The 54,717-nt window shown below is 66.3% G+C and carries 60 protein-coding genes and 1 pseudogene (1 of these 61 only partly in view); 11 read left to right on the top strand and 50 right to left on the bottom strand.

The window, feature by feature from the left end; genetic code table 11:
• Positions 1-103 precede the first annotated feature (103 nt).
• The 9 genes from QMG61_RS01770 to QMG61_RS01805 all read right to left on the bottom strand — a co-directional run bounded on the left by QMG61_RS01770 (position 104) and on the right by QMG61_RS01805 (position 8,259).
• Positions 104-712 (bottom strand): TetR/AcrR family transcriptional regulator, encoded by a 609-nt coding sequence (locus QMG61_RS01770; RefSeq protein ID WP_283492625.1) that lies wholly within the window; start codon positions 710-712, stop codon positions 104-106.
• Between the two features lie 126 nt (positions 713-838).
• Positions 839-1,696 (bottom strand): ABC transporter permease, encoded by an 858-nt coding sequence (locus QMG61_RS01775; protein WP_283492626.1) that lies wholly within the window; start codon positions 1,694-1,696, stop codon positions 839-841.
• The gene (locus tag QMG61_RS01780) at positions 1,693-2,610 is read right to left on the bottom strand and encodes an ABC transporter ATP-binding protein (protein ID WP_283492627.1); all 918 of its coding nucleotides are present in this window, start codon (positions 2,608-2,610) and stop codon (positions 1,693-1,695) included. Before QMG61_RS01780 ends, QMG61_RS01775 begins: the two co-directional genes overlap by 4 nt.
• Before the next feature lie 27 nt (positions 2,611-2,637).
• A complete protein-coding gene (locus tag QMG61_RS01785; RefSeq protein ID WP_283492628.1) occupies positions 2,638-2,985 on the bottom strand; it encodes a hypothetical protein in 348 nt (115 codons plus the stop codon).
• 115 nt (positions 2,986-3,100) lie between these two features.
• On the bottom strand, positions 3,101-3,799 hold the full coding sequence (locus QMG61_RS01790) for a DUF4389 domain-containing protein (protein WP_283492629.1): 699 nt from the start codon (positions 3,797-3,799) through the stop codon (positions 3,101-3,103).
• A complete protein-coding gene (locus QMG61_RS01795) occupies positions 3,796-4,500 on the bottom strand; it encodes a DUF2306 domain-containing protein (protein ID WP_283492630.1) in 705 nt (234 codons plus the stop codon). Before QMG61_RS01795 ends, QMG61_RS01790 begins: the two co-directional genes overlap by 4 nt.
• Positions 4,490-4,750 (bottom strand): DUF8691 family protein, encoded by a 261-nt coding sequence (locus QMG61_RS17485; protein WP_502846988.1) that lies wholly within the window; start codon positions 4,748-4,750, stop codon positions 4,490-4,492. Before QMG61_RS17485 ends, QMG61_RS01795 begins: the two co-directional genes overlap by 11 nt.
• The gene (locus QMG61_RS01800; RefSeq protein WP_283492631.1) at positions 4,747-5,436 is read right to left on the bottom strand and encodes a hypothetical protein; all 690 of its coding nucleotides are present in this window, start codon (positions 5,434-5,436) and stop codon (positions 4,747-4,749) included. Before QMG61_RS01800 ends, QMG61_RS17485 begins: the two co-directional genes overlap by 4 nt.
• A gap of 126 nt (positions 5,437-5,562) precedes the next feature.
• On the bottom strand, positions 5,563-8,259 hold the full coding sequence (locus QMG61_RS01805; protein ID WP_283492632.1) for a winged helix-turn-helix domain-containing protein: 2,697 nt from the start codon (positions 8,257-8,259) through the stop codon (positions 5,563-5,565).
• 173 nt (positions 8,260-8,432) lie between these two features.
• Between QMG61_RS01805 and QMG61_RS17490 the strand changes: the two genes are divergently transcribed.
• Positions 8,433-8,951 carry an FAD-dependent oxidoreductase gene (locus QMG61_RS17490; protein ID WP_502846989.1) on the top strand — a complete coding sequence of 173 codons (519 nt, stop codon included), beginning with the start codon at positions 8,433-8,435 and terminating at the stop codon, positions 8,949-8,951.
• Here QMG61_RS17490 and QMG61_RS01810 read toward each other — a convergent pair.
• From QMG61_RS01810 to QMG61_RS17495, 8 genes are all read right to left on the bottom strand, one after another.
• On the bottom strand, positions 8,857-9,144 hold the full coding sequence (locus tag QMG61_RS01810; RefSeq protein ID WP_283492633.1) for a hypothetical protein: 288 nt from the start codon (positions 9,142-9,144) through the stop codon (positions 8,857-8,859). The genes QMG61_RS17490 and QMG61_RS01810 overlap by 95 nt on opposite strands.
• 266 nt (positions 9,145-9,410) lie before the next feature.
• The gene (locus QMG61_RS01815) at positions 9,411-10,076 is read right to left on the bottom strand and encodes a DUF6226 family protein (protein WP_283492634.1); all 666 of its coding nucleotides are present in this window, start codon (positions 10,074-10,076) and stop codon (positions 9,411-9,413) included.
• Positions 10,077-10,209: 133 nt separating this feature from the next.
• Positions 10,210-11,463, bottom strand: a complete 1,254-nt coding sequence (locus QMG61_RS01820) for an MFS transporter (RefSeq protein ID WP_283492635.1) — start codon at positions 11,461-11,463, stop codon at positions 10,210-10,212.
• Positions 11,456-11,848 carry an ArsR/SmtB family transcription factor gene (locus tag QMG61_RS01825; protein ID WP_283492636.1) on the bottom strand — a complete coding sequence of 131 codons (393 nt, stop codon included), beginning with the start codon at positions 11,846-11,848 and terminating at the stop codon, positions 11,456-11,458. The genes QMG61_RS01820 and QMG61_RS01825 overlap by 8 nt, the downstream gene beginning before the upstream one ends.
• 163 nt (positions 11,849-12,011) lie before the next feature.
• Complete coding sequence (locus QMG61_RS01830; RefSeq protein ID WP_283492637.1) at positions 12,012-12,698, bottom strand: cation efflux transmembrane domain-containing protein; 687 nt, start codon at positions 12,696-12,698, stop codon at positions 12,012-12,014.
• A complete protein-coding gene (gene cmtR / locus QMG61_RS01835; protein WP_283492638.1) occupies positions 12,695-13,048 on the bottom strand; it encodes a Cd(II)/Pb(II)-sensing metalloregulatory transcriptional regulator CmtR in 354 nt (117 codons plus the stop codon). Before cmtR ends, QMG61_RS01830 begins: the two co-directional genes overlap by 4 nt.
• A 41-nt stretch (positions 13,049-13,089) precedes the next feature.
• Positions 13,090-13,440: a DsrE/DsrF/TusD sulfur relay family protein gene (locus QMG61_RS01840; protein WP_283492639.1), complete on the bottom strand. Its 351-nt coding sequence runs from the start codon at positions 13,438-13,440 to the stop codon at positions 13,090-13,092.
• The gene (locus QMG61_RS17495; RefSeq protein ID WP_502846990.1) at positions 13,437-14,126 is read right to left on the bottom strand and encodes an ArsR/SmtB family transcription factor; all 690 of its coding nucleotides are present in this window, start codon (positions 14,124-14,126) and stop codon (positions 13,437-13,439) included. The genes QMG61_RS01840 and QMG61_RS17495 overlap by 4 nt, the downstream gene beginning before the upstream one ends.
• A 112-nt stretch (positions 14,127-14,238) precedes the next feature.
• Between QMG61_RS17495 and QMG61_RS01855 the strand changes: the two genes are divergently transcribed.
• Both QMG61_RS01855 and QMG61_RS01860 read left to right on the top strand, forming a co-directional pair.
• Positions 14,239-15,612 (top strand): MBL fold metallo-hydrolase, encoded by a 1,374-nt coding sequence (locus QMG61_RS01855; protein ID WP_283492640.1) that lies wholly within the window; start codon positions 14,239-14,241, stop codon positions 15,610-15,612.
• Between the two features lie 83 nt (positions 15,613-15,695).
• Positions 15,696-16,883, top strand: a complete 1,188-nt coding sequence (locus QMG61_RS01860) for an MFS transporter (RefSeq protein ID WP_283492921.1) — start codon at positions 15,696-15,698, stop codon at positions 16,881-16,883.
• 196 nt (positions 16,884-17,079) lie between these two features.
• Here QMG61_RS01860 and QMG61_RS01865 read toward each other — a convergent pair whose 3' ends face one another.
• Both QMG61_RS01865 and QMG61_RS01870 read right to left on the bottom strand, forming a co-directional pair.
• On the bottom strand, positions 17,080-17,700 hold the full coding sequence (locus tag QMG61_RS01865; RefSeq protein ID WP_283492641.1) for a DUF6036 family nucleotidyltransferase: 621 nt from the start codon (positions 17,698-17,700) through the stop codon (positions 17,080-17,082).
• The gene (locus tag QMG61_RS01870; RefSeq protein ID WP_283492642.1) at positions 17,700-18,275 is read right to left on the bottom strand and encodes a helix-turn-helix domain-containing protein; all 576 of its coding nucleotides are present in this window, start codon (positions 18,273-18,275) and stop codon (positions 17,700-17,702) included. Before QMG61_RS01870 ends, QMG61_RS01865 begins: the two co-directional genes overlap by 1 nt.
• A 104-nt stretch (positions 18,276-18,379) precedes the next feature.
• Here QMG61_RS01870 and QMG61_RS01875 point away from each other — a divergent pair, with 104 nt between their 5' ends.
• Positions 18,380-18,916 (top strand): recombinase family protein, encoded by a 537-nt coding sequence (locus QMG61_RS01875; RefSeq protein WP_283492922.1) that lies wholly within the window; start codon positions 18,380-18,382, stop codon positions 18,914-18,916.
• 104 nt (positions 18,917-19,020) lie between these two features.
• On the opposite strand, the pseudogene QMG61_RS01880 reads toward QMG61_RS01875, so the two are convergent.
• The 7 genes and pseudogenes from QMG61_RS01880 to QMG61_RS01910 all read right to left on the bottom strand — a co-directional run.
• Positions 19,021-19,190: pseudogene (locus QMG61_RS01880) on the bottom strand (IS256 family transposase); the annotation flags it as partial.
• A 28-nt stretch (positions 19,191-19,218) separates the two neighbouring features.
• The gene (locus QMG61_RS01885; protein WP_283492643.1) at positions 19,219-19,875 is read right to left on the bottom strand and encodes a TIGR04282 family arsenosugar biosynthesis glycosyltransferase; all 657 of its coding nucleotides are present in this window, start codon (positions 19,873-19,875) and stop codon (positions 19,219-19,221) included.
• 104 nt (positions 19,876-19,979) lie between these two features.
• Positions 19,980-21,005 (bottom strand): Rv1681 family radical SAM protein, encoded by a 1,026-nt coding sequence (locus QMG61_RS01890; RefSeq protein WP_283492644.1) that lies wholly within the window; start codon positions 21,003-21,005, stop codon positions 19,980-19,982.
• 14 nt (positions 21,006-21,019) lie between these two features.
• Positions 21,020-21,832, bottom strand: a complete 813-nt coding sequence (locus QMG61_RS01895; protein WP_283492645.1) for an Rv1680 family SBP-like protein — start codon at positions 21,830-21,832, stop codon at positions 21,020-21,022.
• Entirely contained in the window at positions 21,829-23,004 is a 1,176-nt protein-coding gene (fadE16, locus tag QMG61_RS01900) for an Rv1679 family acyl-CoA dehydrogenase (protein ID WP_283492646.1), read from the bottom strand. Before fadE16 ends, QMG61_RS01895 begins: the two co-directional genes overlap by 4 nt.
• Positions 23,001-23,402: an Rv1678 family membrane protein gene (locus tag QMG61_RS01905; protein ID WP_283492647.1), complete on the bottom strand. Its 402-nt coding sequence runs from the start codon at positions 23,400-23,402 to the stop codon at positions 23,001-23,003. The genes fadE16 and QMG61_RS01905 overlap by 4 nt, the downstream gene beginning before the upstream one ends.
• Complete coding sequence (locus tag QMG61_RS01910) at positions 23,399-23,896, bottom strand: DoxX family protein (RefSeq protein ID WP_283492648.1); 498 nt, start codon at positions 23,894-23,896, stop codon at positions 23,399-23,401. Before QMG61_RS01910 ends, QMG61_RS01905 begins: the two co-directional genes overlap by 4 nt.
• Positions 23,897-24,391: 495 nt before the next feature.
• Here QMG61_RS01910 and QMG61_RS01915 point away from each other — a divergent pair, with 495 nt between their 5' ends.
• Both QMG61_RS01915 and QMG61_RS01920 read left to right on the top strand, forming a co-directional pair.
• Positions 24,392-25,777, top strand: a complete 1,386-nt coding sequence (locus QMG61_RS01915; protein WP_283492649.1) for a hemolysin family protein — start codon at positions 24,392-24,394, stop codon at positions 25,775-25,777.
• The gene (locus tag QMG61_RS01920) at positions 25,774-26,823 is read left to right on the top strand and encodes a CNNM domain-containing protein (protein ID WP_283492650.1); all 1,050 of its coding nucleotides are present in this window, start codon (positions 25,774-25,776) and stop codon (positions 26,821-26,823) included. The genes QMG61_RS01915 and QMG61_RS01920 overlap by 4 nt, the downstream gene beginning before the upstream one ends.
• A gap of 5 nt (positions 26,824-26,828) precedes the next feature.
• On the opposite strand, the gene QMG61_RS01925 is transcribed toward QMG61_RS01920, so the two are convergent.
• From QMG61_RS01925 to QMG61_RS01955, 7 genes are all read right to left on the bottom strand, one after another.
• Positions 26,829-26,990, bottom strand: a complete 162-nt coding sequence (locus QMG61_RS01925; protein WP_283492651.1) for an NAD(+)--rifampin ADP-ribosyltransferase — start codon at positions 26,988-26,990, stop codon at positions 26,829-26,831.
• 39 nt (positions 26,991-27,029) lie between these two features.
• A complete protein-coding gene (locus tag QMG61_RS01930) occupies positions 27,030-27,932 on the bottom strand; it encodes a hypothetical protein (protein WP_283492652.1) in 903 nt (300 codons plus the stop codon).
• A 58-nt stretch (positions 27,933-27,990) separates the two neighbouring features.
• On the bottom strand, positions 27,991-28,788 hold the full coding sequence (locus QMG61_RS01935) for a COG4705 family protein (protein WP_283492653.1): 798 nt from the start codon (positions 28,786-28,788) through the stop codon (positions 27,991-27,993).
• 4 nt (positions 28,789-28,792) lie between these two features.
• Complete coding sequence (locus QMG61_RS01940; RefSeq protein ID WP_283492654.1) at positions 28,793-29,593, bottom strand: COG4705 family protein; 801 nt, start codon at positions 29,591-29,593, stop codon at positions 28,793-28,795.
• A 158-nt stretch (positions 29,594-29,751) separates the two neighbouring features.
• Complete coding sequence (locus QMG61_RS01945; protein ID WP_283492655.1) at positions 29,752-30,534, bottom strand: ABC transporter permease; 783 nt, start codon at positions 30,532-30,534, stop codon at positions 29,752-29,754.
• Entirely contained in the window at positions 30,531-31,277 is a 747-nt protein-coding gene (locus tag QMG61_RS01950; RefSeq protein ID WP_283492656.1) for an ABC transporter ATP-binding protein, read from the bottom strand. The genes QMG61_RS01945 and QMG61_RS01950 overlap by 4 nt, the downstream gene beginning before the upstream one ends.
• Before the next feature lie 18 nt (positions 31,278-31,295).
• Positions 31,296-32,240, bottom strand: a complete 945-nt coding sequence (locus QMG61_RS01955) for an EamA family transporter (protein WP_283492657.1) — start codon at positions 32,238-32,240, stop codon at positions 31,296-31,298.
• A 44-nt stretch (positions 32,241-32,284) separates the two neighbouring features.
• Between QMG61_RS01955 and QMG61_RS01960 the strand changes: the two genes are divergently transcribed.
• Entirely contained in the window at positions 32,285-32,773 is a 489-nt protein-coding gene (locus tag QMG61_RS01960; RefSeq protein ID WP_283492658.1) for a MarR family winged helix-turn-helix transcriptional regulator, read from the top strand.
• A 24-nt stretch (positions 32,774-32,797) separates the two neighbouring features.
• Here QMG61_RS01960 and QMG61_RS01965 read toward each other — a convergent pair whose 3' ends face one another.
• The 10 genes from QMG61_RS01965 to QMG61_RS02010 form a co-directional block, all read right to left on the bottom strand.
• Positions 32,798-33,088 carry a hypothetical protein gene (locus QMG61_RS01965; protein WP_283492659.1) on the bottom strand — a complete coding sequence of 97 codons (291 nt, stop codon included), beginning with the start codon at positions 33,086-33,088 and terminating at the stop codon, positions 32,798-32,800.
• 89 nt (positions 33,089-33,177) lie between these two features.
• Entirely contained in the window at positions 33,178-33,474 is a 297-nt protein-coding gene (locus QMG61_RS01970) for a putative quinol monooxygenase (RefSeq protein ID WP_283492660.1), read from the bottom strand.
• An 88-nt stretch (positions 33,475-33,562) separates the two neighbouring features.
• Positions 33,563-34,711, bottom strand: coding sequence for an XdhC family protein (locus QMG61_RS01975; protein WP_283492661.1), 1,149 nt, complete (start codon positions 34,709-34,711; stop codon positions 33,563-33,565).
• 18 nt (positions 34,712-34,729) lie between these two features.
• A complete protein-coding gene (locus QMG61_RS01980) occupies positions 34,730-35,437 on the bottom strand; it encodes an SRPBCC domain-containing protein (protein WP_283492662.1) in 708 nt (235 codons plus the stop codon).
• 39 nt (positions 35,438-35,476) lie between these two features.
• Entirely contained in the window at positions 35,477-36,697 is a 1,221-nt protein-coding gene (locus QMG61_RS01985) for a vWA domain-containing protein (protein ID WP_283492663.1), read from the bottom strand.
• A complete protein-coding gene (locus QMG61_RS01990; protein ID WP_283492664.1) occupies positions 36,690-37,631 on the bottom strand; it encodes an AAA family ATPase in 942 nt (313 codons plus the stop codon). Before QMG61_RS01990 ends, QMG61_RS01985 begins: the two co-directional genes overlap by 8 nt.
• Positions 37,615-38,511 carry an XdhC family protein gene (locus QMG61_RS01995; RefSeq protein ID WP_283492665.1) on the bottom strand — a complete coding sequence of 299 codons (897 nt, stop codon included), beginning with the start codon at positions 38,509-38,511 and terminating at the stop codon, positions 37,615-37,617. Before QMG61_RS01995 ends, QMG61_RS01990 begins: the two co-directional genes overlap by 17 nt.
• 22 nt (positions 38,512-38,533) lie before the next feature.
• Complete coding sequence (locus QMG61_RS02000; RefSeq protein WP_283492666.1) at positions 38,534-40,927, bottom strand: aerobic carbon-monoxide dehydrogenase large subunit; 2,394 nt, start codon at positions 40,925-40,927, stop codon at positions 38,534-38,536.
• Positions 40,924-41,418, bottom strand: coding sequence for a (2Fe-2S)-binding protein (locus QMG61_RS02005; RefSeq protein ID WP_283492667.1), 495 nt, complete (start codon positions 41,416-41,418; stop codon positions 40,924-40,926). The genes QMG61_RS02000 and QMG61_RS02005 overlap by 4 nt, the downstream gene beginning before the upstream one ends.
• Before the next feature lie 5 nt (positions 41,419-41,423).
• Complete coding sequence (locus QMG61_RS02010) at positions 41,424-42,317, bottom strand: FAD binding domain-containing protein (RefSeq protein ID WP_283492668.1); 894 nt, start codon at positions 42,315-42,317, stop codon at positions 41,424-41,426.
• Between the two features lie 300 nt (positions 42,318-42,617).
• On the opposite strand from QMG61_RS02010, the gene QMG61_RS02015 reads away from it, so the two are divergent.
• Together QMG61_RS02015 and QMG61_RS02020 are read left to right on the top strand one after the other, a co-directional pair.
• The gene (locus tag QMG61_RS02015; protein WP_283492669.1) at positions 42,618-43,157 is read left to right on the top strand and encodes a phosphoribosyltransferase; all 540 of its coding nucleotides are present in this window, start codon (positions 42,618-42,620) and stop codon (positions 43,155-43,157) included.
• Positions 43,158-43,219: 62 nt separating this feature from the next.
• Positions 43,220-44,953 carry a bifunctional 3'-5' exonuclease/DNA polymerase gene (locus QMG61_RS02020; protein WP_283492670.1) on the top strand — a complete coding sequence of 578 codons (1,734 nt, stop codon included), beginning with the start codon at positions 43,220-43,222 and terminating at the stop codon, positions 44,951-44,953.
• A gap of 58 nt (positions 44,954-45,011) precedes the next feature.
• On the opposite strand, the gene QMG61_RS02025 is transcribed toward QMG61_RS02020, so the two are convergent.
• A complete protein-coding gene (locus tag QMG61_RS02025) occupies positions 45,012-45,590 on the bottom strand; it encodes a PadR family transcriptional regulator (RefSeq protein WP_283492671.1) in 579 nt (192 codons plus the stop codon).
• Between the two features lie 201 nt (positions 45,591-45,791).
• On the opposite strand from QMG61_RS02025, the gene QMG61_RS02030 reads away from it, so the two are divergent.
• The gene (locus QMG61_RS02030; protein WP_283492672.1) at positions 45,792-46,313 is read left to right on the top strand and encodes a DUF3145 domain-containing protein; all 522 of its coding nucleotides are present in this window, start codon (positions 45,792-45,794) and stop codon (positions 46,311-46,313) included.
• A 146-nt stretch (positions 46,314-46,459) separates the two neighbouring features.
• On the opposite strand, the gene QMG61_RS02035 is transcribed toward QMG61_RS02030, so the two are convergent.
• The 6 genes from QMG61_RS02035 to aceE all read right to left on the bottom strand — a co-directional run bounded on the left by QMG61_RS02035 (position 46,460) and on the right by aceE (position 54,071).
• On the bottom strand, positions 46,460-47,695 hold the full coding sequence (locus QMG61_RS02035; protein ID WP_283492673.1) for a beta-ketoacyl-[acyl-carrier-protein] synthase family protein: 1,236 nt from the start codon (positions 47,693-47,695) through the stop codon (positions 46,460-46,462).
• Positions 47,696-47,782: 87 nt separating this feature from the next.
• Positions 47,783-48,031, bottom strand: a complete 249-nt coding sequence (locus QMG61_RS02040; RefSeq protein ID WP_283492674.1) for an acyl carrier protein — start codon at positions 48,029-48,031, stop codon at positions 47,783-47,785.
• 61 nt (positions 48,032-48,092) lie between these two features.
• Positions 48,093-49,097: a beta-ketoacyl-ACP synthase III gene (locus QMG61_RS02045; RefSeq protein ID WP_283492675.1), complete on the bottom strand. Its 1,005-nt coding sequence runs from the start codon at positions 49,095-49,097 to the stop codon at positions 48,093-48,095.
• Positions 49,098-49,109: 12 nt separating this feature from the next.
• Complete coding sequence (locus QMG61_RS02050) at positions 49,110-50,036, bottom strand: ACP S-malonyltransferase (protein ID WP_283492676.1); 927 nt, start codon at positions 50,034-50,036, stop codon at positions 49,110-49,112.
• A gap of 95 nt (positions 50,037-50,131) precedes the next feature.
• Positions 50,132-51,337, bottom strand: a complete 1,206-nt coding sequence (locus QMG61_RS02055) for a PucR family transcriptional regulator (protein WP_283492677.1) — start codon at positions 51,335-51,337, stop codon at positions 50,132-50,134.
• Between the two features lie 7 nt (positions 51,338-51,344).
• On the bottom strand, positions 51,345-54,071 hold the full coding sequence (gene aceE, locus QMG61_RS02060) for a pyruvate dehydrogenase (acetyl-transferring), homodimeric type (RefSeq protein ID WP_283492678.1): 2,727 nt from the start codon (positions 54,069-54,071) through the stop codon (positions 51,345-51,347).
• A 242-nt stretch (positions 54,072-54,313) separates the two neighbouring features.
• Here aceE and QMG61_RS02065 point away from each other — a divergent pair, with 242 nt between their 5' ends.
• Positions 54,314-54,717, top strand: the 5' portion of a protein-coding gene (locus QMG61_RS02065; protein WP_283492679.1) for a peroxiredoxin. Its footprint extends 64 nt past the window's final position; 404 of the gene's 468 nt are visible here — the first part of the coding sequence; its start codon is at positions 54,314-54,316; its stop codon lies off the right edge, out of view.

Consider the following 54,717-nt stretch of genomic DNA (forward strand, 5'->3'; position numbering starts at 1 on the left):
TTGCATCTACGAGATGCCTCCTTGGTTGGTGAATAGTTTGTCTAAGTAACAACTATTTTACCTGATCAGAGGGGCATTCTCGGTTTAACTCGCCGTCACGGAATCAAAGCCGACCGGTGGATTGAGGTTCAGGCGCTACTTGCAGCAAGGCCCGGACAGTCTGGGGGAGCGCCTTCTCTACCTCGTGCTCCGTCAGGCGCCCGGTCCTGACTTCAGATGCCGCACCGTGCAGGATTGCAAAATAGCAGGCAGTCTGCCAACCGACAGATTGATCGATCCGAAACGCACCCTCGGTCCGGCCGCGTGCCAAGAGATTCTCGACCCGCACTCTCGGGCTGTTATGGCTTCCGTGCAGGTCGTCGTCCGGCATCTCCTGCTCGACGACACGGCGAAGCGCACTCAGTCCCTCAACCAGCTTCCAGGAAGACAGCACAAGGGCATCCATCGCTTCCCAAGGAGTGCCGTCCAGGTCAACGGCCGAGAGCTCCGATTCGACCCGAGTCATCGTTCGCTGGAGCAGCGCGGAAAGAAGCTCGCTTCGAGAAGAGAAGTGACCATACAGGGTGACGCGCCCCACACCGGCGGCCTTCGCGATGTCGGCGATGCTCGACGACGGATTGGCGACGAGGCACCTGGCTGCCGCCTCGAGAATCGCGTCCCGATTCCGCATCGAGTCCGACCGCAATGCTCGCTCTCGGTTCGCTTGCACCATCGCGTCCCCCAACCCTCTATCTCAGACACTACTGTACGCGATCCCATCACGATGCGGCTGGCCGTGGGAAGGACTCTCTGCGCTGCCGCGTAGGGATCCTGATCGGCGTAGTGCCGCCGCGACATCTCAGGTGTTCTTTCGGATCCAGCGGAACGTCAAGCGGCTGACCCCGAGCCCGACGAGCAGCCAGATGGCCAGGTTCAAGGCAACGAGCTGGAAATCCCAGGAGCCGTTCTGCTCGAGGTTCACGAAATTCTCCGGAAGGAACACGCCGCGCAGGCCCTGCGCCATCCACTTCAGCGGGAACACGCTGGCGGCGGTTTGCATCCATTCCGGAAGTTTGTAGAACTCCAGGTAGACGCCGGAGATGAACTGCAGAACCAGCACGACCGGAATGACCACGGCCGTCGCGCTCCTGCCCGAGCGGGGCAGCGCCGAAAGTGAGATGCCCAGGAAGGCCGAGGTGATGACACCGAATAGGAACACCCAAGCGAAGGTGAGCCATTTCCCGGCCTCGTCCGGCAAGGCGATCCCGAGTATCGAATGGGCCACCAGGATGAGGAGCGCCGCTTGGACGATCCCCGTGACCAGGACCTGGCCAATCTTGCCTATGAAATAACTCAGCGGGGAGAGCGGGGTACCGCCAAGGCGTTTGAGGGTGCCGTCACTCTTCTCCCCGGCGATGTCGACGGCGAGGTTCTGCACCCCGGAGAGAAGCATTCCCGCCGCCAGCATCCCAGGCAGGTAGTACGCGCCCACGCTGATGCCGCCGGTGCCGTCTGGAGCGGCACCAATTTTCCCCCTGGCCTCGAACGCGGCCGTGAAGATGACGAGCATGATGAACGGGAACAGAAACGTGAAGAAGATGCTGTCAGCGCTGCGAAAGTAGATCCGGGTCTCGTAGCCGATTCGAGAGAGACCGACCCGGAGGAACTGGCCCAGGCGGGCAGGCGCGGACCCAGTGTTGGCGTCGATGCGGCTCATGCGAGAACCCCGGGGTCTTTGCCGAGGGCGGCAGCCGTTGCGACAGACGTCACGGGCCCTGATCGGCTGCCCTGCACCAGGCCGAGATAGATGTCCTCCAGGCTGGGTCGAATCACTTCGAGGACGGTGGGTTCAGCGCCGGATGCCGCCACGAGGGCGGCCACGAGCCGCGCCGGCTCGTCCGAGCGTTGCTCTTGGAACGTACCGGAGGCGTCGCGCCAGCGCACGAGCGGCACCCGCGCATCCGCCCCACCGATCTCACCGATGGCGCCGATGTCGATCAGGAGCCCGTCGTTGATCACGCCGGCCCGGTCGCCCAGTTGGGCGGCCTCGTCGAGGTAGTGGGTGGTGAGCAGGATGGAGGTGCCCTCGGCCTGGAGGCGGCGCACGAGGTCCCAGAACTGGTGTCGCGCCTCGGGGTCGAAGCCCGTGGTGGGCTCGTCCAGGAACAGGAGTTCAGGCCGACCGATGATGCCCAGCGCCACGTCGACGCGGCGCCGCTGCCCGCCGGAGAGCTTGCTGATGCGGGTCTTCGCCTTCGATTCCAGGCCGACGGCCTCGATCACCTCGGCGACGCGGCGCGGCCGCGGGTAGAGACCGGCGAAGTGGGTGAGCTGCTCGGTGACGGTGACGTTGCCGCTCTCCCCGGTGGACTGCAGCACGATGCCGAGGCGCGACTTCCAGGCCAGGCCGCCGCGCTGCGGGTCGACGCCGAGCACGCGCACCTCGCCCGCGGTGCGGTCGCGGTATCCCTCGAGGATCTCGATCGCGGTGCTCTTCCCGGCCCCGTTCGGGCCGAGGAGCGCGAAGGTCTCGCCGGCCTCGATGTCGAAGCTGATGCCGCGGAGCGCCTCGAAGTTCCCGTAGGACTTGTGCAGGTCGCGCACGCGCACGGCGGGGGGTGACAGTTTCATAGGAGTACTCCGTCCGGTCTTCCAGGCTCAGCCGACGGCGATGAGTGTCGCGAGAATCCCCAGGGTGAGCGACACGGGAACCATCACTCTCTTCTCTTTTGCGCTCTTCGAGGCGAGGTTCGGCAGCACGCTCAGCATCAGGTATCCCGCGATCACCCACATGGTGATGACCGCGACGAGGGGATCGGTGAAGACGTTTGTGACGTCGACGCGCTCAAGTGCGATGAATGCGAAGATGGCGTAGGTCACCACCGCCAGCACGCTGCCGACCCGCAGACGCGGGGGGAGAACAGGGTGCTGTCCGCCCCAGGCAAAACGGCCGAAGGGAAGTCCCGCCGCCAGCAGTAGCTGGAAGGTAGCGAGGGCTGTGAGCATTGAGACAAAAGCAATAGCGATTCCTGGTGTCATGGTGAGTCGTCCGTTCTGGTGATGATGACATCTACGGGGCTTTCGTGGCTTTCTGGTAGAGGGGCGGCGAAGCTTTCTCCTCTCAGCTTGGCAATATGGCTTCGGCTTCACGCTCGGCTGTGGCCGTACGCGGTTCGTTCGCACCCGTGTCGAGCCGGAACGGCGGGTATACGTCGGACATGAACGCGACGTAGGCGACGACGCGGTAGATCCAACGGTTGATGCCGATGAGCAGGTCGAACAGGGGTTGCGGGTATCGACCGGTCATGAGGAGAAATGCTCCAGCGATTACCGCGAGCACGTTGACGATTGAGAAAGCACCGCTGGTCGAACCCGTTGAGGAGGGCACAAAGGTGAGGATGTCGGCCATTACGAAGATCACGATCGCAACGTGGGGGAGGGCAAGCATCCACTTGACCACGACGAGCCCTCGAGAGAGGCGTGTCGGGTAGGCGACGTCGAAGCGGGCAGGGTATTCCGTGTCGCGCAGGGTGAACGGCGGGTAGCTGTCGGTTCCGAGGGCGGCGTAGACGTAAAACCCGACCCGCCAGTTCCACCGCAGCACCCCGACCGTGAAGTCGAAGAGTGACCGCGGGTAGCGTCCGGTGAACGCGATGGCGAGGCCCGAGGCCAGGGTTACGAGTAGGAACGCACCGTTCAACACGGCCAGAATCACGAAGTGGGGGATGGCAAGCACCATCTTCACCAGCCACAACCATCGTGATGGGCTCGGATCGAACCGGCCGTGCAGCTGCACTGGTGATGTGACTTGTGTCGTCATGCTGTAATTCCTGTCAGGGTAGTTGAGTGAGTATTCGTTCCTGCGGAGCGACCTGGCAGTCGCCGCACCCTGCGCCGGATGACCGTCTCGGCCACAGCGAGGTTGATGACCCAGGCCGCGCCCATGAGGACGGTCCTCGAGAGCTCGTGGGTTGATCCGAAGATGATCGAGCCGGGGATGAGAACGATCGCCTGAGTTCCGGCACCCATGCCGATCGCGTATGCCCGTGTCATCCAGTCGCCGTGCGCAACAAATTTGCGGCGGACGATCCCTCGAATGCCGAGCAGGATACTTGCGATCATCGCGGAGCCGAAGAGCAGGCGGAGAGCTTCCAACACGCCGCCATCTCCGAGGGGGTGCGGGTAAAAAGCCGCCATCCACATGCCGGATAGTGCTGTCAGCAGTCCGGTCGGGATGAGGACGCGGCCCGCCGCCCGGTGCCATCGGTTGGTGCGTCGTCGTCGTGCCGGAACGAACTGAAAAGCCCCGAGCAAGCTGAAGACGGTGACGCTGATGATGTGGATCAGGACGGGAACGGGGGAGTCAAGGAATCGTGCGTTGTGCACGGTCGGCGCGGCTCCGCCGGTCAGCTCGCCAAGCCGGACGGCACCGGCGAGCATGGGGATGAGGCTGAGAAGGATGAGTCCGCTGAGTGTGAGCCATGATTTTGAGGCCCGGGTTGTGGCGATGTCAGCGGTCATGTTCTGATCTCCTCCCTGGTAGATGGGTGGCGTCGCTGGCGGCCGCGTGGTCGTGCAGGATGTTAACCGAGATGAGGGGCACACCCAGGTCGCTCACGCGCCGAATCAATCCGTGTAGGGCAGCTTGATCGATGACGGTCCCGGTGAGGGTGGTGAATCCATCTGCATCGGTTGTGAGCGTGGCGTCCTCGAACCATTCGCTCCACCTCGAGTCAAGCTGCCCGGCAAGGCGGATTTCGTACCGGCTCATTTCGCCGCGCTGTTGAGGTGGGCCTCGTTTGCGCTCACCCGGAGCGCCGCAGCGTTCCGGCGCTGGTCGGAGAAAAGGGAGAAGCCGAGCCAAACCAGGGCGAGGCCCATGGGAACGGCGGCCATGCGTTCGAGCGCGTGGGGGAGCAGCGCACCGGCGATGGGGGTCGCGGCAGCGGCGGCGATCAACAGGATGCCCGCTCCGCGGGAGAGCAACCGGGCCCGGATGACGGCGATTCCGAAGAGCAGCGCGCCACCGATGTACAGGAGTGCGCCGACCTGGGGAAGGGCAGCGAGCGGCCCGAGGTCGGTCACGGCCGCGTACCGTCCGAACAGGCCGACGAAGTCCACGGAAACCTGGGGAGCATCGGATACGAAGAGGGGGGCGATGAACGCTTCAGCGAAGGTGAAGGCGGACTGCAGAATGAAGAAGAAGCCAAACATCAGATACCCAATGAGCCCCAGGATTCCGAATTGCCGGACTTGCCTGAGGTAGATTCCGGTCACTCCCACGAGAGCCAGCACCGCTTCGGAGAAGCTCAGGATGTGCACGACTGCCCACCGCTGCGTCGATAGTGAGGCCACGACGTCGGCAGGGTGGATGAACTGGATGACGATATAGGCCAGTCCCGCGAGGGCGGCAGCGACCGCGGCCCCGCGGGTGAGGGTGGATGTCGTGATGTTCACGGTGTGCTCCTTGAGTTTGGGTTGGCCGGACGGTTTTCCGGGCACATCCGAAAACTACGGAGCGATGTGGTGACGCGACATCACCACATCCGTGGATCGCATGGTGATTGTTGCGGGAAGGGGTACCTAGATCAGGCCCCAGGATTCGGCGCGGCGGACGGCGGCGGGGCGACTGCTCACGCCGAGTTTGAGGAAGATGTGTTTGGTGTGGGTCCGCATGGTGTTGAGCGAGACGTAGAGTTCGCGGGCGATCTCCGGGCCGGACAGTTCCGTGGCCAGGAGTCTCAGCACGTGCAGCTCGCGCTCGCTCAGCGTCGCGGTAGGCGTACCCGGAGCATGGGCGTCCTCGGTGTCGCGTAGCGCCTGGCTGAGTTGACGCACGAAGTCCGGGCGGATGCCCGCACCGGCGGCCGTGCGCAGGAGCGCTAGCATCGGTGCACCCTCGTCGACGAATAGACGGACATGGCCCTCTGCCTCGGCCCACGCGAGGGCGCGTTCCAGCGGGACGAGCGCGCGGGATGTCTCACCCTGCACCCGGAATGCGAGGGCTTGCAGTACTAATATTTCGCTGGCGCTTCCCATCCGTCCGCCCGCCTCGGCTGCATGGAGCAGCCGATCGAGTAGGGCACGCGCGTCGCCCAGGGATTCGCCCAGGGGGTCATCGCGGTGCTCCGCGATCAGCAGCCGGGCGAGGGTGATGTGACGGAATTCGTGTCGATAGTCGGCCGAATCGGCGGGTGTGAGCTTCAGCTCCTCCACCCACTCCCGAGCCTCGGGCAGGCGTCCCTGCGCGATCCAGATACGAGCCTTCATGCCGGCGATGGGGCGGACCTCGGGGAAGAATCCACTGCGGTAGTGCTGTTCTGCTTGATCAAGTGATGCGAGCGCGAGGTCCGGGTCACCCTCGGCTTCGTGAACTCTCGCCATCGCCACGAACCATCGGTATCGATGCTCGTGCGAGAGGGCACTGTCGCCGAGGTCGTGGCTTGCCGCTAGATGATTCTTGGCGAGCGTGAGTTCATTGCGTTCCCGCAACAGGTCGCTGATGCCCGCGTGGAGGTCGGCCGTTGGCTGGCCGTCGTTTCCGTGTGCGATGGACTGCTGGAGCGCCTCCTCATAGTTCTTTTCGGCTTCCCGAAGTCTCCCGAGCGGCCTCAGCATGTCGGCGACCACCATGGTGGTGCTCAGCGCGTCGGTCAGGTTGCCGGCCATGCGGAGGTTCTTCGCGGAACCCTGGAACGTGGTCACGCCGGATTCGAGGTCCCCGTTGGCCCAGTATGCGAGGCCCAGCAGGCCTGCCGCGGCGCCTCGCCCCAGGTAATCGTCAGGCCTCGCGGCGTCGAACGCGTGCTGGGCATGGAGCCTGATCCCTGGTAGGTCTTCCGTGGCCAGAGCGAGGGACGCACGGTACAGCGCGATCGTGACGGGCAGGGTCCGGAGCTCCTCGCCTGGCTCGGAATCGTGCGCAGGCGACCCGTCTTCGCTGCCGGCAGAGAGGAGGTGTTCGGCCTCGGTCAGCTGACGATCCGCGGAGGAAATGTCACCGGAAACGAGAGAGGACCAGGCGGAGAACACCCGAAGCACTGGCCTGCGTTTCTTCGCATCATCCGGCAGCGTCGCGAGCCAGCCGAGCAGGGTCGCATCCTGTCTGCTCCTGCGGACGGCGGGAATGGTGGCTTCGATCACTCGCGCGGCCCGTGGGAAGTCTGCAGCCGCGAAGGCATGCTTGACCGCGTCGTCGGGAAAATCATTCTTCTCGAACCACTCGCTGGCGAGGCGATGGAGTGCCGCCACGTGCTCGGTGCCGTGTATGAGCAGCCGGGATCGGAGGACGTCCGCAAAGAGGTGGTGGTATCGGTACCACCGCCGCGTGTCATCCATGGGGACGATGAAAAGGTTTGCCCGTTCCAGTGACTGCAGCATGAGGGCGCTGTCCGTGCGTCCGGTGACGGCGTCGCAGAGGGGGCCGCTGAGTCGGTCGAGAATTGCGGTCTGGCAGAGGAACTCACGGATCTGGAGTGGTGCCTGGTGGAGTACCTCTTCGATGAGGTAGTCGATGACGAACCGGTTGCTGCCGGTGAAGGCGTCGATGAAGGCGGGGATGTCTGTGGTCTCGCGCATGGAGAGCGCGGCAAGTTGAAGGCCCGCGATCCAGCCTTCGGTGCGGGTCTCGAGGGCTGCGACGTCCTCTCGGGTGAGCGACAGGCCTGTCGCGTGCTTGAGGAACGCGGCCGCTTCGTCGGGCGTGAAGCGCAGGTCGGCTGCGCGCAGTTCCGTTAGGTCACCGCTCGCTCGCAGTCGCGCCAGGGGAAGTAGCGGGTCGGAGCGGCTCGCTATGGCAAGGTGCATCGTGGGCGGCAGGTGGTCGAGTAGGAACGTTACGGCGTCTCGGACGGATGGGTCCTCGATGAGTTGAAAGTCGTCGAGAAACAGGATCGTCGGTTGCGTGTCACGCGACATCTTGTTGATGAGTGACGTGAGGGTCACTTCAGTGGACAGCCGGGTGTCATGATCCGCCGGGCCGCCATCGGACTGTGCCCGGTCGAGTGCGGCAGCCAGGTAGGTGAGGAATCGGGCGGGATCGTTGTCGCTTTGCTCCAGGGAAACCCAGGCAACTCGGACCGTCGGATCAAGCTGACGGGTCTGCGCAACCCACTCGACAAACAGTGTGGTCTTGCCAAACCCGGCTGGTGCGGAGACGAGACTCAATCGTCGTCCCGCTTGGATTCCAGCGGTCAGCTGGTCGACGAGACGTGGACGGACGATGGATTGGGAGCGCGGCGGCGGGACGAAGAGCTTTGTCGCCAGAACCACCATCGTCATTGTTTCATCCTAAGGAGGCACGGAGCGGGCGACCAGCATCCATCGCCTGATTGCGGCCGCGGAGATTCAACGCTCCTCCGCGACCGGAACGCAGATACTGGCTAGGTTGCCGGATTGGCAACAACATTGGTTCCTGCGGTGCATGTCGGTCCAGCTTGGACGAGGAGGTCAACATGGAGACGAAGACAGACAACAAGTATTACGACATCGTGATCATTGGGGGTGGCGTTTCCGGGAAGGCCGCCGCCCTCGCGGCACGACGCACTCATCGCCGAGTGGCGATCATCGATGCAGAACTGTGCAACCAGCCATCAGCGGGTGGGCGCGACTATCCCAGTGGCGAGGGACTCAGGTCCCTCAAGCCGATTGCGATTGTCCGGACCGAAATCGATGGGGTGGATTTCATACCGGCGCGAGCCATTGACCTGGCCAAGGAGGGGAACAGCAGTGTCATAAGGCTCCACGACGGTCGCAGCGTTCGTGGTCGGCGGGTACTTGTGGCGACCGGTCTGGTCGCTGAGCTTCCCGACGTCGGCGGTCTTCGGGAGCGGTGGGGTCAGGACGTTTTCGATTGCCGGGGAATTCGTGGTGGGGAATTCAGAGGAAAGGCATTTGTCTCGTCATCGGCGCAATTTCTGGCTGTGCTTTGTCGAGGAGAATTCCTGCGCGCTTGGTGTCATCGTCTGCGATAGCGGCCACGACCAGCATCAGCTGCGCGATCGCCTGGTCACGCCGGGCGCCAACCGGGGTGAACAATTCCATGTTGCGCCGTTCGACCGCCCTCTGAAGCGCCTGGTTCAAAGCATCGATATCGGTGAGGTCATTGACGTCGACGCCGTCTTCTGCCAGCAGTGGAGCAAGCTCCCGCATCAGCTCGTCTGCCATTCCAGGCTTCATTTGGATCTGGGACGGCCTGGGCGATGGCTCAGGACTCTTTCGACGCATGTCTGGCATGCCGACCATCTTCCCAGACCAAGCCCTCTGCTGGCAGTGACTCCAGTCCGGCCGCCCGCAGCACTGAAACAAATACCGTAAGGGGGCCGATGAGCGGGCGGTATTTTCAGCCCTCGCGAGAGCACGCTTGAGAGCACTTTTCACCCGGATCAGCCGCGCGTAAGCGGAACTCTGACCGGGACAGCAGGCTCGGGCGATCAGCCGAGGGCGTCGGATTGGCCCTTCGCAAGTAATGGCCAGGGGGACCACTGTCCTGCAGGCGGTAGGGCGGTTCGCGCGGACTTGACCCGGTCCTCGGGCAGGTCCTCGGTGCGGCTGCGACCGGATCGCATCCCGACCCCTGGCTCCTCGAGCCGGTATTCAATCCAGTCGCCCCGCCCGGGATCGAATCGCTCAGAATAACCACCTGACACGACGGTGCGGGTGGTCCATTCGAGCTCTTCCGCCAGATTCAGGACATCTTCGTCACAGGCATCACAGCCGCACACCGGGAGGTGGAAGTCGTTGAGCAGGCCCGCGTGAAGGTAGACGCCCGTGAACGGCGTAAGGACAAATGTCAGCGGTGCAGCTGTCGGGTTGCGAGGCACGACGCGTACTGCACGGACGACCTCATTTGGCAGGTGGAGAAGATCTGCAGTGGCGTTTGGGGCTTCGTCGACGGCAACGTCGAACGTGGTCTGCAGCCACTCGATCAGTGCGTCAGCGACGTCGTGCAACCGCGCGAACCGCTGCAGATTACTAACACGGGAATACGCGTCTTCGGGCGGCGATGCTCCTCCCCATCGATTGCCGTAGTCAATCGGACGGCCCTGCTCATCCCGGTAGATCTCCACTGGGAACGTGGGGCGTCGATACTCTGTCATGCTCACAAACTATCCGTCCATCGTTCGGTTCACCGAGAAGTTCGTCGGCCCGCAATCGGGCATCTATCGATGCTCGGTTGTTGTGAGCTGGGGAGTGCCTTGGTGCTCGCACTCAGGGATCGCAGAAGAAGGCTTAGCGGGAAGTTGACGACGGCGACGCGAGCGTCTCAAGGGGCTCTTTCGGTGATGCCAGCGTGTTCCACGACCGCACGGCGACGATCCCGGCGAGCACGGCGATGCCCGCCAGTATGATGGCGGTTGGGGCGAGTCCGAGCGTCGCGCCGAGGATGCCTGCGAGCGGGTAGGTGATGATGAAGCAGGCGTGGGACAGCGAAAACTGCGCCGCGAAGACCGCAGGCCGGTTGGTGTCGTCGGAGTAGCGTCGCAGGAGCCGGGCCGAGGGTGTGAGGATCAGCGCCGTCGCGGCGCCGAGGACGAACCAGACCGTGAGCACGGCGGTCCAGGCCAACGGCGCGGCTGGGGCCAGGACCAGCAGTGCGACGGTGACGAGCCCGACCGGGAGGATGGCGCATCCGGTCAGCATCACGCGTCGATCGGGATACCGGTCCAGCACCTTCGGCAGGGCAAGGGCGAGGAGCATGGAGCCCAGTCCGTAGCAGGCGAGGGTGATCGCGAAGTCGACCTGGCTGCGGCCGAGGGTGTCTTGCACGAGGATGATGGTGTTGACGATGATCATTGCGGTGGACGCGGCGACGACGAAGTTCATCGCCAGAAGTGCCCGAAGCGGCGGGGTGCGCCAGAACACGCGCACGCCTCTGGTCAGCCGGTCGAGGAACGGTGTGACCGCGGTGGCCCGCATCGCCGGGAGAGTGGTGGACAGCACGAGCGCGGCCGAGCCGACGAAGCCGAGCGCCGTTCCTACGAACAGGGAGTGGTAAGTGATCACGGTCAGCAGGGCGGCGGCGAGGATGGGGCTGAGCAGCGACTCCAGGTCGTACGCCAGTCGGGACAGCGACAGCGCCCTTGTGTATTCGCTCTCCTTAGGCAGAACATCCGGGATCAGCGCCTGGAACGCGGGCGTGAAGGTGGCGGAAGCAGCCTGCAACACGAAGATAAGAACGTAGATCTGCCACGCCTCGGTGACGAACGGGAGCGAGATCGCCACCCCGGCCCGGAGGACATCCGCAGAAACCAGCAGGACTTTGCGGGGGAAGTGGCTGGTGAGCGCGGACACAACCGGGGCGATGCCCACGTTGGCGAGCATCTTGATCGTCAGCGCGATGCCCAACACGATGCCGGCGTCCCCACCTGCCAAGTCGAAGGCCAGTAACCCGAGTGCGACGGTGAGCAGGCCGGTGCCGACCAGCGCCACGACCTGGGCGCTGAACAATTTGAGGTACGCGGTATTCCGCAGGACCTCAAGCATGTGCGTCCACCTCCCGCTCGGTGCCGACGGTGTCGTGCGGGTGCCGGTGGTGGGCCGGGATCCCCTCGAGGGCGTGTTCCGCTTGGAAGATGGCGTCGGTGACGAGCTGGCGGGCGTGCTCGTTCGCGAGGCGATAGAACACCCGGGTGCCTTCGCGCCGGGTGGCCACGATGCGCGCCAGGCGCAGCTTTGCCAGGTGCTGCGAGACGGCGGCCTGGGACTTGTTGACGGTCTCCGCCAGCTGGTTGACCGACAGTTCCGTGTCGCGCAGCGCGAGAATGATGCGGATGCGCGTGGCGTCGGCGAGCATCGCGAACACCTCAACGGCCAACTCGACATATTCACTGTCGGTATCCAGCGTGCAACCATCCGTATCTGCATTCATACGCAGATTATTGCACACGAGGATCACGCCTCGTATGGCCAACTGGTCACCTTGCCCTTGATGCCTCAGGGGGTATCACGATGTGTGACAGGCGCACCAGATCTGCGAGCAGTGAGCACGGTTTCCCTTGTCGGCGTGGCGCGGTGAGCGGATCAGTTGCCTGCTAGCAGCAGGTGTCCGCGTCGAGGGTTCGTTCGCCCGTGAGGGCGCTGATTGGCACCGCGCAGGTGTCGCCCTTCCAGGCTTCCAGGCCTTCCTTGAGGGCAAACCCGGCAATCACGAGGGCGGCGATCGAATCCGCCCACGCCCACCCCAGGAGGGAGTTGAGCAGGAGCCCGCCGAGGAGCGCCGCGGACAGGTAGCTGCAGACGAGGGTCTGTTTCGAGTCCGCCACGGCCGACGCTGATCCCAGCTCACGGCCGGTGCGACGTTCCAGCCAGCTCAGCACGGGCATGATGGCGAGGCTGACGGCGGCCAGCGCGATCCCGACCGGGCTGTGTTCCGGCTCGCGAAGACCGAAGAGCGACAGGCCGGCATCGACGATCACGTAGGCGGCCAGGCCGAAGAAGGAGTACGCGACGACGCGCAGCGCGACTTTCTCGCGCTTCTCCGGGTCGGGAGCGGCGAATTGCCACGCGATCGCGGCCGCGGAGAGCACCTCGACGATGGAGTCGAGACCGAAGCCGATCAGCGCGGAGGACGATGCCACCGTGCCGGCGGCGAGGGCGATGATCGCCTCGATCACGTTGTAGGTGATGGTGATGGCGACGATGATCCGGATCCGGCGTTGCAGGATCAGTTTCCGGACGGGGTCGGCGACGCGCGCGACTCCATTCTTTGTTTCGGTCATGCTCCGGTCCCGCAGCAGAGGGGCAGGTCGCAGTTCTCGTCGGAGCAGTGGACGCCGTCGTCGACGGCGAGCACGACGTCGATCAGCAGCGCCAGCGCTCGGGTCAGGTGCGGGTCGGCGATTTCGTACCGTGTCTGCCGACCCTCGGGTATGGCGGCTGCAATGCCGCAGCCGCGGAGGCAGCTCAAATGGTTCGACACGTTCGAGCGCGTGAGGTCGAGGTCACGCGCCAGCTGGGCCGGATAACCGGGCCGCTCCAACAGCGTGAGCAGGATCCTCGAGCGGGTCGGATCGGCCATCGCCCGGCCAAGCCGGTTCATGGCATCGAGACGCGAAGCAATGGTCAGCATCCACTGACTATACAGTCAATAGTGACGGGTGGCTACCTGTGTTAGAAGACCAGCACCTTGTCGGCAGCAATGGTCCAGTCAGCGAGGGCGTCCATAGTGGATCGAGTGGCACCCTCGGTCAGCATGGTGTCCGTGATGCCGCGGGCGTCCACGCACGTGCTGCAGCAGCGGATCTGGCCACCCTGCCTGATGATCGTCGAGAGCATCCGGTCGAGCTTGTAATAGCCGTCGGGCGTATTCTGCCCGGCTATCGCCACGTTGACGCCGTCGCCCATCAGGAAGACCTGTGTGGTGACCTCGTCTCGTTTGGACAAGGACCTCGCCAGACGAACCGCGTTGTAGGTCGTGTCCTGACCGTAGGCGGCGCCATTGATGATGATCAGGATATTCATGCCACCTCGGAAGACATTGGCAGGTTGGCCAGTCGCCATTCCAGCATCCCCTCGTTCAGTCGGACTGCTCGGCGGCCGCTCTGGCGCAGCAGGCTGATGGCCTCGTAGGCGAGCACGCAGTACGCGCCGCGGCAGTAGGCAACAATGTCACCGCTGGGCGGCAGCTCACCCAGCCGGTCGCTGAGCTCCTCGAGGGGGATGGAGAGGGCGCCGGGGATGTGCGCGGCCTGGTACTCCAGCCGTGGCCGGACATCCAGCACGACGACCGTCCCTGCCGCGGCCCGGGCGAGCAGTTCCTCTCGGGTGATCTCCTCGCGCGCCTCTTCGCCGGCCGAGTCGGATGCATCGAGCCCGAGGTATGCGATGCGTTTCGGTTCCACGTCGGACACGTGCGTCTGGGCGACGGTGCGGACCAGGCTGTAGAGCCGGGCGACGTCGTCCCCGGCGAGTTGGTAATGAATCCGGGTGCCCTCACGCCGGGTGGTGACCAGACCCGCATGCTTGAGGGTTTGCAGGTGAGCCGATGCCGTGGTCAGGCCCAGGCCGGCCGAGTTGGCCAGCGATTCCACCGGACGTTCACCCTGTGCGAGCAGGTCGATCAGCTCGAGGCGCTTGCCGCTGCCGAGTGCCTTGCCGACGCGTGCAAACTGCTCGAACAGCGCCGACTTCTTCTCACGATCACCCATGTGCGTCCTCCCGGTTTCCCTCATACTAGTATCTTCTAGTAATCCATGGTTCTATGGAATATCGAGGGTTCCCGTTTCTGGCGGGGTCCTGCAATCTGAGGAGTGCGTACACATGGCGACGCTTCATCTTGTTCCCGTCATCGATGAGGGGCTGGGTAACTCCACCTACCTCCTGGACATCGGCCAGGGAAGGGCACTGGTGGTGGACCCGGAACGGGACCTGCGCGAAGTGCGCGCCGAGGCGAGGCGACTGGGACTGACCGTCGCGTACGCCGCGGAAACACACCTGCACGCGGACTTCATCTCCGGCGTGCGCGAACTTCAGCACGCCGAAGGAGCCACTGTGCTCGCGCCCGAGGCCGGCCCGCGCGAATTCACCCACACAGTGCTGCACGACGGCGACACCCTGGACCTCGGTGACTTCACCCTGCAGGCGCTGGCGACACCCGGCCACTCACCCGAACACCTCGCCTACCTGCTCCTCGACCAGGGGCGCATCGCCGGCGTTTTCACCGGTGGGTCGCTCATGGTCGGAACCGCCGGCCGCACCGACCTCGTGAGCCCGGACATGACCGTTCCGCTGGCCCGAGCCCAGTATCACTCACTGCACCGGCTGATGGACCTGCCCGACGACACCCCGGTCTGGCCCACCCACGGCGCCGGATCGTTCTGCTCCGCCGCAGCCGGTGGCGAACGGACAACCACAATCGGCCGCGAACGGGCGACCAACCCACTGCTCCAGGTCTCCGGCGAGGACGCCTTCGTCGATGCACTGCTCGGTTCACTCGGCACCTTCCCGGGCTACTTCCTGCGCCTCGGCGAGATCAACCGGCGGGGCCCCGTCGTGCTCGGGGCCACCCCGGCCTTGCCGACCCTGTCCGCCGACCGGGTGAAGGAGCTTCACGAGCAGGGTGCCCAAATCGTGGATTCCCGGCAGCCCGCGGACTTCGCCGCCGGGCACATCCCCGGATCCCTGTCCATAGCGCTGCGTCCGGTGTTCGCGACCTGGCTCGGCTGGCTGGCCGACCCAGAGCGGCCGGTCATCATCGTTCGCGGAGCTGACCAGGACCCCGAAGACATTGTCTGGGCGGCCGCGAAGGTGGGCTTCGACACCCTTGCTGGCGAACTCGACGGAGGCTTCCCGACGTGGAGGATCTCCAGAGCAACGGCGGCCGGGTCGCTGATCGAGGCCGGGGGAATGGTTTCGGGGGCCGAGGCATCCGCCGCCGTGATTGACATCCGCCAGGCCTCTGAGTTTGCGGCCGGCCACGTGGCCGCCGCGCGGAACGTCGAGCTCGGCGGTCTCGCCGAACTCCTCTCCGACCTGCCTGCCGGTCCTCTCGTCGTGATGTGCGGACACAGTGAGCGCGCCATGAGCGCGGCCAGCATCCTCGAGCGAGCTGGCCGCACCAACGTCACCGTGCTCAACGGCGGTGCCGCCGACTGGGCACGCGAAGCCGGTCGCTCGCTGGAGACCGGGCTGTGAGCCGGACACCGAAAACTGGAGCTGATCGGAAGGGCGCGGACCGCGGCATCATCCTGGGCCTGAGGCAGAACCTTGCCCAGTTCATGCTGCTCGTGGCGATCAATGCACTGGTCGGCGGCACCCTCGGCCAGGAGCGCACGGTCTTGCCGCTGTTGGCGAACGAGGTCTTCCACCTCGACCGGTACACCGGCGCGCTGACCTTCATCCTCGCGTTCGGCCTCGCCAAGGCCGGCACCAACTACTTCGCCGGCACCCTCTCCGACCGCTACGGCCGCAAACCCGTGCTGATCGCGGGCTGGCTGATCGCCATACCCGTACCGCTGCTGCTGATCGTGGGCCCGAGCTGGGGCTGGATCGTCGCCGCCAACGTGATTCTCGGGATCAGCCAGGGGCTGACCTGGTCCACCACCGTGGTCATGAAAATGGACCTCGTCGGCCCGAAGCAGCGGGGCCTCGCCATGGGCTTCAACGAGTCGGCCGGCTACCTGGGCGTCGCGGCCACGGCCCTGGCCACGGGCTACATCGCCGCCGAATACGGGCTGCGCCCCGGCCCGTTCCTGCTCGGCGCCGCCTTCATCGCCCTCGGCCTCGGACTGTCCGTGCTCTTCGTGCGCGAAACTCGCCACCACGCGAAGGTCGAAGCGGCCAACCATGTGTCCGTGCACGCGCACGCCGGCTCCCTCAGTGACCGGCAAGTGTTCACCCTCACCAGTTTCCGGGACAAGTCGCTGTCCTCGATCAGCCAGGCCGGGATGGTCAACAACCTCAACGACGGCCTGGCCTGGGGCCTGTTCCCCATCCTGTTCGCTGCCGCCGGGCTCAGCATCGAACGCATCGGCATCCTGGCCGCAGTCTACCCGGCCGTCTGGGGAGCCGGCCAGCTGATCACCGGCGGCCTCTCCGACCGGATCGGCCGTAAATGGCTGATCGTCGGTGGCATGCTCGTGCAGGCCGTCGCCCTGGGCATGGTCGCTGCCGGGAACAGCTTCGGGATCTGGCTGGCCGCCGCCATGCTGCTCGGCGCCGGCACCGCCATGGTCTACCCGACGTTGCTCGCCGCGATCAGCGACGTCGCGCACCCCGAATGGCGAGCCCGCTCGGTGGGCGCCTACCGGCTGTGGCGCGACGGCGGCTTCGCCGTCGGCGCCCTGCTCTCCGGGCTGCTCGCCGACGCCTTCGGCATCCCGACCGCGGTGGCCGCGGTTGCGGCGTTGACCGCGGCATCCGGGCTCGTCGTTGCCGTGCGCATGCGCGGAGACGACCACCCCTGAGTAGGTATCACCTGAGCACGAGCGTGACGATCGTGCTCAGGTGATTATCACGTGGCCGAAATCGATTCCGCTCCCCATGAACTGGGCCGGCCTTAGGTGGTGCAGTGAGCGGACGCTCATGGGGCGCAGAATCCGCCGTTATGGTTTCGAGCCGGCGTTGGGCAGCTGGGTACCATTTGGGAACCGCGGAGCTTCCCTATTCTGCGGGGCCGGACTGTTGTTGAGGTGCTCGGTGTGAGGCGCGCGTACCCAGGAAGGGAGGGGGCGGCGATGCTGGGACTGCGGGGATTCCCTGTTTGAAGATGGGTTCGAGGAGGCGCAGTGCTTTGTCGGGGAGCCCGTCTCCCGGGAAGAAGTCATTCAGCAATTCCTCGGCCGCATTGAGTTCACGAACATCGCAGATTGCGAGCAGGTTGGCGATGTCCTGCACGTCGCGTCCCGGGCGCGATGCGTTGAGCTTCATGGCTAGCAGCGCCCGGGGCGAGGCAACTTCCACTGTGATGTCCTCGTTCGCGTAGAGGACCTCCCAGCCAGGGTCAGCCCCATAGGACGGTAGAAACATCGTGGCGTTGCTGTTGAGCCAGTCCTGTGGCCAGCCGTTCTCGTCGGCGACTTCAACTGCGGCCTTCAGGATTGGTTGCTCTGGCTGCAGGTGAGCATCGACATCTGCGGTTGTTCGGCGGTCGAAGTACCGGAGAGCGAGTGCAGCGCCTCCAACTATTCGGATGCCTGCAGGCTGGCCGGCGGCGCGGAGCTTGGTGATGACCGCGTTGATGCCGCGGATGAGGTCATCGCGGTTGAGTTGATCTCCTGGCATTAAATGCTTTCCAGGGTTTCGGCTTCAATCAGGATGCCGCGCCGGAGGAACTCGACGGGGACTCGCGCCGGGTCTGCCGGGATCTCGTAGTCGCTTGTGCGCGGTGCCCACGGGCTGTCGTGGTGTCCTACTTGCCTCGTGACCCAATCCGGAACGGGCAGGGCTTCTGCCTTGAGCCGGTATTCGCAAAGAGCGGCGATCGCGGCGTCCCATCGTTCGGACCCGGTGGGGGACGGCTCGCTCAACGCGAGGCCGACTCGTGTGGCTCCGCGTTCTGAAGCGAGGTTGTCGGCGAGTTGGAGGAATCGCCGGAATGCCGAGACTTCATCTGATCTGGTGATTGCTTCGCCGATCTCGGATGCGATGCGGGCTGCATCGCTGCGTACCGTCGGGACTGTCACAATCGTGTGGCGGGTCGCTCGCAACAGTGCCTCGAGTGTGGCGACTGTCGGTTCGCGCTTGCCGTGTTCAATCAGGGAGAGCGACGAGCCGGCGATCCCTGAGCGAAGTGCGAGCTGGCTTTGCGTGAGTCCGCTCGCAGCCCTGGCGGAACGAGCAAGAACACCTGCTGTCATTTCAATCACCACCTTTTACTAAGTAGTAAAAGCATACCAGTCCCGATCCAATGAAGGGCTGGAGGATGTTGATGGCCCTGCAGGTCGAGGTGAATTGTGCCGTCATGATTGAACTACTGATCGGGTACGCGCGCGTATCCACAAATGAGCAAGACCTCACCGCCCAACAAAACGCCTTGGAACGACTGGGCGTTAGATCGAACCTGATCTACACCGATCATGGATTGACAGGAACCAACCGTGCGAGGCCGGGACTACGAGAAGCGCTTGCTGCCTGCAGGAGCGGGGACACACTCGTGGTGGCCAAACTCGATCGTCTGGCCAGGTCGCTCCGCGATGCGAAAGACATCGTCGATGAGCTGACCGCCAAGGGAGTGAAGCTCAGCATCGGCGGCTCCGTGCACGACCCGAATGACCCAGTCGGCCGGCTCCTTTTCAACGTCCTCGCCATGGTCGCGGAATTCGAGTCAGATCTCATCCGCTCTCGAACGAAAGAGGGCATGCAGGTGGCGAAAGCGAAGGGCCGGTTGCGCGGCAAGCCACCGAAGCTCTCCGTGGCGCAGCAGAAGCACTTGATGGAGGTCTACAACGCTGGTACTCACACAACTGCCGAGCTTGCTGAGCTGTTCAATGTCGCCTGACGTGCCCCATGGTCTGGTTACCCGCAACACTCTGAGGATTGGGCCTTTCCTGAGAGGCTTCTTTCATGCCACGACCATTCCGTGTCGAGTTCCGGAGGCGAGCGGTCGCACTCGTCATAGCCGAGGTGCTCGGTCAGCTCGGCCTGTAACCCCGCTCGAGGGCCGCTTTGATCAGGCCCGGCACGAAGCCGCCCTCCCCGGTGAGCTGGATATCGCCGGCGTCGATCTTGGCGAACAGGCCCTCCAGGGCACCGCTATCGCGGAGCTCCGTGATCGCTTCCGCGGCCTGGACGGTGTCTCCCTCACGGCCCGGTCACCGTGGGCCCGGCGGGCCGCATCGCCAGGAGGGTGGCCGCGAACCGGCTGTGAGGGGCGACGAGGGCGACAAGATCCGCGTCGGCGATCGTATCCACATCGGTGAGCATCGGGAGTTGACGCACGCGCAGTCCGTCGTTTCGTAGCCTGGCGAGCTGGCTTGCGCCGGTGTGGGCGACGGACATGGGGACACCGCGGATCAGGTCGCCCCGGGAGCGTCCCGGGCGGGGCAGGCCGAGGGCGAGTGCCCAGAATCCGCCGTCGTGCGCTGGGCCGAACCAGGCATCCGTCGTGTTGTCCCAGTCGGTGAAGACCGGACCAAGCAGGGTCGCGCTCAGCTGTGGGGTGTCCATGCCGACGAGGAGTGCCGGCTCCGTGAGGGAGTCGAAGATGGCGGCCAGGCGTTCGTCGAGTCCACCGGACACCTGAGGCGCGATCTCGAATGCCGCCGCCGTGACGGGGGGCTCGACGCCGTCGAAGGCGAGGATACGGCGGGTCGCCGGGAGGGCCAGCGCGGCGGCGAGGGTGTCGTCAAGACTCGCGGCGGCGAGCTCTGCCGCCTGTTCGTAGGAGAGCGCCGGGTACAGCCGGGTCTTGACCTTCCCGGGCAGGCACGCCTTCGCCATGACAACAATCGCGGTCATTTCCGCGCCTCGCGAATGCGCAGGCCCTCGTCGTCGGCCGCGCTAAGGAACACCTCGGGCGTCACTGGCGTTCACGCCCGCGCCCGGCCGTCGAACGAGTGAGGCTAGGCACAGGGGAACCACTCTGCGGCGCGCTCAGCGGCGCGGCGGTGTGCGACGAACCGGCGGGTGATCTCTGCGATCGCGTCGGCGAGGGGGAAGATATCGCGCGTCACGAACTGGTCGTCGTGATCGGCCGCGACCGGATGCCAGTACACACCGTCGGCGGTGATCGTCACCTCGGGGATGAGCGAGTCGACCGTGAGCTCGATGCCGGAGTCGGCGACACCGCGGTGCGCAAGCGCGCGAATGACCTGATCCTCACGCGAGATTCCGAGGGTGTCGAGGAACGCGTGGAACGGGTCGAGCTCGTGAATCTGGTCGGCGGGGAGGGTGGCCGCGACCTTCACGCGGAACCCCTCGTCGTGTGCGATCCGGATGCCGTCGACGGCCTTGGCCCATGACCCGGTTCCGCGGTGACTGTCGTGGATTTCCGGAGTGGCGGAGTCGACGCTTATCTGGAGAGTGAGCCGGGAGCGATCCATTCGGCGCAGGCGCTCGAGTCGTGCGGCGCGGAACAACATTCCGTTTGTGAGTAGCGTGGTCGGGAGTTCGTGGGTGCAGGAGTTCACGAGAGCATCGAGGTCGTTCAAGAGGAACGGTTCGCCTCCAGTGAGGATGAGTTCACCGACGCCCGCGGCGGCAGCCTCGCTCGCGATCTGCTGGAGCCGCTCGGCTCCGATCGCTCGCCGTTCCGCCTTCGGCGATGAGCGAACGCAGCAGTAGTCGCACGCGAGGTTGCAATCGAAGTTCGTGTAGACCCACACCCGCGAACCGGGTAGTTGGGCGGGGTCGAGCCCCGCGAGCGGGTCGGGGGAACGCCCGTGCAGAACGGTCACCGTCAATCCCTCGACCGACACGATCTCGTTGCCGCTCGAGGCGCACCACGCCGCGACAAGGTCAAGTGATGCTAGTCGGTGCGCCGGGACGAGTCCAACGGTTGCTGTTCCGCCGGTCGGCACTCGCCCGATACATTCGATGAGGTCGAGTACGACGCCCATCGCCGAGGGTTCGGCTACCGACGGGCTCACGGGTGTTCTCGAGGTCACCATCGCGCGGCAATTCCTTGCTCGCTGACGGCTGCGACGAGGGACGAGTAGCCCTCTAGCCTCGGTGGCACCCAGGCTTGTAGGCCCTCCATCTCCATGATCGGCCGATGCTGCGGATTCTCCCAGTCCATCGCGCGCAGATTCGCGACCCATGGATCCGCGCGGTCGTTCGCGAGCGACGGCATCGCGGTGAAGTTGCAGTGGCTGTACTCGGGCGAGGTCCAGAACGATTCGAACGCGCCAGGCAGCAACTCGCCACGTCCGATCGCCTGCCACGTGTTGATGCCGATCGCGGCGGCATCCGCTCGATCGTCGAGCACTGCGCGCAGAGCGTCCAGCTCACTCCGCCCGGTGTCGCCGTGTTTTCCCACGTCACTGTCGATGCGGGTGAGATTCACGTCCTCCTCACTCAGGCCGGCCTCGTGCAGGAAGTGAACCGGGAGGATCGCAGCCTGAGCCGAATCGCGCGATCCAAGAACGAGGCGGCGCCCCCGAAGGCTCTCGAGCGATGTGAATCCGCTCCCCGCTCGGGCGACGAACACGGTCGTGAAAATGAGATCCGTGTCGCGCGACGCGAGTGCACGGCAGGCACCCTCGGTTTGGGCGACGGTGCGCACCCAGGCAAGATTGGTGTTCCAGGCGAGGTCGAGCGAGCCGGAGATGAGAGCATCAACCTGTCTGCCGTAGTTGGAGAACAGCAGGAAATCGATCGGTGTCGAGGTCTCGGCGAAGTAGTCCCGCATTCCTTCCCAGATCGGCACGACGTTGGGCGAGTAAGCGACAGCGCCGATGACCATTGGCTCGGTCATGCCACGGCCCCGGCCGTCTCGGTCTGCCTGGCCACGGTGGCGGGCTTCGGCGCATCGAAGAGGGGTCTGCCGGTGATCGCCCGACCGTAGAACTCGTAGAGCACGTCGGATGTCGGGGCCATCACGTGTCCCGCTCGTGCGTCGCGGAAGTAGCGGTCGATCTGCAGGTGCTCGGAGAACGCAGCTCCACCGCACACGCGCATGGCGATGTCCGTGACGCGCAGTGCGGCTTCGTTTGACGATGCTTTGCTGCCGAGTACAAAGAGAGGGGTGTCGTCTTCGGGATCGGCGACTTTTCCCGCGGCCGCGTCGAGATATGCGCTCGCGTTGGCCAGATCGATCGACATTTTCGCGAGTTGCGCCCGGATGGTCGGCAATGACGACAGGCTCTGATCGAGGTGCTCGAGCCTCGCACCCATCGTGTGGCGCACCGCGGCATCGGCTGCCGCACGGCTGAGGCCGATCGACACGGCTGAGTTGCCCAAGTTAAACCACGGCAGCACGTGGCCCATCATCAGGTCGAACCCGCCACCCGCGGCGCCCAGACGAAATTCCTCGGTCGTGTCTACCTCGACGGTCATCGGGCTCGAGGAGTTTCCACGGAATCCCATCCCGCTCCAGGGGCGATCGATCGTGAGGCCGGTCGATCCGGCGGGGATAGCGAAGAGGTCGACGGTCTCTGCATCCGGCGTGCCCGTGGAGATGACGTAGACGTCAGCATGACCAGCCGACGTGACCCAGCTCTTCTTCGCGGAGACCCGGATTCCCGCTGCTATCGTGGTCGCTCGCGAAACCGGCGCCCAGAAGTGTGAACGCGAACCCGCTTCGGAGAACGCCAGTGAGGCGAGCGAGCGGCCACTCGCGAGATCGCCGAGCAGCCCAGGCATCCCTTCGGGCGGCGCGGCGGCCACCGGCATCGCGGCACTCACGTGCATCAGGTAAATCATCGCGGTCGATCCGCAGGCGCCGGCGAGCGCACTGGCCACTCGCACAAGCTCCCGTGGTCCCTGGCCCAGCCCGCCGACCTCCGTCGGAAGAGTCAGCCCGAGCAGTCCCGATGAACGCAGCGCGGCGACCGCTTCCTCGGGAAATCGTCCAGCCTTATCCACGTCGTGGGCATGCTCACGGGCGATCTCCAATACGGGATCCAGTAGTTCGACAGCGTCGGTCACGGTCTGCCTTTCGTCGGTTCGTGCGGCTGGGCTGGGGGAGTCGGGGAGAGCGCGAGGGTGAGGAGCCCGATGCCGAGGCCGCCGACGACCGCCATGGCCGAGGCATCACCGCCGAGGGGCCGGATCGAGAGAGCGAGACCCACGAGCTGGGTGAAAGCGGCACCGATGAGAAGGGCTCCGGCGAGTGTCCGTAGCAGCCGTCGCCGGACGATGCCGCTGAAGATCGAGAGAACGCCGGCGGCCACGAGGAGGGCTGCACCGACCGGCCCGATGTTCACGAACCGAAACTCCGTGGGGAGCAGGGCGCCGAACACGAAACCGGCAAACGCGATCGCGGCGGCCCCGATCAGTATCGCCGAGCGGTCGCGCTCACTCGATCTGCCGGCTGCGCCTGTCACGAGAGCCTCACCATGAGCTGTGACAGCTGACATGATGACGCCGACCAGGTCTCGCGCAGTACCCCATCGACTCCGTAACTACGCCCCGCGGCCGTCGCGAAGATCGCGAGGTGCGCGAGCGCCATCAGGTAGTACGACCACTGCCACTCGTGTGGCGCGAATAGTACCGAGAGGGTGATCGCCACTGTCTGGCCCAGGCCGACGACGGCCCAGAACCGAGTGGCGAGACCGATGAGTAGAAAGGCGCCCAGTCCGCCCTCGACAAGAAGCGTGAACCATCCGAAGATCTCGATATTCGGCAGAACGACCCCATCGACGAACGCCGAATAGGGGGCGAAAACCGGGAATTCGACCGCCTTGTTCGCCCAAAAATACAGGCCGTCGTTGTTCACCCGGCCGAAGTCCGGGGGGACCTTCCACGCGACATTCTGTATCCACATGAGCGCGACGCCGCACCGGAGCACAGCGATCATGACCGCGGACGCGCGGGTCACACCCTGTGCATCAACCAGTGGACTAACCGATCCGGCCATGTGGTCCTCTCGACCAGACCATTCAAGCCACGTTCAGCCTCGAGCACAATGGTCAATGCATTACGAGATCCTGACACTTCGCCGGGCCGCACAGTCTCCGGTCGAGGGGATACTCCTGTGGCCGGATCGGTCCCGGTGTAGCCGGACGGCTCGGGGAGATAACGCCCTGTGTAGCTGAAGGGGACGCTCAGGGCGGTGGTCCTCACCTCCTGGTGAGGACCACTGAGGTTCCGTAACCGGGGACACACCAGGACGCAGAATCGTGGGAATCGGCTCGGGTTGGCCGTGAGTTGGCCGCGATCGGCGGTGTGCTCCGAGACGGGCGCTGTAGGATTCTCGACCAAGCATATTCAACGGAGGCACTGTCACCCACGTGGACCACACGACCAGTTCTGCCGGGTCATTTTCCGACCCCGACCATTGTTGTGATCGCGAAACGCAGTCAGCGGGCAGCCGATGATCGGCGAAGTGTTCACAGTGTTCCTGGGCATTCTGGTGATTCTTGTGATCATCGCCGCGAACGGATACTTCGTCGCCCAGGAATTCGCCTACATGTCGGTAGACCGCCGAAAGCTCTCCGCACAGGCCGATTCGGGCGACAAATCGGCGGCGCGCGCACTGACCGTTACGCGCCGCACCTCGTTCATGCTCTCGGGCGCGCAGCTCGGCATCACCGTGACGGGTCTGCTCGTCGGTTTCGTCGCGGAACCGCTCGTCGGTCAGTCTCTCGGAGTTCTGCTCGGGGGAGTCGGGATTCCTTCCGCGGTGAGCATCACGGTCGGAACACTGCTCGCGCTCGTGGCTTCAACGATCGTGCAGATGATCTTCGGCGAGCTGTTCCCGAAGAACTACGCCATCGCCAACCCGGAACCTCTGGCCAAGGGCCTCGCTCGGTCGACGACGATCTATTTGACCGCCTTCGGCTGGCTCATCACCGTGTTCGACCACGCCGCCAATCTGCTGCTGCGCGCGCTGCGCATCGAGCCGGTGCACGACGTCGACACGAGCGCCACCGCCGAAGACCTCGAGCGCATCGTCTCTGACTCCCGGGAGAGCGGTGACCTGCCCGACGAACTGTCGTACTTGCTCGACCGCATCCTCGACTTTCCGCACCGCGACGTCGAACACGCGATGATTCCGCGTGCACACGTCGATACGGTGCGGCCTGAGACGACGGTGGGCGAGTTACGCATTCTCATGGCGAAGGCCCACACCAGGTATCCGGTCATCGATGCCCGTGGTGAGCCCGTGGGCGTCGCGCAACTCGCTGATCTGCTCGGCGGCGCGGTCGAGGATAACGCGCCGGTGACGCAGATCATGAGGCCGCCGACGGTCGTGCCGACGCTGATGAGGCTGCCGGATGCTCTGGCTCAACTCACTCGCACCCGCAACGAACTCGCGTGTGTGATCGACGAGTACGGTGGTTTCGCGGGCGTACTGACCATCGAAGACCTCGCCGAGGAACTCGTCGGTGAGATCACCGACGAGCACGACGACGGCGCAACCTCTGTTCTGGAGCCTGATGGCGACGACATCTGGCTGATGAGCGGCGATGTTCACGTCGATGAGGCCGAGCGTGCCATCGGTCACGATCTGCCGCGCGGTGACTTCGAGACCGTAGCGGGCCTCCTCATAGCCGAGAGCGGTGCGTTGCCGAGTGTGGGCGAGAGAGTGAGCATCGCTCTCCCCGTCGACCCCGCCGATCTGGTGTTCGATGAACCGATTCGACGCAGGCTCGATGTCGATATCCTCGAGGTCGATCGCCACGTGCCGAGTGAGGTTCGCGTGAGCCTGGTCGAGATCGCCGCCGCGCCCGAGACCGACAGGGAGCTCGAGCGATGAGTGATCCCTGGGCCATCATTGTCGTGACCGCACTCCTCATCGCCGCCAGTGCGTTCTTTGTGGTCATCGAGTTCGCCTTGCTGGGAGCGAGGCGGCACCGTCTCGAAGAGTCGGCAGCGACGAGCCGGTCGGCGCGGGCAGCCCTGCGCGGCGTGAACGAACTCACTCTGATGCTCGCGGGCGCGCAGCTCGGCATCACCGCAGCCACGTTCGCGCTCGGAGCCGTGACCAAGCCCGCTGTCGACCGATGGCTCGGTCCGATATTCGAGTCGTGGGGCATGCTCGCCTGGGTTGCCGACGGCGCGGCCTTTGGACTGTCACTCCTGCTGGTCACGTTCTTGCACCTCGTGGTCGGCGAGATGGCACCGAAGTCGTGGGCCATCTCGCACCCTGAGCGCTCGGCTATTCTCATCGGGATTCCCTCGCGGGCGTTCGTCTGGCTGTTCCGGCCCCTGCTGAGGTGGGTGAACAGCATCGCGAATCGCCTCGTCGCGTCGACCGGGGTAGAGCCGGTCGAGAGTGCCGCCATCGGCGGGCTCAACGCCGAGACGATTCGACACCTCGTGGAGCACTCCGCCAACGTGGGATCGCTGGGGTCGTCGTTCCGTTCCCAGATCTCAAGCGTGATCGAACTTGAGACCATGCACGTGGAGCAGCTCATCGCCTCGAACAGGGAACCGACCGCGGTCTCGGCCGGGGCGAGCGTTGCTGAGGTGCAGACCGCGGCGGCGCGATCAGGCCACATGCGAATTCTCGTGGCGGCCGGGCCGGAGCTGACGGGCTCGCTGCCCGGCGTCGTGCATGTGCGCGACACGCTCCTCGAATCGGCGGAGCGGCCGGCTCGCGAGGTGGCTCGCACCGCCTTCGTAATCGCTGCCGGAACCCCGGTACACGAGGCCCTCGCTCTTTTGCGTGAGGCGAGCGTGCAGTTCGCGGTGGTCATGGAGGGCGAACGATTCGTCGGTGTCGTGACGCTGTCCGACGTTTTGCGACGGGTGCTCCCCGACCCGGAGCAGCGAACAACCAGCGTCACCGCCCAGACCTGAAGCGGTCAGAGGCCCCGGCGCTTCAGGTCGGCGAGGCCGTCCCTCATCGCCTTCAGCTGGTCAGGCGATTGACCGACCCAATCGACGAGTTCCCCGACGACCCTCACCGGCTCTCGTGTGCGGTACGACCTGGTCGGATTTCCCGCTTTCGTCCTGTGGAGAAGCACTCCCGACTCGTGGACTTCGCAAGGATTCTCATCGGACGCCTACGGGATCCACACCGTCTCGGTCGAGACGCTGATGCTTGACACGCTTCCCAGCATCGACGCCCAGAGTCTGATGTCGTCGCCGGGTTGCTTCTGATACGGCCGACCGTTCCGGTCGTGACACTCGTAGCCGACCTCCACTTCGAACGAAACCCCAATACCGTAGGCGTGCCCTCGCTGGAGTTGAAGCCTGACCGACAGGTCATCGAATGCGTGATGATGGCTCTGAATCGCGGTCCCGCCCTGGCCACTTTCCCGATGCTGGAAGAGCACCCGAGACGCGAACGGCCGCTGCAGCTCCCAGAGTCCGGTCACGGGGCTGATCTCCCAGACCGACAGATAGACCGTTCCGCGATAGGAGAAGTTTGCGTAGCCGGCGGACGGGCCGACGAGGTACCACCACCGGCTCTCAGCGACCAGGTCGACATCGGCGCTGATTTTCACGGTCGACAACGACGGTGTCGGAGCGAATCGCACGCCGACTCCCGCGACGCCGGTATAGCTCGGATTCAGCCCCGAAACGTTCGTCCAGCTGAAGAGGCGTCCGGACTTCTCGGATGCCGTGCTGACTGACGGTGCGGGGTCGGTCCAGCGATACCGGAAGAGGTGGTCGGCCGGGGGAGTGGAGAACCAGTACGTGGCCGGGTTCGCCTCGGAGGGAATGTACAGGCTCGGCGGCCAGGCGAGCGTGAAGATCGGCCGGTCGTGAAAATACTGGCCGAATGCAGCATTCCGGTACTCCAGCACTGCTTCACGGGCTTCGGAATTGTCGAACAGATGTCGCTCGAGGTCCGCGTGCGCCTCGTTCAGCGCGGGGTGGTTCGTCAGGCCCAATGCCCCCGATGGACCGCCGGAATCCATCTCGGCTCCGGATCCGGTGTATTCCGCGCTATCTGCCGGCATGATGGTGCCTTCTTCCCGTGCACAGTGACGGCTGAGACTGAATGCTGCGCGCAGAATATCATGAACGGGCTGTGCCCGACCAGGTTAGGCGCGCGGTGTCCCGTCGGCTTATCGACAGGTAGGCGACCAAGCCCGCAATCATCACGGTGAGGGTCAGGGCGACCAAACCGCTGCCGACCCCGATTCCGCCACCGGAGACCGGCTTGCCGAGCCAGTCCGCGAGGGAGGCACCGAGTGGGCGGGTGGCAACGTAGGCGAACCAGAACGCGAACACCGGGTTCCACCGGAACCGGGCGAACCCGATGGCCGGGATCGCAATAACGAGTGCGAAGAGCAGAGCGGACACGAAATAGCCCAGGCTCACGGTCATGGCGGTCAAGTCACCGACCGCGGTGCCGAGCGCAAAGGTGGCCACGACGGCCAGCCAGTAATACACCTCGCGACGCGAACTGTCGATCGAGTGGATCGACAGGGTCCCCTCGACGCGCTTCCAGAGCAAAAAGATTGTTGCCAGTGTTCCTGCGAAGAGGGCAGCGGAGAGCCAGTACGGCACATCGAACCCGGCGTGGAGCACATCGGCCACCATCGTGCCGAAGACCCCGACCATCACCACGGCCAGCCAGTAGGCCCAGGGCACGTACCGGCGCATCCTGAACTGGAACACCATCGCGGTCGCGAAGCCGGCGAGTCCCACGAGCACGGCAATGATCGGGGGCATGGCGTTCACCATGAAGTCACTTGTCGACTCTCCCATCGCGGTTGACAGACCCTTGATGAGCCAGAAGAAGACCGTGATTTCTGGGACGCGCTGCGTGCCTCGGCCGGTCAGCGCTTTCAACGCCGCGCTCGTGACCATCCCGCTACCTGGTCGGGCCTGCCGAGGAAAGCTCGACCCGGCGCTTCTGGATCGTCAGGTAGACGACCAGCGCGAGGATCGCGGTGAGGAAGACGACGCTCGTGCCAACGGTTCCGATCTCCAGGCCGCCATCGTGACGCGGCTGGGAGAGATAGTCCCCCAGGGACGCTCCCAGTGGGCGGGTCAGGACGTAGGCGGCCCAGAACGCCAACACGGCGCCCCGCCGCGCGACGAAGTGCGCGGTGGCGACGAGCGCGATGGCGGCGGCGAAGAGAACGGTCGACAGAAGGTAGCCGAGGTTGAGGCCTTCCGCGATGAGGTCACCGGCGGCGGTGCCGAGGGCGAAGGTGAAGAGGATCGTCAACCAGTAGAACGCCTCCCGGCGCGTGGTGGTGATGGTGTGGATGGAGAGCGTCTTCTCTCTGACGTACCAGCCGATGAACGTTGCCAGCAGCGCGGCGGCGAAGACGACCGTGGTGGTCACGAGGGGCACACCGAAGTTGTCGGTGAGGTTGTCGGTGATCAGGGTTCCGAAAATGCTGATCAGCACGACGGCGAGCCAGTAGATGCTCGGCGCGTGCCGCATGGACCGGAACTGGACGACCAGAATGACGGCGAGGAGGGCACCCATCACGTATGTCGTGTTCGTCAACCCGAGGTTCAGGCTGGTGGCGAGGAAATCGGCGAACGTCTCCCCGACCGTGGTGGCGAGAATCTTGATGATCCAGAAGACGAGCGTCGGCTCGGGTACCTTGCTGGTGGGAATGCTGCGGGTCTGAACGATTTCCGCCGTGCTCGTGGTCATAGACATCCTCAGGTCGTATCGGTCGGTGCCACCGAAAGGGGCGAGGGAAGCAACGCTAGGGCGACAAGGCTGGCAAACAGGCCCTGCGATCACCGCGGAAAACGAGAGCTTTCACAGGCTTTGGGACCGGCCGGATCGACAGGCCCCCGGGGCTCGGTTCAGGCTCTGTCCAGCTCGGCTGACTTCCACCATTGTCCGGTAGCCACGACTCCGAAAGCGGAGACGGGGAATGCCAGGACGAGCTGTAGCGCGCTGACCTCTTGACTCGCCGCTCGTCCGCCCAGACCCATCCAGAGTCCCGGCGCGGCGTAGGGGAACCATGCGCCGCCACCGAATGCTGTCACCAGCTGGGTGACAACGATGAGCAGGATCAGGCCGCCTATCCCGGGAAGGTACCCGCGCCCCATGCTGGCCACGAGGGCGAGGGGGCTGGCCAGGAGTGCGCAGAGGATCCCGACGCTGAATGCCCGGGTGGCCATGGCCAGGGCCGCACCGTCAGGGATGCCGAGTCCGATCGCCACACCGGCGACGAGCGACACGAACATGATGACCACGCAGAGTGCCCCGGCCCAGGCCAGGGTCACTGCAAACTTCGCGTAGGCGATCCTTGCCCGGCCGAGGGGCAGAGCGTAGAGCGAGGCGAGGGTCTTGTCGGTGAACTCACGGCCGAAACACCAGCAGACCACAAAGCCGACTCCGAGCAACACCGAGACGGAGAGCATCATGCCGACTACGCCGAGGTAGCCCTCCCACCCGGTTCCGATGACCATGGCTCGGGCCTTGACCGCAAGCTGGCCGGGGCCGCCGGAGGTCGCGGCGCTCATCAGTGCCGCCGCGAGCACGGGCAGCCCGACCGCCAGGAGGGCCGACACGACCCGAACCGTCGGAGCCCGCCTGAACTTGAGGGCTTCGAGCTCCATGGCCGCCCATCGTGCCGTCATTCCGGGTCCTCCCCAGGCAGGAGGGAATCGGCCTCAAGCACGAGATCGAAGAAGCGTCGTTCCAGGTCCGTCGTGCCGGGCCGCAGGGTGCCGATGATGGTTCCACGGTGCAGCACGGTGATCGTGTCTGCCACTCGCGCGACCTCGTCGAGGTGGTGACTCGAGACGAGGACGGCCGCGCCGCGCTCGTGAGCGGCCTCCTGCAGAAGGCGCCGGAGCACGATGATTCCTTGCGGATCCAGCGCATTCGACGGCTCGTCGAGCACGATGACGCTCGGTGCGTGCACCAGGGCGGCCGCTAGTCCGACCCGCTGCCGGTTGCCGGTCGACAGGACGCGAGCCCGACGGTCCGCGTAGGCGACGATCCCGAGTGCGGCCAGGGCCTGCGCGGCCTCGTCCCTGGCCGGTCCCGGGGCGAGACCGTGTAGTCGGGCCGAGGCATAGATGTTCTCGCGGGCCGTCAACTCCGGGTACGCGAACGGCGTCTCCAGCATCTGCCCGACCCGAGACCAGTCGCTCGCTGCCATTGTCTCCACGTCGGATCCGCAGAGCCTGGCGTGGCCGCTGTCAGGGGTGAGCATCCCGAGCAGGGTACGCAGCAGGGTGGTCTTTCCGGCGCCGTTGAGCCCGACCAGAGCATGAATTTCGGACGGACCCACCTTGAGTGACACGTCGCGCAGAACGACGGTGGCGCCGAGCTTTTTCGAGATGCGTTCTGCGGTGATGCCCGCTGGACGGTTCATTTCCCGAGTGTGGCACAATCACCGGTGGAGGGCGTGCCCCAGGGGCGGCCGGGAATGGTCGGATTCGACGGATTCCGCGGCATCCGTACTGTCGGGGTCACCTCGCGCCTCAGTCCGGCGGGTGACGGCGGCAACAATCGAAGCCAGCACGATCACGATTCCGACGATCTGCAGTGCGGCGAGCCCTTCGCCGGCGATCAGCCAGCCCAGCACTATGGCCACGATGGGGCTGAGCAGACCGAGGAAAGGCGGGGTGCTCGCGGGGAGCCTGGCGATCCCTCGAAACCAGACAACGTAGGCGAACGCGGTGCCGACGAGGGAGAGATACGCGAGCCCGAGCAGGTTCGGAGGCGTCAACGGTGTCGCCGGAAGCCCCTCGACCAGGAGCATGACGGCCAGGAGGGAGAGCCCTCCGGTCGTGAGCTGCCAGGCCGTTGTGGTGAGCGGCGGGGCCGACTGCCCCCATTTCTTGGACAGAACGATTCCGGATGCCATGGACACAGTGCCGCCGACCGCGGCCAGGATGCCGATGGGGTCGAGGCGGGCCTGGGACTGGAGTACGATCAGCGACACGCCGAACACGCCCGCGGTGCCGGCGATCACGACTCGTGTGGTCAGTCGCTCATGGAGAACTCGGCTGGCGAGCAAAGCGACGACGAGCGGCAGAATGCCCCCGGCGATGGCGGCGACTCCGCCGGGAAGTCGGTAGGCGGCGACGAAGAGCAACGCGAAGAACGCGCCGATGTTGAGGATGCCGAGGACCCAGGACTTCCACCACCAGTGACCGTGAGGCAGCCGACGGCAGAACAGCAGGAGCAGGATCCCTGCCGGAAGCGCGCGCAGGGTTGCCGCCAGCAGCGGCCGATCCTCCGGCAGGAACAGTGTCGTCGTCAGGTAGGTGGTTCCCCACAGCATCGGGGCCAACGTCGTGGTCACCACAAGGGAGGTACGCTTGCTAAGCACTTAGCAAGTATACCTAAGTGCTTAGCAATTGATAGTCTGGACGCATGCAGGACCGTGTGGACCGTATCCTTTCGCAGTGGCACGCCGAAAAGCCAGAGCTCGATGTCTCACCCATGGCGGTCATTGGGCGGTTGAGTCGCACGGCGCTCCTGGTCGAGTCGCGTCTGGCCGGCACGTTTACCACCCACGGCCTGGACGCGTCATCCTTCGACGTGTTGGCGACGCTTCTGCGCAGCGGGGCGCCCTACCGCCTCGCACCGGTGGACCTGGCCCGGGAGGCCATGATTTCGACGAGCGCGGTGGCGCAGCGGTTGAACAAGCTCGAAGTCCGCGACCTGGTCAGGCGAGAGGCGAATCCCCACGATGGGCGCGGCACGCTTGTCGTGCTGACCGATGCCGGCCGGGACATTGTCGAGCGGGCACTGCCCGACCACCTCGAAACGGAGCGTGCCCTGATTGCGCCGCTCAGCGCCGCGGAGCAGGCTCAACTCGTGTCGCTTCTGCAGCGGATCACCGGCGCCGACGAGTCATGACCCGGGCGCGGTGTGAGGCACGCCTCAGTCCTGCGGTTTGGCCATGCCGAATTCGTTGACGGGGCCATCCTTCGGCTCTGGTTTGTGCCCGCCCGGGCAATGGAGGACGGCGTTCGGGGTGGAATGGTCGATGGTGTGCTCGCTCATCGGTCGGTCGCAGACGGGACAGACCGCCTCGCCGACTCGCTTGACGACCTGGTTGTACGGCCCGACGGGCGCCGGCCCCATCGCGCGCACCAGCTTGGTGTCCAGCCATTCGATGAAGTGCACGTATCGTTCACCGACGCCGTGCCCAGAGGAACCCGTCTCGTTCATGCCGCCAGAGTAACCCGCATCAGTCCGCGCGGATAGGAGATGAGAGCGGCGCTCTCGTCCACGGGGTCACGACCGGGCGCCCGGCCGCATCATTTCACGGCGATGATCTCGACGAGCTTGATGTCAGGGTCCTTCGCCAGCAGGGTTGGTCCGTGCTCGGCCAGCGCGGCCGGGATGGCTCCATTCAGGTGCGCCTGCCTGCCCTCTTCGGTCTCGAACGTGTCGAAGATCCCGAAGGTGACGTCGTCCACCCGGAATGCGTACCAGGTGCGGGTCTCCGGCTCGGCGAGCACGATGTCCCTGCCGCCGTTGAGGAAGTCCCACACATCCTGATCCTTGCCCGGCTTCGCTTCGACGATAGCCAATACTCCGAACTTGAGTGCCATCGCGGTCTCCTCGCTTCTCGCCTTCGAATCGGCCGACGGCCGGTTATGCCCCGAGTCTAGGAAGGTGTCGGTACCTCGGCAAGGGGGCCTAGCGTGCGCGCTCGGCGGATTCGTCGAGTTCGTCGTGGTGGATGCGGTCGCCGAGGTTGCCGAGCGGTTCACCGGTTCCGCCCCACCGCACGGCGATGATCTCGGCCGCGATCGACACGGCTGTCTCCTCGGGGGTGCGCGAACCGAGGTCGAGCCCGATCGGGCTGTGCAGCCGCTCCAGTTCGGCATCGACGAGCCCGGCCTCCCGCAGCCTGGCGAGGCGGTCGGTGTGCGTGCGCCGAGACCCCATGGCCCCGATGTATGCCACCGCAGGGGCGCGCAGGGCGAGTTCGAGCAGGGGCACATCGAACTTGGGATCATGGGTGAGAACGCAGATGACCGAGCGCGAGTCCACCAGGCCCGCCGCGAACTGCTCGGCGAGGTAACGGTGCGGCCAGGCGACGATCACCTCGTCGGCATCCGGAAACCGGGCGGGCGTCGCGAACACCTCCCGCGCGTCACAGACGGTGACCCGGTAACCGAGGAACGCGGCCAGGCGCGTCAGGGCGGCGGCGAAGTCGATGGCGCCGAACACGAACATCCGTGGTCGGGGCGCCTGGCTGTTGACGAACACCCGCATCCCCTCACCTCGGCGTTCGCCGTCGGGGCCATAGGTCAGGGTCGTGTTGCGGCCGGCGGCCAGCAGCCCCTGGGCATCATCGCTGACGGCCCGGTTCGCCCGTTCCGACCCGAGGTCGCCCTCGAACCCGTGCGGCCTGATCACGAGGTGACGTCCGATCATGGCGGCATCCGGATGCTCGATCACCGTCGCGACCGCGACCGGTCGGGAGGCGTCGATGTCGGCCCTGACGTCGTCCAATTGGGCGAAGGTCTGTTGCGAGACCGGCTCGACAAACACGTCGAGGATGCCTCCGCAGGTCAACCCGACCGAGAATGCGTCGTCGTCGCTGATGCCGTAACGGACCAGGACGGGCCGTCCGTCTGCGGCGACCTGGGTGGCAACGTCGTAGACCGCGCCTTCCACACATCCACCGGAGACCGAACCGGTGACGGCCCCGTCCGGGGCGACGAGCATCGACGCCCCGGCCGGGCGCGGGGCGGACTTGAAGGTGCGCACAACCGTCGCGAGGCCGGCGGTCTCCCCGTTCCGCCAGCCCGGCATCAGGGCGCCGATGATGTCACGCATGGTCGCCGGGGATTCGTGTCATTGGGGGGACCGGCGCCCGGCCGCCCGACCGACCCGGTAGGCGAGGAAAGCCACACCGGCGAGGAGGCCGATCAGTTTCCCCGGGTGGCTGAGCTGGTCGGCCAGCATCCCCTTGGCGAGGGTGAGGGCGTTCAGGCTCGTGGCGGCCGGGCGCGGGGCCTGGTGGGGCACTGGACGGGCCGTCGGAGGTGTCGCCGGCGATCCAGTCTGGGCCGGTGCGGCAGACTCGTGCTGGACAGGAGCCACTGCAGTTGGCTCGGCGGCCGTGACCATGGCCTGCAGGTTGTCCGCGAAGAGCGCCATCATCTGGTCCGTCACGCTGCCGATGATGCTCTTCCCCATGGCAGCGACTTTACCGGACAGGTCCACCTCGGCGCTGACGGTGCCGGTGGTGGCGCCGTCGGCCTCGACGAGGGACAGCGTCGCCGTGCCCTGGGCGGTGCCCTGGCCCCGTGCCTCCTGCGCGCGGCCCTGGAAGACGGCTCGGTGCGCGGCGGCGTCCCGCTCGATCACGTTCATCATTCCTTTGTACTGCATCGACACCGGCCCCAGTTTCACTTTCATGCCCACCTGATAGGCGTCCTCGGAGAGCTTGTTGAGTACCTCGGCGCCGGGGACGCAGCCGGCGACGCGTTCGAAGTCCATCAGGGTGTCCCACACGGTGTCGATGGGTGCCACGACGGTGAATGTGCTGTCGAGTTGCATGAGCTTGTCCCTCTGTTCGCAGGTGATTGAATCAGGTGATTAAACACGGTCGGCGCGGATCGCCTCCGCCACTTCCGCCAGGGCCGTGTAGCTGTGGCCGCTGACGAAGGCGTCGATATAGGGCAGGACGGCGGCCATGCCGCCCGCGAGTGGCTGGTAGTCGGGGGCCACCTTGCGCGGGTTGACCCAGACGATCCGAAAGGCCAACCGGCGGAGCCTGGCCATCTGGACGTCGACCTCGGCCGGGTCGTCCTGGGCCCAGCCATCCGAGATCAGCACGATGACCGCGCCACGGGCAAGCCCGCGGCGCCCGTGATCGTCGATGAATCGTCGGATGCTGCCGGCCAGGCGTGTGCCGCCGGCCCAGTCCTCGGCACCCGCCGCCGCCTCCGCCAGGGCCCGATCCGGATCCCGCAGGGCGAGCTGCCGGGTCAACCGGGTCAACCTCGTCGAGAACACGAACGCCTCTGCCTGGGCGCCCGAGACGGCGCCCTGGAGCAGGGACAGGAAGACCCGGGTGTACGGCTCCATCGATCCGGACACGTCGCAGAGCAGCACCAGCCGGCGCAGCCGGGGGCGCCGCCGGGCGTACACGAGCCTGACGGGGTCACCGCCCGTGTGGCCCGCGGCACGCACGGTGCGGCGGAGGTCCAGCCGGGCGGTACTCCTCGCCGAGGCCCGGGTTCGGCGGCTGAGCCGGGTCGGCGTCGAGAGGGCGATCCGGCGAACGAGGTGACGCATCCGGGCGACCTCCTCGGCGGTCAGGTCCGCAAATGAGGTGTCGTGCAGTCGCTCATCGGTTGAGGCCATCATCAGCAACGCCTCTCGCTCCGGGCCATCCGTGCCGCTGGAGTCTCCGCCTGGCACCGCGGCGGGCGGCTGCGCGGCTCGTTCGGGAACGTCGCTGCCCAGCGGTCTCTGGTCGGCCGGCGTCGGGCGGGACCGTGGTTCCGAGCCGATCGATGGCGGCGCCGTGCTGTCGCCCCGGCCATCGGCGGGGTCGAGGAGCCCGCCGAAAACGGCCATGAACACTCTCTCGAACACCGGAAGCTGCTCAGGGGAATTGACCAGTACGACCCTGCTGGTCCAGTACAGCGGGCCGAGGGACAGCGGTGGAACGAGCCGGAGCGCCTCGGCCAACCGGGCGGCCCGGTCGAGCGACACCGGCAGTCCGGCCAGACGCAGGGCGGTGCTGAAGCCGGCCGCGAGGGCCGCGGCCTCCACCTGGGGTGCGTCTTGCACGCCCTGGTTCTCAGTCATGGTCGGCACCGATCAGCCACGCGGTGCCCCGCGAGCGGGCCAGCTCGAGGTCGTCCCGGTTCTTCAGGATGGACCCCCAGGTATGGTCGATGCTGGCCGCGCCCAGCCGGTCCACGCCGAGCACGGCCAGTGCCGACACCCAGTCGATGGCCTCGGCGATCCCGGGCGGCTTGGCCAGGTCGAGGGAACGCAGGGCGGTGATCGCGGTGGCCGCCTGCAGGGCGAGCGGCTGCGCACTGCTTGGAACCCGGCGCCGCACGATCTCCGCGATGCGCTCCGGCGCCGGATAGTCGATCCAGTGGTACAGGCAGCGCCGGGTGAGCGCGTCGTGCAGATCCCGGGTGCGATTGGACGTGAGAATGACGATGGGCGGGTGGGTCGCCCGCACGGTGCCCAGCTCCGGGATGGTCACGGCGGCCTCCGCGAGCAGCTCGAAGGTGAACGCCTCGAACTCCGCGTCGGCGCGGTCGATCTCGTCCAGCAATAAAACGGCCGGCCGTGGCCCCGGATGCTCGATGGCCGCCAGCAACGGCCGGCGCAGCAGATACTCCGGTCCGAACAACTCCGTCTCGGCCAGGGTCACATTGCGCGCCTCGGCCAGGCGGATCCCGAGAAGCTGCCGTGGGTAGTTCCATTCGTAGAGCGCCTCGCCCGCGTCGATGCCCTCGTAGCACTGCAGCCGGAACAGCGGAGTGTCGAGCACGCGGGCGAGTGCCTTCGCCGCCTCGGTCTTGCCGACGCCCGGTTCACCTTCGAGCAGGATCGGTTGCGGCATCCGCACGGCCAGAAACAGGGCCGTGGCCAGCCCGGGGTCGGCCAGGTAGTCGACCCCGTCGAGGCTGTGCAGCAGGGAATCGACGTCGGGCACCAGCGCCTTCACCTCGCTCTCGGCCCCGGCGCGGGCGGCGCCCGTCCGGTCAGGGCTGGCCGACATAACGCTCCGGATCGGCGAGGAAGGCGGCGCGGCAGCCGGTCGAACAGAAGTAGATCGTGGCGCCGTCGTGCGCCACGTGCGCCGTCGCGTCGACGGCGGCCACGCTCATCCCGCAGACCGGGTCGATGGCGGTCGCCGCCTGAGCCGAGGCGCCGGATGCCGGGGCGCCTGGGGCTCGCAGCCTCGCTCGTTCTGCGACCAGCTGGGCCAGGATCGACAGGGCGACCTCGGCGGGCGTCTTCCCGCCGAGATCAAGTCCGGCCGGGCTGAACACCCGGGATCGTTGATCCTCGTCGACGTTGAGGGACGCGACGACCGCGGCGCCGCGCACCCGGCTCGCGACCAGGGCGACATACGGGACCCCGGCGCGGAGCGCGGCCTCGAGGGCCGGCTCCTCCCCGTGCCCGTGGGAGGCCACGATCAGGGCCGCATCATCCCGCCCCGGTGCCGCATCGGTCCCGTCCGTGAGTTCCAGCTCGAGCCCGAGCGCAGCGCCCAGCGTGGCGAGCGCCTGGGCGACGGGAGTCGTGCCGACCACCACCACGCGCGGCGCGGGCACCGACGGCTCGAGGAATATTTCCACCGCCCCGCCGCTCAGGCACGGGTTCGATACCTCGACCGCACCGTCCTCCGTGCTGTGCGACGGTTCGCCCGCGATGACACGGAGGAGGAGCGGCTCACGAGTGGACAGGGCCCTCAGTCCGTACTCGCGCACCGACGCCTCCACGCAGGCGCCGCCGACGAAGCCGTCGAGGTGCCCGTCTGCGTGGAGGAGGGCGGTGTCACCCGCGTGGGCGCTCGTGGGTCGCTGGGCGCGCACCACCGTGGCCCGCACGAACGCCTCGCGTCGCCCGGCGAGTTCCTGAGCCCGCCGTTCCAATGCCTCGCTTCTCGCCGGCATGTCAGATCGGCGGTGTCGCGCGGCCCTGCATGGCCGCCCACACCCTGGCGGGGGTGCACGGCATGTCCATGTGCGTGACCCCGAGGGGGGCGAGCGCATCGACCACGGCATTGAGGATCGCGGGAGGTGAACCCACCGTCGCCGACTCGCCGACGCCCTTCGCGCCGATCGGGTGGTGCGGCGACGGAGTCACGGTGAACCCCGTCTCCCAGTTCGGAACCTCCATGGCAGTGGGGATGAGGTAGTCCATGAACGATCCGCCCAGGTTGTTTCCGGACTCGTCGAACTCGATGAACTGCATCAGCGCCATCCCGACGCCGTCGGTCAGGCCGCCATGCACCTGGCCCTCGATGATCATCGGGTTGATCCGAGTGCCGCAATCGTCGACGGCGATGAACCGGCGAACCTTCACGTGGCCCGTGCCCGGGTCGATGTCGACGACGCAGATGTAGGCGCCGAAGGGGAAGGTGAGGTTGGGCGGGTCGTAGGTCACCTCGGCGTCCAGGTTGCCGTCGATGCCCTCCGGCAGCGTGACGGTGCCGTGAGCGCCCATGGCGATCTCCGCCATGGTCTTGCCGACACTCGGGTCGCCCTTGACGAACCAGCGACCCTTCTCCCACTCGAGGTCCTCCGGCCTGGTTTCGAGCATGGCGGCGGCGATGAACTTCGCCTTCTCACGCACCTTGCGGGCCACGAGGGCCACGGCGGCGCCACTGACCGGCGTCGACCGGCTGCCGTAGGTGCCCAGGCCGAACGGAGTCTGGTCGGTGTCGCCGTGCACCACATCGATGTCCTCCGGCGGGATGCCGATCTCCTCGGCCACGATCTGGGCGAAGGTGGTCTCGTGGCCCTGGCCCTGGCTCTGCACGGAGATCCGCACGACGGCCTTTCCCGTCGGATGGATCCGCAACTCCGCCCCGTCGGCCATGCCAAGGCCGACGATGTCCATGTGCTTGCGCGGGCCGGCTCCCACGGTCTCGGTGAAGAATGAGATGCCGATTCCCATCAGTTCGCCTCGGGCTCGCTTCTCCTTCTGCTCACGGCGCAGCTCGTCGTAGCCGGCCATCTCCATCGACAGCCTCAGTGCCCGCTCGTAGTTGCCCGAGTCGTATTCCCAGCCCGTCTTGTTCTTATAGGGGAACTGCTCCGGCTTGATCAGGTTCTTCAGCCGGAGTTCCGCCGGGTCCATCTCGAGCTTGCGGGCGAGGATGTCGACCATTCGCTCGACGAGGAGGACGGCCTCGGTGACCCGGAAGGAGCAGGCGTAGGCCACCCCGCCGGGTGCCTTGTTCGTGTACACGCCGGTCACCTTGCAGTGCGCGGCCTCGAGGTCGTAGCTGCCGGTGAAGATATGGAAGAACCCCGCCGGATACTTCGTCGGCTGGGCCGTCGCGTTGAACGCACCGTGGTCGGCGAGCACATTCGTGCGGAGGGCGAGGATCTTGCCCTCCTTCGTCGCCGCGATCTCACCCTGCATGATGTAGTCGCGAGCGAACGAGGTCGACATGAGGTTTTCCGAACGGTCCTCCACCCATTTGACCGGGCGTCCCGTCACGATCGAGCCGACAACGGCGAGGATGTAGCCGGGGTAGATGCCGACCTTGTTGCCGAAACCGCCGCCGATGTCGGGGGACACGATCCGGATCTTGTGCTCGGGAATTCCCGACACGATCGCGAAGAGGGTGCGGTGTGCGTGCGGGGCCTGGCTGGTCTCGTAGAGGGTGAGTGCGCCCTCGATCGGTTCGAAGTCGGCGACCGCCCCGCAGGTTTCCATCGGCGCCGGGTGCGACCGAGGGTAGACGATCTCCTGTTTGACAATGACGTCGGCGGAGGCGAAGACCGCGTCGGTCTCGGCGGCGTTGCCGGCCTCCCAGTCAAAGATGTGGTTGTCGGTGCGGCCCTCGATCTCGTCCCGGATGACCGGCGCGCCTGGGTCAAGGGCATGTCTGGCGTCGATCACGGGGGTGAGCACGTCGTAGTCGACGTCGATGAGCTCCAAGGCGTCGCGGGCGGCATAGCGGTCCTCGGCGATGACGAAGGCGACCTCCTGACCCTGGAAACGCACCTTGTCGGTGACGAGCACGGCCTGCACATCGGCGGACAGCGTCGGCGCCCAGGCGAGCTTGAGCCCGAGGAGATCCTGGCCCGTGATGACGGCCACGACGCCGGGGTGCGCCAGCGCCCGGCTGGTGTCGATGGACACCAGGCGGGCGTGCGCGACGGGGGATCGCAGGATGGCGCCGTGCAGCATCCCCGGCAGCACGATGTCGTCGACGTAGTGCCCCTTCCCGCGCACGAAGCGCGGGTCTTCCTTGCGCTGGATGCGGCCGTAGCCGATCGGGCGGTCGGCGTCGCCGGCGGCGGGGTTGGGGGCGTGAACCTCGGTGATGGTCATGCCGGGACCTCTTCTCCAGCGATTTCTTCGACTGCGGGGTGGTCGGCGGCCCATTTCACTGAGCGGACAATTGTGGCGTAGCCGGTGCAGCGACAGATCTGCCCGGAGATTGCCTCGCGAATCTCGGTGTCGTCCGGATGCGGGTTCTGGTCGAGCAGCGCCCGCGCCGTGAGCATCATGCCCGGGGTGCAGAATCCGCACTGCAGGCCGTGCTCCTCCATGAACCCCTGCTGCACCGGGTCGAGGGTCGTCCCGGACGCCAGCCCCTCGACGGTGGTGATGGCGCGGCCGTCGGCCATCGCCGCGAGCACGGTGCAGGATTTCACCGGCACACCGTCCATCAGGACGACGCAAGTGCCGCAGTTTGAGGTGTCGCAGCCCCAGTGCGTTCCGGTCAGTCTCAGGTCATCGCGGATGAAGTGCACGAGCAGCACTCGAGGTTCGATTTCCCGGGTGATCTCGTCTCCGTTGACGGTCATGCTGATCTGCATCGATTTCAGCCTTCCTGCGTTGTGGTGCTCTGGGCTGCGAGTGCGCGCTCACACGCGCGGCGCAGGACCCTGCGGGTCAGTTCGTCGGCCAGGTGCCGCTTGTAGTCGACGGGTCCGCGCTGGTCGGCGACGGGCAGCGACGCCATCGCCGCAAGCCTGCCGGCCTCCTCGAAGAGCTCCTCCGTCGGTTGCTGGCCGCGGAGCACCGTTTCCGCTTCGTCAATCGTGCCGTCGAGCCCCACTGCGGTGAGTCCGATGGCGACATCGTCGACGGTGCCGTCCTCGGCGAGGCTCACGGCCGCGCCGGCGGCCACGACGGCCCAGTCACCGACCCGGCGCTCGACCTTCTCGTAGGCGCTGCCCGAGCGCGGTCTGACCGGGAAACGGATCTCGACCAGCAGTTCGTTGTGTGCCAGTGAGGTCTCGTATGGTCCCTTGTGAAACTCGTCCATGGAAAGGATGCGGCCGCCGCCCGGACCGCGAACGATAGCCTCGGCGCGCAGCACATCACACACGGTGGCCAGGTCCTCGGCGGGGTCGGCCTGGCAGAGCGACCCGCCGATCGTGCCCCGGTTCCGCACGATCGGATCGGCGATCACGCGCTCGGCGTCGATCACGATCGGAAACAGTCGGGCGACATCAGCCGAGCCGAGCAGCGCCGAGTGGCGGGTCATGGCGCCGACCCGCAGCCGGGTTGCCTCCGGCAGGATGAAATCGAGTTCGAAGAGGTCGTTGATGTCGATCAGCCACTCCGGCCTGGCCAGACGGAGTTTCATCATCGGAAGGAGGCTGTGCCCCCCGGCGACGACCCTGGCCTCCTCGCCGTGTTTGTCGAGGAGGGCAATAGCGTTATCGATCGTGCTCGCGCGTACATAGTCAAACTGGGCCGGTATTTGCACAATGCCTCCTGGTGGCGGCGCGCCCGTCGGATGGACGGAGCGGTTTGCGACACATAGTGCTCCCGGGGCGGGCGGATGTCAATGAGGAGCACCCGGCAGCACGGGTGATACGGGGGTCGGGAAATTACCCTTAGTCTGGTATTTAGCTGAGGCTTTCCGGTGCGTCTGTCGCGGAGGCGGGCCGCCCTGGTCTCGACAACCTGGTCTCGACAACTCGGTCTCGACAACGGATGCGTCCGCGGGCAGAATCGTGACTGACGGCTGCAAATCGGATGCGCCGGCAGACCGAGTGGGTGGGCGATGTTCACGGACAGGAGCGACGCCGGCCGAAGGCTGGCCGAGCGTGTGGCAGCGCTGCGTCTTCTGGACCCGGTGGTCTACGCGGTGCCGAGGGGAGGGGTCCCGGTCGCGATCCGGATCGCCGAGAAGTTGCACGCCCCCCTTGACCTGCTGTTCCTTACTGCGGGCGCCCATGGATCAGGTCGGGGAGCACGGCGTCGGTCCGCCCCGCTCGAGAATCGCATCCGCTATCTCGGCGACCGGGCACCGATCAGCGCGAGTGGCAGGGACGCGGTGATCGTCGACGATGGCATGGCCAGTGGGGCCACGATGCGGGCCGCGCTGGCCGAGGTGCGCAAGCAGGGGGCCGCGCTGGTCGTGGTCGCGGTTCCGGTCGCCCCTGCTCGCGTCTGCGCCGAGCTCGGGCCGATCGCAGACCAGGTCGTCGTACTCGAGACCCCAGCGGAATTCTGGGCGATCGGCCCGTTTTACAAGGACTTCCATCAGCTCTCCGATGAGGAAACAGTCGACCTGCTAGGCGAGCACTGGGCGGTCGCCTGAGTGACCGTGCACCCACCACCGTGCGGGGACCGGAGCGTGGGCGGTACCGGGCAGAATGGAACGTGTACCTACTGGCCGAGCGAACCGGCAACGGGGAGTTCCTCGTCGTTTCGCTCGACTCAACGGGCCGGGAGGCCGCGCCCGCACGCAGACTCTCCCTCGCCGAGTTTCGCGACGCTGTCGCCGTGGCCGAACAGGATTCGCCCCGATGGGTCTGGGCCGACACCGCGCGGCTCTATCCACTACTCCTCGCCGCGGGGGTGCGGGTGCAGCGCGGCCACGACCTGCGCCTGTGCCACGCCATCCTCCGCCAGTCGACGCTGACGGCGACGAGCGAGCTTGCCACGCAGGCTCCCGGCCGCTGGGACAACGCCCCCGAGGTTGTGCCTGAGGAACCGTCGCCCGGTACGACCCTGTTCGAGCTCGGCTTCGCCGACGACGGGACCGACGATGCCGGCAGCGATGACGACGCACCGGCGGAGTTCCGCCGGCAGCTCGCCGCCGTGGCGACCTCCGCCGAACCCGGCCGCCTCCGCCTGCTCCTCGCCGCAGAATCGGCCGGTGCCCTGATCGCGGCCGAGATGCAATTCGCGGGTCTGCCCTGGCGCACCGAGGTGCACGACCGCCTGCTCACCCGTGAACTCGGCCCTCGGGTCGCCCCTGGGCTGCGTCCGGAGCGGCTCGAGGGCCTGGCCATGCGGATCAGGGCGGAGCTCCGGGAACCTCAGCTCAACCCGGACTCCCCGCAGGACGTGCTGCGGGCCCTCCAGCGAATCGGCCTGTCGCCGACGTCGATGCGCGCCGGGGAACTGCAAAAACTCGAGCACTCCGTTATTGCGCCCCTGCTCGAGTACAAGAAACTGGCCAGACTCCTCGCCGCGAACGGGTGGTACTGGATGGACACCTGGATCGTCGATGGTCGGTTCCACCCCGAGTACGTCCCCGGCGGGGTCGTGACGGGACGGTGGGCGACCCGCGGCGGCGGAGCCCTGCAGCTGCCCAAACAGGTGCGCGGAGCGGTGATCGCCGACGACGGGTGGAAACTCGTCGTGGCCGATGCCGCCCAACTCGAACCGCGCATCCTGGCCGCGCTCTCGGCCGACACCGCCATGGCCACGGCCGGCCGGGGTACCGACCTCTACGCCGGGATCGTGGCCAGCGGAGTCGTCGAAACCCGGGACCACGCCAAGGTCGCCATGCTGGGAGCGATGTACGGCGCGACGACGGGTGAGAGCGGGCGCCTGCTGCCTCGCCTGGCAAAGGCCTACCCGCGTGCGCTCGGCCTCACCGAGACAGCGGCGAGGGCCGGCGAGCGTGGTGAGAGCGTCACGACCAGGCTGGGCCGATCGTCGCCCCGGCCGGGGGAGAGCTGGCTCGCCGCGCAGGCGCAGGCGTACGACCCCGGGGCGACGGATGCCGACGAGCGCCGGGCGCGGAGCCAGGCGCGGGACTGGGGCCGGTTCACCCGCAACTTCATCGTGCAGGGCAGCGCTGCCGAATGGGCGCTCTGCTGGATGGCCGAGATACGCCGGGAGCTACGCCTGCTCGGGAACGTGGAGAGGACCGTCCCCCAGGAGACGGTCCGCGGGGGCTCCTCGGCTTTCTCCCATGCCCCGCACCTCGTCTTCTTCCTGCACGACGAGGTCATCGTGCACACCCCGGCCGGGCTCGCCGCCGACGTCGAGCAGATCGTGACCCGGGCGGCGGAAACGGCCGGCCGGCATCTCTTCGGCGACTTCCCCGTGGATTTCCTGCTCACCGTCGCCACCGTCGACAGCTACGACCAGGCGAAGTGAGCCGTCGGGGGAGACGGCCGCGACGGGGTTGACCGCCGCGCCAGTCAGGCCGCGCCGGTCAGGCGGCGGCGACCGGCCGGCGGCCACGCCGGGGTCGTACCTCGCTCAGCCCGCGCTGGAATGATTCCGGGCCGACTGCGAGAAGGGATTCCTCCGCGACGGCGAGCCACGCGACCGCCGCGCCCGCCAGTGCGGCACGGGCCTCCGCCTCGAGCCGGTCCTGCCCCAGCGGCGCTGCCCCGGACGCGGATTCGTTCGCGGATTCGGCCGCGGCGAGCCAGTGGTCCCGGTAACGGGCGATGAGGGCGAGCGTGTCGACGTCGGGAATCGAGGACGCGATCAACACCCGGTCAACCAGGTCGTTCCATTCTTCCCCGCGGGCGCTCTCGATCGAGGTGAGCCAATCCACGGCCTCGACCCGGCCCGCGGCGCTGATTCGGTAGAGCGGGAGGCCGTCGCTGGTGGACCCACCCGGCTCAATGGCGCCCTGCTTCACCAGACGTTCGAGGGTGCCGTAGATCTGACCGACGTTGACCGGCCGTCGCCCGGCGGTGCGGGACTCCAATTCACCGTGCAACTGGAAACCGTAGGCCGGCCCGATCGAGAGGATCGCGAGCAGGGTGGTGCGAACGGACACAGTGCCTCCGGTTGATTCCTGAATAACCATACCGAGTATGCCCAAGCCGATCAGGGACCGACACCGGATCCTTGTGAATTCAGGGTTGGCTGGGGCATAATTGCGCTATCGGCCTGAGGGCCGCACAAGTTCACAGTTTCGCTGCATTGTTTTGTTCTGAGGTCGTTGGGGAAGACGCATCTCACAGAACGGAGAAAAACGATGGCGGCAACACAAGCTCGTCAGGCACCGTCTGCGCGAGGGGTGCTTTTCGTGCACTCGTCACCGCGCGCGCTGAGCCCGCATGTCGAGTGGGCGGTCGGTCGTGCCCTCGGCGAGGCGGTCAACTTTGACTGGTCCGATCAGCCCGTGCTCAAGGGTGCCCAGCGCGCCGAGTACCACTGGGAGGGCGAGGCGGGTACCGGTGCGGCGTTGGCATCGGCGTTACGCGGCTGGGAACACCTGCGCTACGAGGTGACGGAGGATGCCGGGTTCGGCACCGACGGCGGCCGTTGGCTGCACACCCCCGACCTTGGCATCTTTTTCACGCAGACAGACACCGTCGGCAACGTGGTCATCCCGGAGGATCGCGTGCGCAGCGCCATGGAGCGTGCCGGGGCGAACGCCCTCGAGTTGCACCGGGAACTCCGGTTGGCCCTCGGTCAGGCGTGGGACGACGAACTCGAACCGTTCCGCCACGCCAGCGATTTCAACTCCGTCGTCTGGCTGCACAAGGTGGGCTGAACGCAATCGACTACCCGAGGGTGGCGCACGGCGCGTTGATCGGTGACTTGACCCGGTGGCCTGTGAGCGAAACTTGAGGGGATGCAAGAGAAATGACCCCGGCCGGGATACGGTCGGGGTCATTCTTTTTCGGCAGAGCCGGTCGCTTAGACCGAACGGAACCCGACGACGGCGTTATGGCCGCCGAAGCCGAACGAGTTGCTGATGGCCAGGAGATCCCCGGCAGGCAACGCCCGTGGCGTCGTCACGACGTCGAGCGGGATGTTCGGGTCCTGGTTGACCAGGTTGATGGTCGGTGGGGCGATCCGGTCGGAAAGAGCGAGCACCGTGAAGAGCGCCTCGATCGCGCCGGCGCCACCGAGGAGGTGACCGGTGGAAGCCTTGGTGGCCGAAACGGGGATGCCCTCGAGCAGGTCGCCGAAGACGCGGCGCAGGGCGTTGTATTCGGCGATGTCGCCGACCGGGGTGCTGGTTGCGTGCGCGTTGATGTGCGCGACATCCGAGAGGGATGCCCCAGCATTGTGGATGGCCGCGATCATGGCGCGGGCGGCCGCCGAACCTTCGGGGTCGGGAGCGGTGATGTGATAGGCGTCACTGGTGACGGCGCCGCCAACCAGTTCGGCATAGATGCGCGCTCCTCGCGCCTTGGCGTGCTCCTCGGTCTCGACGACGAGCGCCGCGGCGCCCTCGCCCAGGACGAAACCGTCCCGGGTGATGTCGTAGGGGCGGGATGCCGTCGCCGGGTCATCGTTGCGCTTGGACAGCGCCTGCATGGCGGCGAAGGACGCGATCGGGAGCGGGTGGATCGCGGCCTCGGACCCACCGGCAATGACCACGTCGGCGAGACCGGACTGGAGACGGTTGTACGCGTTGACGAGGGACTCGGTGCTCGAGGCGCACGCGGAGACGACCGTGGTGATTCCGGCACGTGCGTGCAGGTCCATCCCGATTGCCGCTCCGGGGCCGTTCGGCATGAGCATGGGGACGGTCATCGGGAGGACACGTCGGGGACCCCGTTCGCGCAGGGTGTCCCACGCGTCGAGCAGGGTCCAGACCCCGCCGATTCCGGTCGCCCAGTCCACGGCGAGCCGTTCGGGGTCTGCTTCGGGGGAGCCGGCATCCGCCCACGCCTCGCGCCCGGCGATCAGGGCGAATTGGCTGGAGGGGTCGAGACGCTTGGTCTCGTGGCGCGCGAGCACTTCGCTGGAGGGGACCTTCGCCTGTGCCGCAAAGGTCACGGGGAGCTGGGTGCGGGCAACCCACTCATGGTCAAGCGGGCTGGCTCCGGATTCACCGTTCAGTAGGGCCGCCCAGCTTTCGGCGGCGGTGCCGCCGAGCGGGGAGGTCGCTCCGATGCCGGTGATAACGATCTTTTTGGTCATGACGAGACTCTCTATGAGCGTGGATGGTGGGCTTGACCCACAGATCAGGCCGGACGGCAGCTGCCGACCGGCCTGTTCTCTGGTGGGTTAGTCCTGTGCCTTGACGATGAAGTCAACGGCATCGCCGACGGTCTTGAGGTTCTTGACCTCTTCGTCGGGAATCTTGACGTCGAACTTTTCCTCAGCGTTGACGACGATGGTCATCATCGAGATGGAGTCGATGTCGAGGTCGTCGGTGAACGACTTCCCGAGCTCAACCGTGTCGGCGGAAATGCCAGTCTCGTCATTAATGAGCTCGGCCAGGCCGGCAAGAACTTCTTCGGTGGACAATGCCATTTTTTTCTCCTTGGGGGTGTCTCGTTTGACCGAGACTCAGTTTAGAGGGCTTACGGGGAATCTAGGGGAGGACGACAACCTGCGCGCCGAAGACCAGGCCGGCGCCGAAGCCGATCTGGAGGGCGAGGCCGCCGCTGAGCTCAGGGTGCTCCTGGAGCAACCGGTGGGTGGCCAGCGGGATGGACGCCGACGACGTGTTGCCGGTGGTGGCCACGTCACGGGCGATCACGACGGAGGCCGGAAGCTTGAGCTGCTTCGCGAATTCGTCGATGATGCGCATATTGGCCTGGTGGGGGATGAACGCGGCGAGCTGGTCGCTCCCGATCCCGGCGGCCTCGAGTGCCTTCTTGGCGACCTTGGCCATGTCCCAGACGGCCCAGCGGAACACGGTCTGGCCTTCCTGACGCAGGGTCGGCCATTCGGACTCGCCGCGACGGTATTCCTGCAGGTTGTGGTTCATCGTGATCGCGTCCGCCTTCGACCCGTCCGACCCCCAGACGGTGCTGGAGATTCCCGGGTAGTCGCTCGGGCCGATGACGACCGCGCCGGCGCCGTCGCCGAGCAGGAAGGAGATCGATCGATCCGTGGGGTCGACCAGGTCGGACAGCTTCTCCGCGCCGACGACGAGGACGTAGTGGGCCAGACCGGTGCGGATCATCGAGTCGGCCTGGGCGATGGCGTAGGTGTAACCGGCGCAGGCCGCGTTGACGTCGTAGGCGGCGGCCGGATTCGCGCCGACGCGGTCGGCGAGTACGGCCGCGATCGACGGCGTCTGCCGGCCATTGCTGATGGTGGCGACGATGACGGCGTCGATCAGGGCCGGGTCGATGCCGGACTTCTCGATGGCCTCGCGGGCGGCATCCGTTGCCAGGTCGACCGCTTCGATCTCCTGGCTCGCCCTGGTGCGGCTGATGATGCCGGTGCGCTGTTGGATCCATTCGTCCGAGGAATCGATCGGTCCGACGAGCTCAGCATTGGGCACCGACAGGTCGCCGCGGGCAGCGCCGACGGAGAGGATGCGGGTGTACTGGGGACCGTGCGACTGCTGGAGTGTTGGCTTGGTCATAATCTCTCTCGGTCAGGCTTGGATCTGCTGGTCGATCAGGTCGAACGCTGCGGGCAGGTCGTCCGGAGTCTTGATCGCGACGCTGGGCACGCCTTTGAGTGCACGTTTGGCGAGTCCGACGAGGGCGCCTGCCGGCGCAACCTCGATGATTCCGGTCACCCCCGCAGCGGCGAAGGAGGCCATGCACTGGTCCCACCGTACCGGCGAGGACACCTGGGCCACCAGCAGCTCGACGAAACGGCCGCCGCTGGAGACCCGGTTTCCGTCCCGGTTCGACCAGATCGGCAGAGTGGGATCGTGCGGGTTCAGCCCCGCGGCAACCTGGGCAAGATGCTCAACGGCGGGCTGCATGTAACGGGTGTGGAAGGCACCGGCGACCTGAAGCGGAATGACCCTGGCCCGGGCGGGCGGGGCGGCGGCGAGAGCGGCGAGGGCGTCCGGTGAGCCGGCGACGACGATCTGACCGCCGCCGTTGAAGTTTGCGGGCTCGAGGCCGAGCTCGTCCAGCCGGGCCAGCAGTTCGGTTTCGTCCGCACCGATCACGGCGCTCATCCCGGACGGTTCGAGTGCGGCGGCCCGCGCCATGGCACTCCCGCGGTCCCGGACGAACCCAACGGCCTCCGCTGGACTGAGGATGCCCGCTCCAGCGGCCGCGGTGATCTCACCGACGGAATGCCCCGCGATGCCGGCGATCTTGTCGCGACGCCCGCCGGCGAGGAGGAGGTCGAGGGTGAGCAGTCCCGCCGCGACGATCAGCGGCTGGGCGATCTCCGTGTCGCGGATCGTGTCGGCGTCACTGACCGTGCCGTGACGGAGGAGGTCGATGCCACAGGCATCCGAGATCTCCGCCAGGCCCGCATCGAAGCCGTCTTCACGGAGCCACGGCTCGAGGAATCCGGGGGTTTGCGAGCCCTGGCCGGGGCAGACGACAACAATCATGTGAACAGTCTCCCAAGCTCATATTCCGGACGGGTGTCGACTGCCCACCAAGTATTCGCCAAACGTTTGTCGATAGTCACCAGAACGGTGTTCGGTCATCGGCGCCGACTGGAGCCGTCGTGGTCGCTGATCGAGCCGATGATCAGCGCGGACTGCAGGATCAGCGCCTCCCTGGCTCCGGTGGCGTCGTAGCCGATCACCTCGGACACCCGTTTGAGTCGGTACCGCACCGTATTGGGATGCACGAAGAGTTCGCGGGCGGTGGCCTCGAGCGACCGGCCGTTGTCGAGGTAGCACCACAGGGTGGTCAGCAGCTCGGTGGAGTGTGCCTGAAGCGGGCGGTAGACGCGATGGATCAGCGTGGCGCGGGCGAGCGGGTCGCCGGCCAGGGCACGTTCGGGCAGGAGGTCGTCCGCCTGGACCGGGCGTGGCGCGTTTCGCCAGGAGCGGGCAACGGCGAAGCCGGCCAGGGCCGCCTTCGCGCTCTTTGACGCGTCGACGAGGTTGGGGACCTCGTGCCCGAGGACCAGGTGACCGGCCCCGAAGCTCGGCTCCAACTGCATGGCGATCTCCATGAAGCTGAGGGCGGATGCCGTTCCGATCGCCTCCTCCGCCTCGGTCGGTTTCGGGTGCGCGCGTCCGATCACGAGGACGAGGCGGTTGCCCTGCACACCGATCAGCACGTCGGCGGCCATGTGCCTGGCCGAGCGGCGCAGCTGGTCGACGTCGAGCATCTTCGGCGTGGTGCCGACGAGAACGCACACCTCGCCGTGCCCGTGCCAGCCGAGTGCGGCGATCCGGCTGGGCAATTCGTCATCGTACTCGCCGCTCAGGATGGAGTCGACGACGAGGGCCTCGAGACGCACGTCCCAGAGGCCGCGTGCTTCGGCTGCGCGCGCGTAGACATCCGCCGCGCCGAAGGCGATCTCGCGGGAGTAGAGCAGGATCGCCTCGCGCAGGAGCTCGCTGCCGTCCTTCACCCGCTCCTCGACGACCTCGACGGTGACCCGGATCAGTTGGAGCGTCTGTTGCAGGCTGATCGACCGCAGCAGCTCGCGGGGAGCGGCTCCGAAAACGTCCGCGGCGATCCACGGCGTTGACCGGGGGTCGTCGAACCAGGAGATGAAGGATGTGATGCCGGCCTGGGCGACGAGGCCGACGGCGGACCGCCGCCCCGGCGGCATGTCGCCATACCAGGGCAGCGTGTCCTCGAGTCGTTTCAGGGTCGCCGTGGAGAGCTCGCCGGAAATCGTGCGCAACCAGGCGAGCGTCTGTTCCTTCGTTTTCGGAGCGGGTGCCACCGGGGCTTTAGCTCTCGCCCCCGGCGGAGCCCGTGGTGCCTGCGGTCACGTCGTAGAGGCGGTACTTCTCAATCGCCTGTCCGACCAGGCTCCGGTCGACCTCTCCGCGGCGGGAGAGCAGCTCGAGGGTGCGGACGACCATGGAGGGTCCGTCGATCTTGAAGAAGCGCCGGGCGGCGGGACGGGTGTCGGAGAACCCGAAACCGTCAGCGCCGAGAGTCGCGAAGTCGCCGGGGACGAACTGGCGAATCTGGTCCGGCACGGCGTGCATGAAGTCCGTCACGGCCACGAACGGGCCGGAAGCGCCGGCCAGCTTCTCCGTGACGTATGGGATGTGCGGCGTCTCGTCCGGGTAGAGGAAGTTGTGCTCCTCCGCGGCGATACCGTCACGACGCAGCTCGGCCCAGGACGTCACCGACCACACATCGGCCGACACGCCCCAGTCCTCGGCGAGCAGCGCCTGGGCCTCGAGAGCCCACGGCACGGCGACGCCGGAGGCGAGGAGCTGGGCCTTCGGTCCGCTGATGGGCGAGTGGTTGATCCGGTGGATTCCGCGGACGATGCCGTCGACGTCCACTTCCTCCGGCTCGGCGGGCTGGACGGCCGGCTCGTTGTAGACCGTGACGTAGTACATGACGTTCGGGTCGGAGTGCTGCCCGCCGTACATTCGCTCGAGGCCGGACCGCACGATGTGGCCGATCTCGTAACCGTATGCCGGGTCGTACGAGACCACGGCGGGGTTCGTCGACGCCAGGAGCGGCGAGTGGCCGTCGGCGTGCTGCAGGCCTTCACCGGTCAGCGTGGTGCGACCGGCGGTGGCGCCGATCATGAACCCGCGGGCCATCTGGTCGCCCGCCGCCCACATGGCGTCGCCGGTGCGCTGGAAACCGAACATCGAGTAGAAGACATAGATCGGGATCAGGGGCTCGCCCTGGGTGGCGTACGACGTGCCCACATTGGTGAAGGCGGCCATGGCGCCGGCCTCGTTGATACCCACGTGCAGGATCTGCCCCTGAGGGCTCTCCTTGTAGGCGAGCAACTGGGCGTGGTCGACCGAGGTGTACTGCTGGCCGTTCGGGTTGTAGATCTTCGCGTTGGGGAAGAACGCGTCGATCCCGAAGGTCCGGGCCTCGTCGGGGATGATCGGAACGATCCGGTTGCCGAAGTCCTTCGCGCGGAGCAGTTCCTTGAGGAGGCGCACGAAGGCCATCGTGGTGGCGATCTCCTGGGTGCCGGAGCCCTTCTTGGTCGGTGCATAGGTGGCGTCGCCGGGGAGGTTGACCTGGGTGTACTTGCTGCGGCGTTCCGGGAGGTAACCGCCGAGCGCACGTCGGCGTTCGTGCATGTACTGGATGGCCTCGTCGTTGTCGTCCGGACGGTAGTACGGCGGAAGGTACGGGTTTTCCTCGAGCTGGGCATCCGTGATCGGGATGCGGGTGCTGTCGCGGAAGGTCTTGAGGTTGTCCAGGGTGAACTTCTTCATCTGGTGGGTCGCGTTGCGCCCCTCGAAGCTCGGGCCGAGGGCGTAGCCCTTGACGGTCTTCGCCAGGATGACGGTCGGCTGGCCCTTGTGTTCCGAGGCGGCCTTGAACGCGGCGTAGACCTTGCGGTAATCGTGCCCGCCCCGCTTGAGGTTCCACAGTTCGTCGTCGGTGTAGCCCTCGACGAGCTTGAGTGCGCGCGGGTCGCGTCCGAAGAAGTGCTCACGGACGTAGGCGCCGCTCTCGGCCTTGTACGTCTGATAGTCGCCGTCGGGGGTGACGTTCATCAGGTTCAGCAGGGCGCCGTCGACGTCGCGCGAGAGCAGGTCGTCCCACTCACGCCCCCAGACCACCTTGATGACGTTCCAGCCGGCGCCGCGGAAGAAGCTCTCCAGCTCCTGGATGATCTTGCCGTTTCCGCGCACGGGGCCGTCGAGGCGCTGCAGGTTGCAGTTGATGATGAAGTTGAGGTTGTCGAGGCCCTCGTTTGCGGCAACCTGGAGCTGGCCGCGGCTTTCGACCTCGTCCATTTCTCCGTCGCCGAGGAAGGCCCAGACCTGCTGGTCGCTGGCGTCCTTGATGCCACGGTTGGTGAGGTAGCGGTTCGTCTGCGCCTGGTAGATCGCGTTAATCGGTCCGAGGCCCATCGACACGGTCGGGAACTGCCAGAAATCCGGCATCAGGCGCGGGTGCGGATATGAGGAGATGCCGTTCGGAGCGTGTGACTTCTCCTGGCGGAAACCGTCGAGCTGATCGTGCGAGAGGCGTCCCTCGAGGAAGGCGCGGGCGTAGGTGCCGGGGGAGGCGTGCCCCTGGATGAAGATCTGGTCGCCGCCGCCCGGGTGGTCCTGGCCGCGGAAGAAGTGGTTGAAGCCGACCTCGTAGAGGGCGGCGGAGGAGGCATAGGTGGAGATGTGCCCGCCGACCGAGATACCGGGTCGCTGGGCCCGGTGCACGAGGACCGCGGCGTTCCAGCGGATCCAGGCGCGATAGCGGCGTTCGAGGTCTTCGTCGCCGGGGAAGTCCGGTTCGTTTCCGGCCGCGATGGTGTTGATGTAGTCGGTGGTCGGCACCATGGGCACGCCCAGGTGCAGCTCCTTGGACCGCTTGAGCAGGCTCAGCATGATCTCCCGGCCGCGCTGGTGTCCCTGTGCGGCGACGAGTGAATCCAGTGATTCAGACCACTCTGCTGTCTCCTGCGGGTCCGCATCCGTGCTGTTCACTGAATACGGGTCCTGGTCGTTGACGGTCACAAGCGACCTCTCTGTCCTGGGCAGACCGTTGTTCTGTTCTGCCGAATTAGGCGTGCCGGATTGCGGTCGGGTGGGACCAATGGCACTCCGCAAGCCTACAGATTCCGGCTGAGGTCCGCGCACGTCCCCCGCGCGGTTTCGCAGGCGGCGAACAGGAGGCATTCTTGGTTCCCACGACGAGCGGGACTAGGCTGTGTCGCTGCGCTCCACCGCATCGGTGGGCGAGGGAAAGGATGCGCTCCATGGCATTGGAAAACGATACGCAGGCACCGGACTTCCAACTGGTCAACCAGTTCGGCGAGCGTGTTCAGCTCAGCCAGTTCCGGGGAGAGAAGTCGGTGGCGCTGGTCTTTTTCCCGCTGGCATTCTCCGGGATCTGCAGCGGAGAATTGTGCGAGCTTCGCGACAACATCGCCCTGTTCGCCGACAGCGCGGTGGAAGTGCTCGCCCTTTCGGTCGACTCAAAGCACACCCTCCGGGCCTGGGGCGAGCAGGAGAAGCACACCTTCAGTCTCCTCGCCGATTTCTGGCCGCATGGTGCCGTCGCCAAGGAATACGGGGTCTTCCTCGAGGACAAGGGCTACGCCAACCGGGCGACGTTCCTCATCGACACCCAGGGCATCATCCGGGCGAGCTTCATCACGGC

This window comes from Cryobacterium sp. PH31-AA6 (assembly GCF_030063195.1).
Classification (GTDB): Bacteria; Actinomycetota; Actinomycetes; order Actinomycetales; family Microbacteriaceae; genus Cryobacterium.

Coding starts and splice junctions, on each gene's coding strand:
- QMG61_RS01975 (WP_283492661.1), bottom strand. CDS start 34,711: ATGCGTGACATCATCGGCGCCCTGATGCCGGGCTGGCGGAACGGGGAG.
- QMG61_RS01810 (WP_283492633.1), bottom strand. CDS start 9,144: ATGGCAGACGAGCTGATGCGGGAGCTTGCTCCACTGCTGGCAGAAGAC.
- QMG61_RS02030 (WP_283492672.1), top strand. CDS start 45,792: ATGGCGGCAACACAAGCTCGTCAGGCACCGTCTGCGCGAGGGGTGCTT.
- QMG61_RS01865 (WP_283492641.1), bottom strand. CDS start 17,700: ATGCCAGGAGATCAACTCAACCGCGATGACCTCATCCGCGGCATCAAC.
- QMG61_RS01815 (WP_283492634.1), bottom strand. CDS start 10,076: ATGACAGAGTATCGACGCCCCACGTTCCCAGTGGAGATCTACCGGGAT.
- QMG61_RS01895 (WP_283492645.1), bottom strand. CDS start 21,832: ATGACCGAGCCAATGGTCATCGGCGCTGTCGCTTACTCGCCCAACGTC.
- QMG61_RS01775 (WP_283492626.1), bottom strand. CDS start 1,696: ATGAGCCGCATCGACGCCAACACTGGGTCCGCGCCTGCCCGCCTGGGC.
- QMG61_RS01870 (WP_283492642.1), bottom strand. CDS start 18,275: ATGACAGCAGGTGTTCTTGCTCGTTCCGCCAGGGCTGCGAGCGGACTC.
- QMG61_RS01780 (WP_283492627.1), bottom strand. CDS start 2,610: ATGAAACTGTCACCCCCCGCCGTGCGCGTGCGCGACCTGCACAAGTCC.
- QMG61_RS01960 (WP_283492658.1), top strand. CDS start 32,285: ATGCAGGACCGTGTGGACCGTATCCTTTCGCAGTGGCACGCCGAAAAG.
- QMG61_RS01785 (WP_283492628.1), bottom strand. CDS start 2,985: ATGCTCACAGCCCTCGCTACCTTCCAGCTACTGCTGGCGGCGGGACTT.
- QMG61_RS17495 (WP_502846990.1), bottom strand. CDS start 14,126: ATGGGTGATCGTGAGAAGAAGTCGGCGCTGTTCGAGCAGTTTGCACGC.
- QMG61_RS01940 (WP_283492654.1), bottom strand. CDS start 29,593: ATGACCACGAGCACGGCGGAAATCGTTCAGACCCGCAGCATTCCCACC.
- QMG61_RS01965 (WP_283492659.1), bottom strand. CDS start 33,088: ATGAACGAGACGGGTTCCTCTGGGCACGGCGTCGGTGAACGATACGTG.
- QMG61_RS01795 (WP_283492630.1), bottom strand. CDS start 4,500: ATGACCGCTGACATCGCCACAACCCGGGCCTCAAAATCATGGCTCACA.
- QMG61_RS01935 (WP_283492653.1), bottom strand. CDS start 28,788: ATGGTCACGAGCGCGGCGTTGAAAGCGCTGACCGGCCGAGGCACGCAG.
- QMG61_RS01985 (WP_283492663.1), bottom strand. CDS start 36,697: ATGACTGAGAACCAGGGCGTGCAAGACGCACCCCAGGTGGAGGCCGCG.
- QMG61_RS01950 (WP_283492656.1), bottom strand. CDS start 31,277: ATGAACCGTCCAGCGGGCATCACCGCAGAACGCATCTCGAAAAAGCTC.
- QMG61_RS01990 (WP_283492664.1), bottom strand. CDS start 37,631: ATGTCGGCCAGCCCTGACCGGACGGGCGCCGCCCGCGCCGGGGCCGAG.
- QMG61_RS01875 (WP_283492922.1), top strand. CDS start 18,380: ATGATTGAACTACTGATCGGGTACGCGCGCGTATCCACAAATGAGCAA.
- QMG61_RS01930 (WP_283492652.1), bottom strand. CDS start 27,932: ATGCCGGCAGATAGCGCGGAATACACCGGATCCGGAGCCGAGATGGAT.
- QMG61_RS01820 (WP_283492635.1), bottom strand. CDS start 11,463: ATGCTTGAGGTCCTGCGGAATACCGCGTACCTCAAATTGTTCAGCGCC.
- QMG61_RS01855 (WP_283492640.1), top strand. CDS start 14,239: ATGGCGACGCTTCATCTTGTTCCCGTCATCGATGAGGGGCTGGGTAAC.
- QMG61_RS01770 (WP_283492625.1), bottom strand. CDS start 712: ATGGTGCAAGCGAACCGAGAGCGAGCATTGCGGTCGGACTCGATGCGG.
- QMG61_RS02035 (WP_283492673.1), bottom strand. CDS start 47,695: ATGACCAAAAAGATCGTTATCACCGGCATCGGAGCGACCTCCCCGCTC.
- QMG61_RS01915 (WP_283492649.1), top strand. CDS start 24,392: ATGATCGGCGAAGTGTTCACAGTGTTCCTGGGCATTCTGGTGATTCTT.
- QMG61_RS17485 (WP_502846988.1), bottom strand. CDS start 4,750: ATGAGCCGGTACGAAATCCGCCTTGCCGGGCAGCTTGACTCGAGGTGG.
- QMG61_RS01885 (WP_283492643.1), bottom strand. CDS start 19,875: ATGACCGCGATTGTTGTCATGGCGAAGGCGTGCCTGCCCGGGAAGGTC.
- QMG61_RS02045 (WP_283492675.1), bottom strand. CDS start 49,097: ATGACCAAGCCAACACTCCAGCAGTCGCACGGTCCCCAGTACACCCGC.
- QMG61_RS17490 (WP_502846989.1), top strand. CDS start 8,433: ATGGAGACGAAGACAGACAACAAGTATTACGACATCGTGATCATTGGG.
- QMG61_RS02050 (WP_283492676.1), bottom strand. CDS start 50,036: ATGATTGTTGTCGTCTGCCCCGGCCAGGGCTCGCAAACCCCCGGATTC.
- cmtR (WP_283492638.1), bottom strand. CDS start 13,048: ATGCTGACCATTGCTTCGCGTCTCGATGCCATGAACCGGCTTGGCCGG.
- QMG61_RS01920 (WP_283492650.1), top strand. CDS start 25,774: ATGAGTGATCCCTGGGCCATCATTGTCGTGACCGCACTCCTCATCGCC.
- QMG61_RS01830 (WP_283492637.1), bottom strand. CDS start 12,698: ATGACCGAAACAAAGAATGGAGTCGCGCGCGTCGCCGACCCCGTCCGG.
- QMG61_RS02000 (WP_283492666.1), bottom strand. CDS start 40,927: ATGACCATCACCGAGGTTCACGCCCCCAACCCCGCCGCCGGCGACGCC.
- QMG61_RS01980 (WP_283492662.1), bottom strand. CDS start 35,437: ATGCAACTCGACAGCACATTCACCGTCGTGGCACCCATCGACACCGTG.
- QMG61_RS01825 (WP_283492636.1), bottom strand. CDS start 11,848: ATGAATGCAGATACGGATGGTTGCACGCTGGATACCGACAGTGAATAT.
- QMG61_RS01840 (WP_283492639.1), bottom strand. CDS start 13,440: ATGAATATCCTGATCATCATCAATGGCGCCGCCTACGGTCAGGACACG.
- QMG61_RS01945 (WP_283492655.1), bottom strand. CDS start 30,534: ATGACGGCACGATGGGCGGCCATGGAGCTCGAAGCCCTCAAGTTCAGG.
- QMG61_RS01970 (WP_283492660.1), bottom strand. CDS start 33,474: ATGGCACTCAAGTTCGGAGTATTGGCTATCGTCGAAGCGAAGCCGGGC.
- QMG61_RS01860 (WP_283492921.1), top strand. CDS start 15,696: ATGCTGCTCGTGGCGATCAATGCACTGGTCGGCGGCACCCTCGGCCAG.
- QMG61_RS02015 (WP_283492669.1), top strand. CDS start 42,618: ATGTTCACGGACAGGAGCGACGCCGGCCGAAGGCTGGCCGAGCGTGTG.
- QMG61_RS02005 (WP_283492667.1), bottom strand. CDS start 41,418: ATGCAGATCAGCATGACCGTCAACGGAGACGAGATCACCCGGGAAATC.
- QMG61_RS01790 (WP_283492629.1), bottom strand. CDS start 3,799: ATGACGACACAAGTCACATCACCAGTGCAGCTGCACGGCCGGTTCGAT.
- QMG61_RS02040 (WP_283492674.1), bottom strand. CDS start 48,031: ATGGCATTGTCCACCGAAGAAGTTCTTGCCGGCCTGGCCGAGCTCATT.
- QMG61_RS01805 (WP_283492632.1), bottom strand. CDS start 8,259: ATGACGATGGTGGTTCTGGCGACAAAGCTCTTCGTCCCGCCGCCGCGC.